The following is a 57,671-nucleotide window of genomic DNA, read 5'->3' on the forward strand; positions in this document are numbered from 1 at the left end:
CGGGACGGTTTAGGAAGCTTGTTCCGCGCCTAGGCGGCTCCGCCGCAGGTGAGCGGTTCCTTGGTGTCTGGACCAACTAAACGCTCACCTGCGCGAAGCGCAGTCAGCCGGGGACGTAGCCCCGCTTCTTGTCCACGACGTTGATCAGCGGTTTGCCATCGAAGTAACGAAATGCGTTGTCGATGAACAGGTCTGCAAGACGATCGCGCCACCCGACGGCATCGCCGCTCATGTGCGGCGTGATCAGGACCTGCTCCATCGACCAGAGCGGATGGTCCGGCGGAAGCGGTTCGGTCTCGAACACGTCGAGCGCGGCGCCCGCGATCACACCGGCGCGCAACGCGTCGACCACGTGATCGGTTACGACCAGCTCGCCGCGTCCGACGTTGATCAGCCTCGCAGTCGCAGGCATCGCCGCCAGCACAGCTTTGTCCACCAAGCCACGTGTCTGGTCGGTCAGCGGTGCCAGCAGAACCAGGTAGTCCACATCACGCACCAGACTCGCCAGCTCCGTGCTGGCATGCACCCTGCCGAAGTCGGAGTCGTCGGTACGCGCAGTACGGCCGACGCCCTCGACCTGCATGCCCACGGCGGTCAGCAGTCGGGCGGTTTCCCGGCCTATCGAACCCGTGCCGACCACCAACGCGCGCGCGCCGCCGATCTGCTCGGTCTGACGGTGCTCCCATGTCCCCGCCGCTTGCAGCGCAATCGACTTCGCCGATCCCTTGGCAAAGGCGAGGATGGAGCCCAGCACGAACTCCGCGATCGGCCTGTCGAAGACTCCGCGCGAATTGGTCACCAGCACATCGGAATCGACAAGGCTGTCGAACAATAGTGTGTCAACGCCCGCCGAGGCGGCGTGCACCCACCGCAGCTTCTTCGCGCGCGGCCACACCGTCTGCAACGCGCCGGAGAAGAAGTCCCAGATCAGCACCGCATCGGCGCCGTCGACGGCGTCACCGAGCGTGTCGGCCGTCGCGTAGCGCACCTCGGCCATGTCTTCCACCGGGCCGAGCCGCGGCCGATGGTCGGCGTGCAGAACTGCGATCACCGAATCACCCACCGGGAAGTTCACCGTCCCGCAGTCGATCTCGTTCCGCGGTCAGCATCGTCAGGTCTTCGACCGCCGTCGCCATGTGCTTACGAATGGTGGCAGACAGTTCTTCCCACGGTCCCGCGTCGAGCAGGTCGACTATGCGCTGGTGCTCCTCGGTCAATGCCTGTGGTCGATGGTACGCATTTTCGAGGTGGACCATGCAGATCCGAGATTCCGCTGCAAGCGTCGCGTAGATGCGTACCAGCCGCGAGTTGCCCGTCGATTCCACAAGTGACGCATGAAATTTCAGGTCCTCCAGCGCCAGCTGCTGCCAATCGTTGGCCTCGACGATCTCAGGCATGGTCGCAACGATCGCCGACAGCCTGGCCACCGCCGCTGCCTTCGAATCGTGATCGCCCTCGAACACAATCCTGGCCGCCGCAAGCTCGACTGCTTCTCTGGCGGCATAGATCTCTGCGATATCCGCCGGCGTCAGTTCGACGACGAACACACCTCTGTTGCGGTGACTGATCAACAAACCCTCTTGCGAGAGCCGCTGCAACGCTTCACGAACGGGGCCGCGGGAAATGCCAAGTTGCTCGGCGAGGTGCGCTTCGCTGAGCTGCTCGCCCGGCGCATACGAGCCGTCGAGGACCCGCTCGCGCAGCTGATCGGCAATCAGCACCGATGTTTGCGGCGCATTCAGTGGGGCAAGCCTTCTACTCATCACGTCCTCGCTTCAGGCACGAAAAGTTCACGCTCTGGGAATCGCCAGGTATTTGTACTCCAGGAACTCGTCGATGCCCACACGGCCACCTTCACGACCCAGCCCCGACTGCTTGACACCACCGAACGGCGCCGCCGGATTGGACACCAAACCGGTGTTCAGCCCGACCATCCCGACCTCCATCCGATCGCTGAGCCGCAGCGCGCGATCGATGTCCTGGGTGAACAGATAGCCGACCAGCCCCCACTCCGTGTCGTTGGCCGCGTCGATCACGTCGTCCTCGTCGTCGAACACCACGATCGGTGCGACGGGGCCGAAGATCTCGGTGTTCATCAGCTCGGACTCCGCCGAGACATCGGCAAGGACGGTCGGCGGATAGAAGTGGCCCGCTCCCCCGGCAGGCTTACCGCCCGCGACGACGCGCGCACCTTTGTCGACGGCATCGGCCACCAAAGTCTGCACCTTCTCCAGACCGGCCTTGTCGATGAGCGGTCCGATGTCGACGCCGGAATCCGCGCCGTTGCCGACAGTGAGCGCAGTCATCCGCGCAGCCAACTTCTCAGCGAATTCGTTTGCGACAGAGCTGTGTACGAAGAAGCGATTTGCTGCGGTGCACGCCTCTCCCATATTTCGCAGCTTGGCGACCATGGCACCGTCGACCGCGCGATCGAGGTCGGCGTCGGCGCAGACGACGAACGGGGCGTTGCCGCCCAACTCCATCGAGGTCCGCATGACAGTGGTCGCGGCCTGCCCGAGCAGGAGTTTGCCGACCTCGGTGGAGCCGGTGAAGCTGACTTTGCGCGCCAACCCCCCTTCCAGCCACGGCTTGACGACCAAGCCTGCATCGCTGGTGGTCACCACGTTCAGCACACCTGGTGGCAGGCCCGCATCCTCGAGAATCTGTGCAAGGGCCAGGGCCGTGAGTGGTGTCTGCTCGGCCGGTTTGAACACCATGGTGCAACCGGCCGCGATCGCAGGACCGATCTTGCGGGTGCCCATCGCAAGCGGAAAGTTCCACGGGGTCACCAGGACACACGGCCCGACGGGGACGCGCGTCACGACGATCCGGTTCTTGCCGTCGCCCGTCGCGGTGTGATCACCGCCGATCCGCACAGCCTCTTCGGAGAACCAGCGAAAGAACTCCGCCGCGTAGGCGACTTCGCCGCGAGCCTCGGCCAACGGTTTGCCCATCTCGGCGGTCATGAGAGCGGCGAGGTCGTCGGTGCGATCGACGATCAGGTCGTAGGCGCGGCGCAGGATCTCGCTTCGAGCCCGGGGTGCTGTTCGGCCCCAATCCTCTTGTGCCGCTGCGGCGGCCCGGATCGCGCGGTCGGCATCTGCTGCACCGCCGTCGGCAACGGCAGCGAGTACCTCTTCGGTCGCCGGGTTCTCGACGTCGAAGGTGCGGCCGGATTCCGCCGGCGTCCACTTACCGTCGATGTAGAGATCGGTGGGCGTGTTCAGGCTCATGCGCGCTCCTCGCGTCGGGGATCGAGTAGTTGGGCGAGATGTAAGGAATCACGTTCAGGTTGCAGCTGATTCACCTGCATCGCGCAACTGAATCCGTCGGTCAACACTGCCGCCGCAGGGGCGGTGGCTCGCAGCGCGGGGGCGAGGGCCTGCTCGGCGACCTTCATGCTCAGGTCGTAGTGCTCAGCTTCGAAGCCGAAGTTGCCTGCGACACCGCAGCATCCGGTCGCCTCGCGAACCTGGCCGATCCCAACCGCGGCAAGCGCCTTTCGTTGCACCGAGGCTCCGAAAACCGAGTACTCGTGGCAATGGGTTTGCACCGTCACCTGATCCGGCAGCGGCGTGGTCGGTTGCCACCCGGCCTCGCTCTGTTCGACCACTGCTGTCGCAAAGCTGCGTACCCGATCGGCGACGCGGCGGGCAGCGGGCGTGTGGATCAGTTCCGGCAAGTCCTTGCGCAGCGCAGCAGCACAACTCGGTTCGACGACGACGATCGGTCGATCTGTGCCGTCGTCGAGCGCAGCGGCGGTTTTGGCGAGAACCTTCTTCGCCTTCGACAACTGGCCCGTCGATATCCACGTCAACCCACAGCACACGTCGGTGCGACATTCGGTGGTGTGGCCTGCATCTTCCAGTACACGTTTCGCCGACCCTGCGACGTCGGCCCGGAAGCCACGAGTGAAGGTATCGAGAACGAGAACGGTGTCCGCATGCTCGACCGGCTCACCCAGTTCGCGGCGAAGCTGCTTGTGGGAAGCGAACTTCGGGAGCTGACGCTGATCCGTCAGCCCCGCCAACCTGCCTGCCTTCGGGTTGGCGAATTTGTTCACGACGGGAGCAAGCCTCGACGTCGCCTCGAGCCAGGTAGGTAGCCAACCGAGGCTGTAATGCGAGAGCGGACGGCGTCGGCCCCGGTAGTAGTGGTCGTAGAACTCCGACTTGTAGGTGGCTATGTCGACACCGGTCGGGCAGTCGGTGGAGCACGCCTTGCAGGAGAGACATAGGTCGAGGGATTCACGAACCTCGTCGGATCGCCAGCCGTCCGCCACCGTCGGTGCGGTTCGCACCATGTCCTGCAACGTCCGCGCACGACCACGGGTGGAATCCTTCTCGTCGCCGGTGGCACGGAAGCTGGGACACATCACACCGCCGGACGACGCGCGACACCGGCCGACGCCGATGCAGCCTTGCACCGCATGAACGAACGGGTCGACGTCATGTGTGGAGGTCAGCTCGAAACTGGTGTTCCACGTGCGCGGTTGGATGTCGGCGAGCGCGAGGTCGGCGAGCATCGGAGCCGGATCGACGATACTGCCGGGATTCAGGATCGCGTGGGGATCCCACAGCTGCTTGAATTTGGCGAAAGCGCTCATCACCGCGGGCGAGTACATCGTGGGCAGAACGCTGGAGCGCGCCCGTCCGTCGCCGTGCTCGCCCGACACCGAACCGCCGAACCGGACACACATCTCGGCGGCACGGCGCACGAACGTCGCCATCACCTGCCTGCCCTCGTCGGTGCGTTGATCGAAAGTGATGCGAACGTGCATGCACCCGGCACCGAAATGCCCGTACATCACGCCGGTGAGGCCGAATTCGTCCAGCAGGGAGCGGAATTCGACGAGGTAGTCGGCGAGTTTCTCCGGCGCGACGGCGGAGTCTTCCCAGCCGGGCCAGGATTCCAAGGGGCGAGCGGAGCGACGGGGGTCGTCACAGTCGCCACCCTCGACCAAGCGCGCCGACAGTCCCGCCCCGTCCTCGCGGACGCGCCACAGCGCCGCACGCTCGGCCGGGTCGCCGACTACCCGTCCCTCGACCAATCGTCCCAGACCGCGAAGCTGTTGCAGCAGTTCGCTACTGCGGCGAGCCACGTCGCCGGCATCGGCACCGTCCAAGTCCACGTAGAGCCACGCGCCACCGTCGGGCAAGCCGGTCACCGAATCGGCACCTCGCCGGTGCCGCATCGTATCGACGATCGCCGAGTCGATTCCCTCGACGGCCGCAGGCGAGAATTCCAGGATGGTCATCACGTCGCGGGCGGCCTCGACGACGTCGCGGTAGCCAAGGCACAGCAGTTGCGCGGCAGGCGGGACCGGAACCAGAGTCACGACGGCACCGACGATCACGGCACAGGTGCCTTCGCTACCGACCAGAGCGCGGGCAACGTCGAAGCCGTTCTCCGGCAGCAGATTGCCGAGATGAAATCCGGATACCTGCCGCGGAATTCGTCCCAACTCCAAGCGAAACTCGGACAGATATTCGTCGGTGAGCGCGCGCAAACCCGCTTCCAACTCGGCCGCTCGTGCATTCGCCGCTGCATCGGCTGGGTCGGTGGCACGAAGTCCGGTGCGAGTCGCAGTGACGCGCACACCGTCGGCGGTCACCACGTCGAGGGCGACGACGTGATCGGATGTGCGACCGTAGCGCACCGAGTGATTTCCGCACGCGTCGTTGCCGATTACGCCGCCCACAGTCGCACGCGACTTGCTGGACGGATCGGGGGCGAAGGTCAGGGCATTGCCGGTCACCCGGGCCAGATATGCCTGCAAATCACTGAGCACCACACCCGGTTCCACCGTCGCGGTACGCGCGACCTCGTCGACCGCCAGTACGCGGCTCATGTGCCGCGAGAAGTCGATCACCACTCCCGGACCGATTGCGTTGCCCGCCATCGACGTTCCGCCGCCGCGCGAGGTGATCGCAATGCCGCGCAGTGCGCACTCACGCACCACGGTCGCCGTCTCGTCGGCCGAATGCGGAAACGCGACGGCCAGCGGCGGCACCCGGTAGTTCGATGCGTCGTATGCATATTCGGCCAGCCGCCGCGCGTCGGTATCGAGAACCACTCCGGCCGAGGCCAATTCGGCTATCAGGCGTGTGTCATCCACCCAACCCCACCTTCAGAGCTGCGGCGAAGCGCTGCACTCCCTGCTCCACCTCGTCCGCCGTGACGACAAGTGCGGGGACGATACGGACCACGTTGCCGAAGCCACCACAAGTCAACAGGAGCAGGTCCTGATCGATCGCTGCCTGCTGCACAGCCAGCGCAGCCGCAGCATCCGGTTCGCCTGCCGCGGTGGTGAACTCGACCGCTTGCATCAAGCCCAATCCGCGAACATCACCCATCTGCGGGAACTCCGGTTGCAGGGCCTTCAGTGCTGCGCCGAGTTGCTCGCCGCGGACTCGTGCGTTGTCGACGAGGCCTTCGTCGCGAACAACGTCCAAGGTTGCCACCGCCGCCGCCGCAGCCACCGCGTTGCCACCATAGGTGCCGCCTTGCGAACCGGCCCACCCCTTCGACATCAGTTCGGTGGACGCCGCGATCGCCGAAATGGGGAACCCGCTCGCCAAACCCTTTGCGGTGATGATGATATCCGGGGTTGCCGCCGAATACTGATGGCCCCAGAACTTGCCGGTCCGCCCCACGCCCGCCTGCACCTCGTCGATGATGAAGAGGATGCCGTGCCGATCGGCGCGCTCTCGAATTCCGTCCAGAAAGCGCGGCGGCGTCGGCAGATATCCGCCGTCGCCGAGCACCGGTTCGATGATGAATGCTGCGGTGTCCGCGACACTCGAGACCGTCTGCAGTACGTAGTCCAACTCGCGCAGGGCAAAGTCGACCGCTGTGTCCTCGTCCCAGCCGTAGCGGAACGCATAGGGGAACGGCGCGAAATGCACGCCTCCCATCAACGGCGAAAAACCCGACCGAAACTTGGTGCCCGCACTCGTCAGCGACGCCGCCGCAACGGTACGACCATGAAAACCGCCGTGGAAGGCAATGATGTTCGGCTTTCCTGTTGCCATCCGAGCGAGCCGAATCGACGCCTCCACCGCTTCGGAACCCGAGTTGGCGTAGAAGACGCTGTCCAGCCCTGCAGGTAGGACTTCGCCGAGCTTCTCGGTGAGCTCGAGCAGCGGCCGGTGCATCAGCGTCGTGTACTGCGCATGAATGATCGAACCCACCTGGGCGCGGGCGGCCTCGACAACGCGCGGGTGGCAATGACCCGTGCTGGTGACGCCGATGCCGGTGGTGAAGTCGAGGTAGGCGCGGCCATCGGTGCCGTGGACCCAGCTGCCTTCGGCATGGTCGACGATCACGGGCGTGGCCTGCTTGAGGAGCGGGCTCAATGAGGTCATGACGCCAATCGTCCAGCGACTACGCACGATTGTCAACAATTTACAAGACCGAGTGAACGGTTCCGCGCAGCATGATTCGGATCCGACATTTCGGCGCCGCCGCGTCGTACGATGATCCGTCAGCTCTTGTCGTCCGCTCGAAGGAGAAATTTCATGCGCCGCACGCTTCTGGCCGCATCAGTCGTCGCACTCGCCGCGCTCTCCATGACGGGCTGCAGCAGCGATTCGGGCAAGCCGGTGATCGATCAGGTCAAGGCTGCAGGCGTCCTCAAGGTCGGCACCGAAGGCACCTACAGCCCCTTCACTTTTCAGGGCCCGGACGGCAAGCTGACCGGCTACGACGTCGACGTCGTCGAAGCGGTCGGCAAGAAGCTCGGCGTGAACGTGCAGTTCGTGACGACGCCGTTCGATTCGATCTTCGCCGGACTCACGGCCAAGCGCTACGACCTCGTCGCCAACCAGGTCACCATCAACGACGATCGCAAGGCCAAGTACGACCTGTCCGATCCGTACACGGTCTCCGAAGGCGTGATCGTCACGCGCGCCGACGACAACTCCATCAAGTCCCTCGCCGACCTGAAGGGCAAGACGACCGCACAGTCGTCGACGAGCAACTGGGCCAAGGTCGCAACCGATGCGGGCGCCAAGGTGGAGTCCGTCGAGGGCTTCGTCCAGGCCATCCAGTTGCTGAAGGACGGCCGCGTCGACGCCACGGTCAACGACAACCTGGCCGTTGCGGAATATCAGAAGCAGAGCAACGACGGCGGCGTGAAGATTGCCGGCAACACCGGCGACAAGAGCCAGCAGGCATTCGCGGCGCGCAAGGACAGCGGCCTGATCGCGGACGTGAACAAGGCACTCACCGATCTGAGCGCCGACGGCACCCTGAAGACCATCTCCGAGAAGTACTTCGGCACCGACGTCAGCGGGAAGTAGCGCATGGACGCAGCTACCCGGGACCTGATCTGGCACAACCTCTGGCCGATGCTGCAGGCCACGGTTCAGAAGACGATCCCGCTGACGATCATCAGCTTCATCCTCGGGCTGATCATCGCGTTGTTCGTTGCGCTGGCTCGCATTTCGAAGATCAAGCCGCTGTCACTGCTTGCCCGTTTCTACATCTCGATCATTCGTGGCACCCCGCTGCTGGTGCAGTTGTTCATCGTCTTCTACGCGTTGCCACAGTTCAACGTGGTGATCGATCCGTTCCCTGCAGCGGTTATCGCATTCAGCCTCAACGTGGGTGGCTATGCCGCAGAAGTGATTCGGGCTGCCATCCTCAGCATCCCGAAGGGCCAGTGGGAGGCCGCGCAGACCATCGGCATGAAGTACCCGACCGCGTTGCGTCGGGTGATCCTGCCGCAGGCGGCGCGCACTGCGGTGCCGCCGCTGTCCAACACGCTGATCTCACTGGTGAAGGACACGTCGCTGGCATCGACGATTCTGGTGACCGAGTTGCTGCGCGTCGCTCAGCTGGCAGCGGCACCGACATTCGACTTCTTCGCCCTGTACGGCGTTGCGGCCGTGTACTACTGGGTGATCTGCCTCGTGCTCTCGTTCGCGCAGAACAGGCTCGAAACTCGACTGGACAGGTACGTGGCGAAATGACCGAACCCTTGGTGAGCGTCGACGGCATTCGTAAATCGTTCGGCGACAACGACGTGTTGAAGGACATCTCGTTCACCGTCGGCGCAGGCACCGTGACCGTGGTGATCGGCCCGTCGGGTTCCGGCAAGACGACAGTGCTGCGCACGCTCAATGCGCTGGACACGGCCGACGCGGGGGTCATCACGATCGGCGATGTGTCGGTCGATTTCGGCAACAAGGTGAGCAAGCAGGAGTTGGCGCGGTTCCGGGCGCAAAGCGGCATGGTGTTCCAGGGCCACAATCTGTTTCCGCACAAGACGGTGCTGCAGAACGTGATCGAGGGCCCGGTGATCGTGCAGAAGCGACCCAAGGCGGAAGCGATCGCCGATGCCGAGAAGCTGTTGGAGCAGGTAGGCCTCGCCGAGAAGGCCGACCAGTACCCGTATCAGCTCTCCGGCGGTCAGCAGCAGCGCGTCGGAATTGCCAGGGCGCTGGCACTGAAGCCCAAGCTGATGCTCTTCGACGAGCCGACCTCGGCGTTGGATCCCGAGCTTGTCGGCGAAGTGCTGCGGGTGATCAAAGACCTTGCGAGCCAGGGTTGGACGATGGTGGTGGTCACGCACGAGATCCGTTTCGCCCAACAGGTGGCGGATCAGGTGCTCTTCATCGAAGACGGCGTGGTGCTGGAATCGGGGCCGCCCAGCCAGGTGCTGGCACAGCCGACACAGGCACGCACCCGTCAGTTCCTACAGCGAATCCTCGATCCGCTGTAGCTAAGCCGCCTGTGAGTGAAGTTCGGTGCTAGGACGCTGAATTTCACGCACGAGCGGTGCAGCCGTCGGCCGTGAATCGGCCCGCTGCTTGAGCAGCATCAGACCGGACACCGATGCGACGATCAACCAGAACACCGCAGCGACTACCTGCAAGTTGCCGATGCCAACTCCCGCGCCGATAAGACCGGCCAGGAATACGCACCACGCAATCGATTTGGAACTCGTGGACGCCTTGGACTTCATTGCCGAACTCCTTCACCACAGACAGCGCGACCGCCTAGTGAGGCTTTCCCATTGGTAACTTCTGTCACATAGGTTACGACCGGCTCGAACGTACGGAAGGCCGACACGGCGGGCGTGTCGGCCTCCGATACCGATCCGAGACCTGCGGCGAAGCAGGCGTCAGCGACAGAACCTCAGGATCACGGGGCACCAGTCGCCCAAGGGCGACTTCGGTGTCGTCGGCGTGACTGTGGTGGTTGGCACGACCGTAGTCGTCACGGGAACCGTCGTGGTCGGAATGACTGTGGTGGTCGGCGGAGGCGTAGTCGTGGTTGTCGGCGCGACCGTCGTGGTGGTCGGTTGCGGCGTCGTGGTGGTCGGTGGCGGCGTCGTGGTTGCCGCGACCGTGGTGGTAGCGACCGGCTGGATCGTGAACCCGCCGATCGGGTACGCGCCACTGCTGTCGCGCCCGCCCTGCGCGAGCGCCATCGGCGCGAAGTCGACAGTGTTGGTTCCCCCAGACTTGTGTTCGTTCCATGCGACGCGCGCGACGATCGAGTACGTGCCCGGTTGCAATCCCGTCGTCGGAATGGAGGTCGAGTCGACCGTCGCTTTCGACGCCGGATCCGCGTTGACCGAACTGTAGTTCTGATCGGCGTACAGAGTCTTCAAGCCCATGGCAGACGGGACATTTCGAATCGCAGCACCGCTGGAGTTGCGAACTTCGTAACTGACCTGCCATCGCTCGTATGTCGGCGCCGATCCGAAGTTGGTCCAGCCGATCGTAATTGGCACCTGCGCGCCAGGAGACACGGAATTGGGGACGCTCGCACTGGTGATCGCGTACCGGTAACCACTGAACTTGTTCGCGTTCGCCCACAGCGAGAACTGCGTCGCATCCATCTTGGTAGTCGCGAACTGATCGGGAAAGCCAGTGCTGGACGTCACCGATACGTGACCGTTCACCACGTCACTGAGGCCCTTTTGGTAATACTGCAACTTGGTGCCGGACGGGATGAAATTGCACCATTCGGTGACGATAGGCGCAGCTTTCCACTGATTGTTCATCACCTGGACCAGCGGATCCGATGTCTGGACATAGTGCGAATACTGATTCTCGGCCCATGTCGGAACTGGAGAATATGCGCCGAGGCAGTCGGACCTGTTTCCGACCGGATGCGCAAGGGTAGGCACCAGCGGACTGTCTCGCATCGTTTGGCGAACGATTTCAGGATTGCCGGGCGCAATCAATATCTGGGTGTCGGCAAACGCGCTCAGGTTCGCACTCACAAGGCGAGTGATCGACGCTTTTGTTATGTATTGGTCCTGATACTGGCTGTAGTAACCGAGCTGCGCGACACTGTCCTGCTCCGCGGGTCCCGGTAACCCCAATTGATCGCGCATGAACGCGACGTGGTTTTCGCTGAAGTCGCCGTACCCCGAGAACTCCACCCAAGCCAAGCGCTCGTCCTTGTTGTACCTCGCACCGAGCGCCGCGAGGAGCTGTTCGGTGTAACGAAGGTAGTTGTCGTTGTTCCAGTCGGGGATGACGTGCGTGACACCGGCGTTCAGATAGTCCTTGGTCGCACCCGCTACCGTTCGAAGCCATTGCGGCACAGACATGTTGACATTGTTGGGATAGGAAGAATCACAGCAGGAATTGAACGCGGTCACACGAAATGCGAATCGCTTTCCCTGCGCCGCGGCGTCTGCAAGGCCTTGATCGATCACCGAGAAATCGAACCGTTGATCGTCCGGCGTATCGGCTGGCAAGGTGCGAGGGTCCTTCGGCTGCAGGGTCTTCCACTCGATGCGGGTCGAGCGATCGAACGTACTGGGCCAGGCCGGATACGCCTTTTGCGCCGAGTTCACCTGAGGAAACAGAGGACTGAGCAAATTCTCGTGTTGCCCGCGAAACGGATTCGAAATTTCCGTCGCTGCATACGCGCTGACTCCGGAAACATTCGTCGACGCTGCAGATATCGGCTCCAGACACAATGCAAACACTGCAATAACCCCGCAGATGCTGACAATTGCCAGACGAACTCGCGCGAAAGCCATGCGGCCAACTCTTTCCTGAGGGCCGCCATGGGATACCAGTGTTACTGGAGTGATTGAAGTGGCGACATCGGTGAGTCTGGCATCGCCTCGAAAGATTGCACCGTGCAGTTATCGATTTGTTGTAGCACAACGAATTTCACCGAACTGACCCCCTGGACACGTTCTCTCGAACAGTCGTCGAGCCCGCAATCGTCGAAAATTGCCGGATGCGCGCCTAGGGGATCAGTTCGATATTCTTAGAGCTCTACCTTCGTGTAATTCGCGACATTGCCTGCGAGCACGCGAAGGTGATCGTCGGCCGATCCGAAGGTGTTGTCGATCGCGGTCAGCCTGCTGGTGTAATGGCCCACCGGATACTCGGCCGTCATGCCGATGCCACCGTGCAGCTGGATCGCCTCCTGGCCGATGTGGCGAGCAGACCTGCCGATCTGCAACTTGGCACGCGAGGCGATGATGGGGTCGACCACACCGTCCGCCAACGACATCGTCAAGTAGACGTTCATGCTGCGCGCAGCTTCGAGCGACACGTACATGTCCGCGGCACGCTGAGTCAGCGTCTGGAACTTCGACAGCGGAACACCGAACTGCTTGCGCTGCTTCAAGTACTCGGTGGTCAGTCGCAGCGACTCTTCCATCGCCCCCACTGCCTCGGCACAGAGCGCCGCTTGCGCGCGAATGGTCGCCGTCTGGACCAGCGCCGACGCGTCGCCGCCGTCGCCGAGTGGCTCGGCGGCAGCGCCGTCCAGATCGACCTGCGCACCGCGTAGACCGTCGTGCGTCGAGTATCCGGTCCGCTTGACGCCGGAGTCGCTCGCGTCGACAAGGAACAATCCGACTCCCCCGTCCGGCAACGCAGCACTCACGACGAACGAATCGGCACAGTCGCCGTGCAGCACCGGATTCTTGCGGCCGGACACCGTCCACGAATCACCTTGTTGCGTCGCGGTGGTCGCAACCTCTGCGGACGGCCAACGCGTCCCCGGCTCACCGTGCGCGAACGCCAGCAGCGTCTGCCCCTCGGCAAGTTCCGGCAGGATGCGCTTGCGCTGATCCGCACTGCCCGCGTCGGCAACCAAGCCGCCGGGCAACAGCACCGCATCCAGAATCGGTTCGGGGGCAAGTCGGCGTCCGACCTCGATCAGGACGGCCATCGTCTCCTCGGGGCCTGCACCCATGCCGCCGTCCTCTTCGGAGAAGCTCAGGCCGAGTAGACCCAGCTCCGCAAGCTTGCCCCAGAGGTCCTTGCTCCAGCCGAGCTCGGACTGCGTGATCTGGTTGCGCTTCTCGGCGTCGTAGCTACGGCCGAGCAGCTCGCGCGTGGTGTCGCGCAACATCGTCTGCTCATCGGTGAATGCGAAATCCATGGCCCGGCCTCACAATCCGAGGATCGACGAAGCGATGATGGTGCGCTGCACCTCGTTCGATCCCCCGTAGATGGATGTCTTGCGGTAGTTGAGGTAGATGGGCGCGCTGAGCTGAGCCCACTCCGGCGATTCGATCCGGTCGACGGCGTCGACGGGCAACGCGTCCGGTCCGGCGATGTTGACCAAGAGCTCCGTCGCCGCCTGCTGCAACTGGCTGCCACGCAGCTTCAGCACAGACGACGCCGGATTGGGCTTGCCCTCGGCGGATCCCGAGACCACCCGCAGCTGGGTCAGCTCCACGGAGAGCAGCTCGTTCTCCAACTCGGCCAACTTGGCCGCAAACAGCGGATCCTCGAGCAGCGTTCCGTTGCCCACCTTGGTCCGCCCCGCATGCTCTTTCGCCAAGGCCAGTTTCACCTTGGTCCGGCCGACTCCGGTGATGCCGGTGCGCTCGTTACCGAGCAGGAATTTGGCGTAGGTCCAGCCTTGGTTCTCTTCGCCGACCAACTGATCCGCCGGCACCCGCACGTCTTCGAAGAAGACTTCGTTGACTTCGTAGCCACCATCGATCAACTTGATTGGGCGAATCGTCAGGCCCGGCGTCTTGACGTCGATCAACAGGAACGAAATCCCAGCCTGCTTCTTGGGCGCATTCGGATCGGTGCGCACCAGGCAGAAGATCCAGTCGGCGTACTGCCCGAGCGTCGTCCAGGTCTTCTGCCCGTTGACCACGTACTCGTCGCCGTCGCGCACGGCGGTGGTCCGGAGGGAAGCAAGGTCGGATCCGGCTTCGGGCTCCGAAAAGCCTTGGCACCACCAGATGTCGAGGTTGGCGGTCTTCGGGAGGAATCGTTGCTTGATCTCCTGCGAACCGAAGGTGGCGATCACGGGGCCGACCATGCCCGTGTTGAACGTCAGGGGCTCCGGCACCGAGGCCAACTGCATCTCGTCGAGCCAGATGTGGCGCTGCGTCGGGGTCCAGTCCTTACCACCCCATTCGACGGGCCAGTTCGGGACCGCCAGACCGTTGGCGTTGAGGATTTGTTGAGTCGTGACCACGTCTTCTCGACTCACCTCGAGGCCGCGCTTGACGCGGTCTCGGATCTCGGCCGGAATCTCGTTCGCATAGAACGTACGCATTTCGTCCCGGAAGGCCAGCTCTTCTTCCGTGAGTGCCAATTTCATGGTCTCACCTACTCCTCGCTCAGCCCAGATTCTGGGTCCACAAATCGACTGAACCGACCGTACCCTGCGCTCCTACTCTCCAGTAGACGATCCGCTGCGCTACCGTCGATCCTCACCATGGAACACACGATCGAAGAGCAGTGACCCACTTCGCGTTGGTCCGCCACGGCGAGACCGACTGGAATCTGCATGGGCGTCTGCAGGGCTCGTCCGACATCCCGCTGAACGACACCGGGCGCGGCCAGGCGCGCGAAGCCGCACACGAACTCGCGGGGCGAACCTGGGACCTCCTCGTCAGCTCACCGTTGTCGCGAGCCGCCGAAACCGCGGACATCATCGGCGAGCACATCGGTGTCGAACGCACGGCGACGTACCCGGCTCTCGCCGAACGCCATTACGGTGCCGCCGAAGGTCTCACCGACTACGAGGCGTACTACGAATGGCCGCACGGCATGTATCCAGGTCTCGAGGCGCGGGCCGACGTTGCCGAACGCGGCCTGGCCACACTTCTGAAACTGCATCGCGAGCATTCGGACTCGGACGTCATCGTGGTCTCGCACGGCGGCGTCATCAGGGCGATACTCGACGTGGTCCTACGTACGCGCAGATCGCCGCGCATTCTCAACGCGGGCGTCAGCACGGTCTCCATTGATGCAGACGAATGGTGGCGCGTGCACTCCATCAACGGGATCGACGTGTAGGAGCGATATGCACATCGAGAACAAGCTCGACGAGCTCGGTTTCGTACTGCCCGAGGCCCCCGAACCGCCGCCGGGATTTCAGTTCGCATTCGAATGGGTTCGCATCAGGGGCAGCCGCCTCTATGCGTCCGGGCATTCGGCACAGCTGCCCGACGGATCGTTCGCAGGCCCGTTCGGCAAGGTGCCGTCGCAGGTGTCCGCGGACGCTGCGTGCGACGCAGCCCGACTCACCGCGCTGTCCATGCTCGGCAGCATCAAGCGCGCGATCGGCGATCTGGACCGCATCGGCGCCTGGCTGATGGTGAACGGAATGGTCAACGCCGACAACGGGTTCCCGCAGAGCACCGTCGTGATCAACGGATTCTCCGACTTCGTGACTCAACTGTTCGGCCCCGAAGTGGGAGGTCACGCGCGCACCGCGGTCGGATACGCGGGGCTACCGATGAACAACGCCGTCGTCGTCTCCGCAGAGCTCGAGATCCTGCCGGACTAGCGATCTCCGACTCGCTTCGCGCTGATGTCGGCGGTCGCCTGGTACGTTGCCCCAGCGACACGAGATCGACCGACGGGACACGGATGAACTGCAGGACCTATGCGTTGCGCGCGCTCGCAGCGGGCATGCTGGGATCGGCAGTCGTCATCGCAACGTCAGGGCAGGCGATCGCAGAGACCGACGCGGGCGTGTCAGCGCTCAGTAACGCAATTCCGAAGATCGACATCGCAGGCACGTACGCACCGTTCGTCTACACATCGCCGACGCTGGGATGCGGATCGAACGGACCGTTCACCTTCACCGCCGCATCCGATGCTGGCGGGACGGCCGGCAACGTCGGCCACGGACAGATCCGCTTGCAAGGAACACCTGCCTATTCCGGCGCGCCCATGGCATCGGGACTCGTCATTGCGTGGCTCAACGTGACCACGGGCGCCAACGGCGTTGTGCCGGTGGACGATACGGACAGCAACGGAACGCCCACACTCGGTCGGGTGGTGGATTCGGGATCGGGAACAGTGGTGGCATCGATGGCAGGGTCGGTGACCTACAACGACGCCATCTGCCACGTCGCGCCCACCGTCGGCGTGTTCACCGTCGCCCGTTGAGGACAGCTACTCGCGCGGCCTGCGCTTGCCGCGATCCTTCGAGAACTTTCCACCGGCCCGGTCGTCGCGTCCGGAGCGTTGTCGTTGCCCGGGCGGGCCGTCGTCGCGCTGCAAGGCGATCAGCACACCACTGATCCTGGTGCGCCGCAACGCTTCCAATGTCTCACGCGACAGTTGCGCGGGCAGCTCGACCAGACTGTGATCGGGTCGAATGCTGATGTGCCCGAAATCGCTGCGCCGCAAGCCACCCTCGTTCGCAATGGCGCCGACGATCGCACCGGGCACCACGTGGTGCCGCTTGCCCACGCTGATCCGGTAGGTCGCCAACTCGACACCTGTTCTGCGATGGTGCCCCGCGCCGTCGTCGGATCGAGAGTCCGATCGGGGCTCGCCATGCCGGTCGTCGAACTTACGCGGCGGTCGCTCGCGCCGCGGCTCGTGCTCGCGCGGACGCGATTCGCGCACCGGCGCAGGCGGTTCCGGCTCCATCAGGAAGGTCGTACCGTCCCGGGACTGCACCGCAAGTGCCGCAGCAATATCGGCAAGCGGGATGTCGTGTTCGCGTTCGTAGTCTTCGATCAGCCTGCGGAACAAGGCGAGGTTGTCCGAGCCGAGACTCTCGGTGATCGAATCGCCGAACTTGGCGACGCGCTGGGCGTTGACGTCTTCGACGCTCGGGAGTTGCATCTCGGTCAGCGGCTGACGTGTCGCGCGTTCGATTGCCTTGAGCAGGTGACGTTCCCGTGGCGCGACGAACAGCAGCGCCTCACCGGTGCGACCCGCGCGACCGGTTCGGCCGATGCGGTGGACATACGACTCGGTGTCGTGCGGAATGTCGTAGTTGACGACATGCGAGATCCGGTCGACGTCGAGGCCGCGCGCCGCAACGTCGGTGGCAACCAGCACGTCGAGTGCACCCGACTTGAGTTGACCGATCGTCCGCTCGCGCTGCGCCTGCACGATGTCACCGTTGATGGCCGCAGCCGAATAGCCGCGCGATCGCAGCTTCTCCGCCAACTCCTCGGTCGCCTGCTTGGTGCGGACGAACACGATCATCGCCTCGAACGGCTCCACCTCGAAGATGCGCGTGAACGCGTCCAGCTTGCGCTGGTGCGACACCTGCACCCACCGCTGCGAAATGTTCGACGCAGTGGCGGTTTTCGACTTGACCGTGATCTCCACCGGGTCGTGAAGGTACTGCTTGGAGATCTTCCGGATCACCGGCGGCATGGTCGCGGAGAACAGCGCTACCTGTTTGGTGTCCGGTGTATCGGCGAGGATGCGCTCGACGTCTTCCTGGAAGCCCATCTTGAGCATCTCGTCTGCCTCGTCGAGCACGAGATACTTGAGCTCGGAAATGTCGAGCGTGCCCTTCTCCAGGTGATCGATCACGCGGCCGGGCGTACCCACCACCACGTGCGCACCGCGGCGCAGTCCGGAGAGCTGAACGCCGTAGGCCTGACCGCCGTAGATGGGCAGGACGTGTAATCCGGGGATGTGCGCGGAGTACCGGCCGAACGCTTCGGCGACCTGGATGGCAAGCTCGCGGGTCGGTGCCAGCACCAGCGCCTGGGGCTTACGGGCCTTGACGTCGAGGCCCATCAGAATCGGGATCGCGAACGCTGCGGTCTTGCCGGTGCCGGTTTGGGCAAGTCCGACAACGTCATTGCCTGCCAGCAGGGGCGGAATGGTGGCGGCCTGAATCGGCGACGGCGTTTCGTAACCCACGTCGACGATCGCGGCGAGGACGCGCTCGTCTACGCCGAGATCACGGAACGAAGGTTCTTCTGCGGCCTCGGCGCCGCCGATTTCACCGTCGTTTCGCTCGGTCGCGAGAGGTGCATCGCCGTGATTGTCGCTCATGTGACCTGGAGTTTAGTGCCTCCCACCGCGAAGCATGTGCATCGGTCGAATATGACGGCGTTTACCGTGGGGTCATGGAGCACAGCATCGGAGTCGCGGTCGGCCAATTCGCGCCTGGAACGGACACGGTCGCCAATCTCGAATCGGTGCGCGCGCTGGCCGACGAGGCTGCCGCGAGCGGTGCCCGCGTGCTCGCCGTGCCCGAGTACTCGATGTTCACCGGACCCAAGCTGGACCGAACGGTGATCGAGTCGGCCCAACCGCTCGACGGACCGTTCGTGACCGGGCTGCTGGAGATTGCGCAGCGCAACAATCTGGTGGTGGTCGCCGGAATCAACGAACTGCTCGCCGACGATCCGCGTATCTCCAACACACTCGTCGCAGCAGCACCGGACGGGACGATCGCCGCGGAGTATCGGAAGCTGCATCTCTACGACGCGTTCGGCTTCACCGAATCCGACGTCGTTCGGCCGGGCGATATCGAAGCCCCACAGACCTTCACCGTCGACGGCGTCACCTTCGGGCTGCAAACCTGCTACGACCTTCGCTTTCCCGAAGTGACCCGCCGCCTCGTCGATGCCGACGCGCACGTCGTCCTCCTGCCCGCGCAGTGGGTCCCCGGCCCGCTCAAGGAAGAGCACTGGACAACCCTGGTGCGCGCCCGCGCGATCGAGAACACGGTGTACGTCGCCGCCGCCGGTCAGACGGCACCGTCGGGCGCGGCGAACAGCATGATCGTCGATCCGATGGGTGTGGTGGTCGCTGCCGCGGGCGAGCGGGTCGGAACCGCAGGCGCGCAGGTGTCGGTGGCACGAATCGATGCGGTTCGCGCCAAGAATCCAGCCTTGAAGTTGCGCCGGTTTCTGTGAATTTCCAATCGACCTTCCGGTTTCGGTAACGACCCGGTGCGCGCCCGACGATGCATGGATCGAGGGTGTCGAATTGGAAGGTCCACCATGTACACGTCAGCAGAACGATCCGATCAGGAGCAGGCAACCGCCGCCGGCTACCACGCAAGCCTCGCGGTGTGCGTCATCGAAGCTCTGCAGTCGAGTGTCACCGACGAGTCCGACACCGCAGTAGTCGTCGATCGCTACGTCGCCTACCGCCACGCGCAGGGCGAGATCGCCGAAGCCGACGGTGTCCGCGCATTGCTCCGAACCTTCGAAGAGGTCGGCGGCTGCGAACAGTGGGCAGGCAAGGTCGGCAACTACCGCCGACGCTACGACCCGGCGGGTGCACCCGTCGCCGGGGCGGCAATCGAGCACGCCGCCGAACTCTTCTACACCCACCGCATCGACACCGAAACCGACCTCCGCCGCGCCGCCGACGATCAGGCGAAGTTCGCGTCGCTGGAGTCAGGTTTGCGCGAAATCACCGGCAGTTCCGACGCGTGGTTCACCCTGCTGGAGCTTGCCGGCCTCGAGAACAGGTTCGCGCTGGTAGACGCAGTCGCCGCCTGATTTCACTACGCTCTTTCGGCGCCACCGCAGAGTAGCGTCACCCCTGATGATGTACGCCGATCGCCGCGAAGCCGGCCACACTCTGGGCAAGTCGCTCGACTACCTTCGCGTGTCGGAACCCGTGGTCCTCGGCCTTCCTCGTGGCGGCGTTCCCGTTGCGCGCTCGGTGGCCGACGACATCGACGGCGAGCTCGACGTTCTCCTCGTCCGCAAGCTCGGCGTGCCGTGGCAACCGGAGCTGGCATTCGGGGCGATCGGCGAGGGCGGAATTCGAGTCATCAACGACGACGTCGTCCGCAGCGCGCGGGTATCGGACGCCGACATAGCCGCCGTCGAAGCTCAGGAGATCGGCGAACTCTCGCGTCGAACTCGATTCCTACGCCGGGGCCATCCGCGGCGGGCGTTGACCGGCCGCACCGTGATCGTCGTCGACGACGGCATGGCGACAGGAGCGACCGCAGCAGCGGCCTGTGCGGTCGTCATCTCGCACCGGCCGCGTTGGCTTGTGGTCGCCGTCCCGGTTGCGTCGCACGAAGCCGTTCGCAGACTGGGCCGGATGGTGGACGAGGTGGTGTGCCCGTTCACGCCCGGCGATCTGGGCGGCGTCGGTGGGGCATATGTCGACTTTCACCAACTGGCCGACGCCGAGGTCACGGACCTGCTCGAATGACAATCCCGAACCAGCGATCGTTTCTGTCGCGAGACCACAGTATGAGTACATCGGCCCCAATGTGATGCAATACACGTCTACTGAACAGTAATTTCTCGAAAGGGATCATCGCCCATGCGTGAGTTCGAAGTGCCAGCGTCGTACACCATTCCCGAGGACGCGTCGATGGCCGACAGCGTGTTCACGCACGCGGCGCAATCGCCCAACTTCGTCCCCTTCAAGGTTCCCGTTGCCAGCGGTGGCTGGTCGAACGTGACGGCAGCCCAATTCGCGGAGCAGGTCACCGCGGTCGCGAAGGGCTTCCTGGCATCGGGAATCCAGCTCGGCGACCGCGTCGCAATTCTCGCGGCCACCCGCTACGAGTGGGTCCTGCTGGACTACGCGATCTGGACTGCGGGCGGCTGCACCGTCGCGATCTACGACAGCTCCGCCGCCGAACAGGCGAAATGGATTCTCGAAGACTCCGGCACCTCGATTCTGATCGTCGAGACAGACGGTCACCTGAAGACGGTCAAGGAAGTCGCCGAGGCGGCGCCCGACCTGCGAGAGACCCTGCAGATCAATGCGGGCGCCATCGACGAACTGATCGAGCGCGGTAAGGACGTCAGCGACGACGACGTCCATACCCGTCGCAACCAGGTGACGTCGAGCTCCCCCGCGACCTTGATCTATACGTCGGGAACGACCGGTCGCCCCAAGGGCGTTCAGCTCACACACAGCAATTTGTATGCCGAATCCGCAGCGGCCCGCGAGGCACTCGACGACGCGCTGACCGCGGGCAAGCAGACGCTGATGTTCCTGCCGCTGGCGCACGTCTTCGCCCGCGCTATCTCGGTGGGCTGCTTCGACGGCAAGGTGACCGTTGCGCACAGCTCCGACTGGGGCACCCTGCCCGCGCAGTTCCAGGCGTTCAAACCCAACTTCATTCTGTCGGTGCCGCGTGTGTTCGAGAAGGTCTACAACTCGGCAAAGCAGAAGGCGCACGACGGCGGCAAGGGCAAGATTTTCGACAACGCCGTAGAGACCGCTATCGCATGGAGCGAAGCGCAGGACAAGGGTGGCGCAGGTATCGCCCTGAAGATCAAGCACACCGTGTTCGACAAGCTCGTCTACAGCAAGCTCAAGGCCGCTCTCGGTGGCGAGTGCGACCGGGCCATCTCCGGCGGCGGACCGCTGGGTGCACGTCTCGGCCACTTCTTCCGCGGTGCGGGCGTTCCCATCTTCGAGGGCTACGGCCTCACCGAGAGCAGCGCGGCCGTCACGGTCAACACGACGTCGCGTCAGCGCGTCGGCAGCGTCGGCAGGCCCCTGTCCGGTCACGGCGCCAAGCTGGGCGACGACGGCGAGTTGCTCATCAAGGGACCGGTCGTGTTCAGCGGTTACTGGCACAACGAGGACGCAACCGCCGATGCTTTTGCCGACGGCTGGTTCAAGACCGGTGATCTCGGCGCCATCGACGAAGACGGCTTCGTCAGCATCACAGGTCGCAAGAAGGAAATCATCGTCACCGCCGCGGGCAAGAACGTCTCCCCCGGCGTGCTCGAAGATTCGCTCCGGGCGGATCCGCTGATCAGCCAATGCATGGTGGTCGGCGATGCGCAGCCGTTCATCGGTGCGTTGATCACGCTCGACCCGGAAGCACTGCCGGGCTGGAAGGAGCGCAACGGCGTTCCCGCCGACACCTCGATCGGCGATCTGATCAAGAATCCCAAGCTGATCGCGGACATCGATGCTGCTGTGGCCCAGACCAATACGGCCGTATCCAAGGCAGAGCAGATCAAGAAGGTCCGCATCCTCGACGTCGACTGGACGCAGGAAACGGGCGAGCTGACGCCGAAGATGTCGCTCAAGCGCAACGTGGTGCTCAAGCAGTACGCGAGCGACGTCGACGCGATCTACAGCTAGCCACACCTTTTCGAGTCAGGGGCCTCCCGACTGCCGTTTTCGGTGGTCAGGGGACCCCTGGCTCAGCTCTGTAGCAAGCGAAGCAGTTCTGCGACGAGCACGTCTTTCGTAGCGGGAACGACGTCCACATCGGCGCCGGTTCGGACCAGATATCTGCCATCGCGGGCAACATCGATCCAGCTCAGCACTTCCGGCGGGTGCGCCACCTTGGCGTCGAGTCGCGTCGTCGCCAACATCTGTCCGATTCCGTTTCGCGGCGCGTTCAACGCCTTTCGCACCTGTCCCGCAACGGATTTCACCGTCGGCGACGACATCACGATGTTCTTGCTGTCTTGTTCGACTTCCGCCAGCGACGCGCTCCGCGTCGGCTCGCGTCCGGCATCGACGGTGGGTAGCGCGCTCACGATTCGGGCCGGTAGCGTCTCGGGCGGCCCCAACGTGAGCGTGATGTTCCCGCCGACATCGGGCGTGACGCCAGGAACCTGCGATACGACCGCCACAGCGTCACCGACCCCCGCACCCAGGACTCGTATCGGACGCGAATCATCCTGTCCGACAAGGCCGAAGACTTCGACACGCAGCTCCGGCGAAGCAAGGACTCGCAGCGCGACATCGACCTCCGGCGTCGCGAATACTCGGTGCCATCCGGCGAGTTCCTTCAGTCGTGCAGCGCGCTCGTTGTCCGTTCTGTCCGACGGCCTGACGCTCAATGGATACGGAATGCGATCGAGCCCCGCAGCTTCCCACACGTGAATGAACTGATCAGGGGTGAATTTCCATTTCACGCCTCGTCCCACACCCCGAGCACCGGCGGCGCGGCGGGCGGCATGTCGCCCACCAGTTCGTTGCCGTTGTCGACGTTGATCAGGTAGCCGGGCGTCTTGTGCTCGGAATCGTCCTCACCCTTTTCGTTGCGACCGTGCGGCATGACACCGCCGGGCATGCCCGCGCGAGCGGCAGCAGACGCACCGGCGGCGACACTCGGGCCCGACCGCAGCGTGTCGCTGCCTGCAAGAGCGCCACCGACTCCGCCGCCGACGGCTCCGAGGCCGAGACCGTTGGAGGCATCGTTCTTCTGATCGTCGCGTCGCCGAGCGGCGGCGCCACCGAGACCACCGATGCCAACGTAGCCGGTGCCGCCTGCGCCACCGGCGGATCCGCCGACACCCGATCCGCCGACACCCGACCCACCTGCTACCCCCAACGACGAGTCGCCTGTCACCGCAGCGGGTGCGGTCCAGGGCGAAGCGCCCTGTCCGCCTGCTTTTCCGGAGCCACCCGTGCCGCTCGCCGACACACCCTGTCCATTGCTGCCCGCCGGCGCCGTGGCGCCTTGGCCTTGTGCGTCAGTACCGGATGCGCCATCCACACCGGCTGCATCAGTGTTCGACGCGCCTGAATCCGCTTGCCCACCAGCAGAGTTGGCGCCGCTACCCGTTGACGTGACGTTTGAGCTGCTGGCACCACCCGAGCCGCCGAAGCCACCGAATCCGCTGGCACCAGTTCCGCCGGCCGAGCCACCACCGGCCGCACCGGCACCTCCGCTGGTCGGATCGGTGGGTGCCGAGAACGACGGCACGCCGTTACCTACCGGAATCATCGTCGGCTTGTAGATGTTGTTCATCGCCCGAATCGCTTCTTGCCGAGCCTCTTCGGCGCGTTTCTGAGCTTCCGCAACGGCCGCCGCACTCGGCGGATTCAGAAGTGCCATCGGCAGCATGGCGACAGGGTCGACAGCCTCCGGCACCGGCACTGCAGCACGTACGGCTTCCGCGGCGCTGGATGCTTGGTGTAGTCGGGAGACAACGGACCCCATGACTTCGCTGGCTTCTTGGCCACTCGCGATGAATGCGTCGACCGCGCCCTGAGCAGCATTCGCGCCATCACCTTCCCACGACCCGTTCACCAGCGCGGCGATTTCCATTCGGTATCCGAACAGCATTCCGTCAAGACTGGATTGAACTGAGTGCCAGGTGTTTCCGCGATCATTCAGAACTCCGGGCTGCATTTTCTGAGCGCCGTCATAGATAGCCTGATGACTCATCGATTCGAAAAATTCGGCATTCGGCGCGTAGTCAGGGTCTACACCGCCCTTCAGAGCAGCATCGGACAATCGGCGCTGATCGGCCATTCGTCCAGCGGCCTCTTGCGCGCGAGAGGCGTCGACTTCCCGCGCGACCGACGGCGGCAGGAACGGTAGCGACGGACTGTGGTCGGACATCAATTCTCCTTCGGGATCAAAGGTTCGATCACGCTGGCCATTTCAGGTACACCGTCACATGCGGGCGGCAATGGATCGCGATGACCCGGAATCAAATTGTTGGTATCGAGGATGACTTCGCCGAACGAGGTACGCATGACCAGAGTGCAACCGTCAGGGTTGATCCCGTTCAGGCCCACGAACGCTTCGCGTCCGTTGATCTTGGTGAGCTGTGCGCGTTTTTGCGCGATCTGCCATTCGTTCTCGAATGCTGAATTCGTTGCCATCAGGCTCGCTTGTCTGTCTGCACCGTCGACCGTGCAGATCAAGGCGGTAACCTCGTTCAAATCGTCTGCACGCTTTCGAGTCGCCGGATCGAATCCAATCTTGCGAAGTGTCGCGTCGTCGATGTCGAGGCACGGGTCGAAGGGCACTATTTGATGACCTGGGCTTGGGTGCTGAGTCGGCGGTTCGAGACCGGCGGGCACTACTCGCGTGGTTGTTTGCGAGGCGCTTCCCGGTGGCATGCTCAGCTCTTTCGCGTTCTCCGCTGCGCAGCTGCACATCAGCAACGACAGCGCAATTAGCCCTGCGTGCCCCGCCTTCATCGGCCACCGGACGGGAGCGTATTTCCGGCGGCACCGATTTCTGTCACGTTGTCGCCTTCTTGGGCGGCATAGCCTGACTCGATAGCACGAAAGTTCTCCGCCATGCGAGTGGCGACCGCTGCGTACTCCTTGAGGTGAGCGATGGCATCAGCCGCCTTTTTCTCGAACCCACTCTGCAATTGCGCACTCGTTTCGAAGCCCCCGAAGCCCGCCAGAATCGACCCTCGCTGGAGGGTCTTGACCTGATCGAGGATCCCGGCAGCCATCGCGTCGCATCGTTTAGCGCAGTCAGCAGCAGTCCCCTTCTTCAACCGCAAGGTCCCACCATCGATCGCGCTTCGCATCCCGGAAACAGCTGCATCTGCACCGACAGCCATGGCGAACCACCTCCCCCTTAGAAAAGATCACTCTGACAGATTTGACGCAACAGCCGACCTAGCGGTTCCCCATCGTGCCCGTCAAGAAGTCGGCAAGAACGGTAGCGACGGACTGTGGTCGGACATCAATTCTCCTTCGGGATCAGCGGTTCGATCACGCTGGACATTTCAGGTACGCCATCGCAAGCGGGCGGTAGTGGATCCGAAGCGCCAGGAATGAGGTTGTTGGTGTCGACGATCACCTCGCCAAACGGCGTTCTCATCACCAGCGTGCAACCGTCGGGATTGATTGCATTCAACCCAACAAACGCCTCGCGCCCGTTGACCTTTGTGAGCTGCGCACGGTCGCGAGCGATATTCCATTCGTTCTCGAACGCAGAATTCGTCGCCATCAGCGTCGTGTGACGTGTCGGACCGTCCACCCTGCAACCCAACACTGCTACCTCGTTGAATTGGTCTCTCCGTTTGCGCGTTGCCGGATCCAAGCCCATCTTGCGCAGTGTCTCTTCATCGATGTCGAGACACGGGTCGAAAGGCACACGTTGCTTTCCGGGCGCAATTTGCTGAACTGGTGCCTCTAAACCTGACGGAACAGCTCGGGCCGTCGTAGCCGAAGCAGGGGCAGGTGACACCGACTTGTCGTCTGATCCACAGGCTGACAAGCAAAGTGCAACCGAGATCACCGCAACGTATCGCGCCTTCACCGGTGCGAAACCACCTCCCCCGTCGAAAAGTTCCCTCTGACAAATTTGACGCAACAGCCGACCTAACGGTTCCCCATTGTGTCCAACAAGAAGTCGGCAATCACATCGGTCACCGTCGCATATCCCGGTTCGTGAAGGAGATTGTGGCCCATATCGGCGAATTCACGCAGGTCAACGCCTTGGTGGCCTGCAACCCACTCACGGACGACATCCACTGGAGCGAGGCGATCATCTACGCCGTGCACCACCAATGCGGGAGCGGCAGGCACGTCCAGCGACCTCGTGCGCACCGATTTCGGTGTTCCGCACAGCACCACCGCCCCGAATCGTGTCGGCTGCTTGTGAACGGCCGCCAAGGTCGTCACCGCGCCCAGCGAATGCCCCATCACGGCGAAAGGAAGGCCCGGCCGGTCGGCCTCCGCGATGTCCGCGAGCTGAAGTGCATGTGCCCCAAGCTGATCGATCTGGCTGACGTTGTCCAACTCGCCCTCGGACAGGCCGTGCCCGATATGGTCCAACGCCCACGATTCGATCCCGCGCACAAGCAGCGCACGGGCGAACCGGTGATAGTGCCCGCTGTGCTGACCGCGGCCGTGCAGGAAGATCAGCCCCACCTGCGGGTTCTCGCCCGGCCATCGCCGATAGTGCACCTGCCCGCTGGCTCCATCGAAGAACGGCATCCTTCCATTGTCTCGACGTACCGATGTTGTCGGTACCGGCACCTACAGTGGAGCCCGATCGAGTGACGGGAGGATCGAGTGTTTCTGCTCGACGACAGGGTGATCTACAGCGCCAGCGACCTGGCGATGGCAGCGAGCTGCGAGTTCGCGCTACTGCGCACCTTGGACGGAAAACTGGATCTGACAGATCGGCCTCGTGACAGACCGGACCCGATGCTCGACCGCACGGCTCGCCTCGGCGACGCCCACGAGCGTCGCCAGCTCGCGAAGTTCACCGACCGTTTTGGCGAGGGCGTCCGGTGGATGGACCGACCCGGCTATTCGCTCACCGACCTGAGGGCGGCAAACCAGGCGACCGTCGACGCTGCGGTCGCCGGCACCGACGTGATCTATCAGGGCACCTTCTTCGACGGCCGCTTCCTCGGCTTCTGCGACTTCCTGGTTCGCGAAGGCGACGGCTACGCGATCTACGACACCAAACTTGCCCGGCACGCGAAGGTTGCCTCGCTGCTGCAGCTCGCCGCCTACGCAGATGCGCTCGCCGGCAACGGCATTCGCCCCGCCGATCGGGTTCACCTACTCCTCGGCGACCACTCTGATTCGACACATCTGCTCGCCGACCTGGAGCCGGTACATTCCGCCCGACGCGACCGGCTGCAACATATTCTCGACGAGAAACAGAACGAGCTGCTTCCTGTGCAGTGGAGCGATCTGCGCTACTCCGCCTGCGGCCGATGCGATTTCTGTGAGCCCGAGGTGGAAGCCAGCCGCGATCCGCTGCTCGTTGCCGGTATGCGGGCAACGGCGCGAGCACGCCTGCTTGACGCCGGCGTCACCACCATCGACCTACTAGCAACAACTACATCGACCGTCGCCGGAGTCGCCGAACGCACCTTCACCGCGCTGCATCGCCAAGCGAAAATGCAACTGCGCCAGGAGAAATCCGACGAGCACTTGCACGAGGTGGTCGACGCCGACCTACTCGGCGCCATCCCCGCACCCGATCCGGGCGACATCTTCTTCGACTTCGAAGGCGACCCGATGTGGTCGGAGGCCGGATCACCCGATTGGGGCCTCGAGTATCTGTTCGGCGTGGTCGAAGGGCCAGCCGAGGCACCGACGTTTCGACCGTTCTGGGCTCATGATCGCGCCGAGGAACGCCAAGCGCTGATCGACTTCCTGGCGTACGTCACCGAGCGCCGCAAACAGTTTCCGAACATGCACGTCTACCACTACGCCGCCTACGAGAAGACGGCGCTGCTCCGCCTCGCAGGACGGTATGGCGTCGGCGAGGAGACGGTCGACAATCTGCTTCGCCAGAACGTCTTGGTGGACCTGTATCCGATTGTGCGAGCAGCGGTTCGGATCGGCCGCCGGTCCTACAGCATCAAGAAACTCGAACCGCTCTATATGGGCGAGCAATTGCGCGACGGCGATGTCACCGATGCGGCGGGGTCGATCGTCGCGTACGCCGAGTACTGCGACCTGCGCGACAACGAACGAGCCGACGATGCCGCTATCGCACTGAACGGTATCGCCGACTACAACGAGTACGACTGCGTCTCGACCCTGCGTCTCCGTGACTGGCTGCTGTCCCTCGCGGCCGAATCGGGTGTGGAACCACGGCCACACACCGACGCCACCGAGACGGATGTCGAGTACACCGTCACCGAATCCACGCTCCGCGAGTTCGTCGGTGACACGCCACCAGCGCAACGCAGCGCTGACGAGACCGCGGCTGCCCTCATGGCGTCGGCCATCGGCTATCACCGCCGAGAGCGAAAGCCGTTCTGGTGGGCGCACTTCGACCGGCTTACCCACCCGGTGGACGAATGGGCCGACACACGAGATGTTCTGGTCGCCGAGTCCGGCGAAGTAGACGAGAAGTGGTTCAAGGGGCCGAGGCAACGCAAGCTGCGCAGAGTGGTCACCCTGACCGGAAAGTTCGGCACCGGGACTACTTTGCGCCCGGGCTCCGACGTCTATGCCCTCTACGACCAGCCCGCACCGGACGGTATGCCGTCGGACGGGCCTGCTCATCGTGCGACTACCACCGCGAAGATTGTCAGCGTCGCGACCGATGACGACTTCAACGACGTCGTGCAGATCGAAGAGCTACTCGCGACCGGTGTGGCCGAATACGACTCACTGCCGATGGCACTCACCCCTGCCAGCGTGGTGCGAACAGACCGCATCGACGCAGCCATCGAAACCGCCGCCGCACAGATGTGTTCGACGTTGCCCAACCTGCCGAACACTGCGGCGGTGGACATTCTCCGTCGCACTCCGCCGCGGCTGCGAAGCGGCGCCACCCTGCCTGCTGTCGATGATCTGAAGTATGCCGATGCCATCACCCGTGCACTGCTGGATCTCGACAATTCCTACGTCGCGGTCCAGGGCCCGCCGGGAACGGGCAAGACCTTCACCGGCGCGAAGGTGATTCGCGACCTGGTGTTGGACCATAACTGGCGAGTCGGCGTTGTGGCACAGTCACATTCGGTTATCGAAAATGCCCTCGACAGGGTGGTGAGCGCAGGCGTACCCGGTTCCGTGGTTGCGAAGAAAGGCGATAGCTCGGAGCTGTGGACATCGATCAAAGAGTCCGAGTACGCCGCCTTCATCGAAGGCAGCGCTGATACCGGCTGCGTGATCGGCGGCACCGCATGGGATTTCGCGCATGATGGCCGGGTACCGGTCGGCAGTCTGGACCTCCTGGTGATCGACGAGGCGGGTCAGTTCGCACTCGCGAACACCATCGCGGTGGCGCAGAGCGCACGAAACCTGTTGCTGCTGGGAGACCCTCAGCAACTCCCCCAGGTCAGCCAGGGCACTCATCCCGAACCGGTCGACATGTCGGCGTTGGGCTGGCTCGCCGAAGGTCGCGGCGCACTGCCCGTCGACCGCGGCTACTTCCTCGAACAGACGTGGCGGATGCATCCGAGCGTCTGCGAGGCTGTGTCGCAACTGGCGTACGACGGGAAGCTGCGCTCCAACGAGTCGGTGACGGCTGCACGTGATCTCGACGGCATCGAACCGGGCGTCGACACCGTCTTCGTCGAGCATCAAGGCAACTCGACGGAATCGGAAGAGGAAGCGCGCGAAGTAGTCCGGCAGATCAAGGGGCTGCTCGGCACCGCCTGGTCTGCAGGAATCGATCAACCGACGCGGCCGCTCGCACAGACCGACATCCTGGTGGTTGCGCCGTACAACGCGCAGGTCGCGTTGCTTCGATCACGGCTGAGCAAGGCCGGGCTGGCGCAGATTCCTGTCGGGACGGTCGACAAATTCCAGGGGCGCGAAGCCGCTGTCGTGTTGGTGTCGATGACAGCGTCGGCCATAGACGACATCCCGCGCGGCATGACCTTCCTGCTGTCGCGCAACCGCCTCAACGTCGCCATCTCGCGCGCACTGTGGAAGACGGTGCTGATCCGCTCCAGACTCCTCACCGAGTACCTACCCACGACGCCGGACGCGATGAGTCAGCTGGGTGCGTTCATGCGACTCTGCCGGTAGTCAGCCGAAGCACTGCCCCTCGCCGCGATAGGTAGGAATGCTCGAACACGAACCGTCCGCCTCGACGACATGCAGTTCGGTGAATCGTTCGCACAATTCGCCTGCCTTGGCGTGGCGGAACCAGACGCGGTCTCCGATCTGCACGCTCCCGGCGCCCGACACGGGCGTCTGGACTTCGCCGGCACCCTCACTGCGCAAGAGTGACAACCCCTTCGGCCACACCGGTACCGGCACTCGCGACTTTCCGGCAGGCCCGGACGCGATGTAGCCGCCGGCGAACACCGTCGCAATCGACGGAGTCGGTTTGCGCAGCGCCACGGAGGCGAAGTACAGCGACGGATGCGGCTCGAACGAGCGGTATTTGTCGAAGAGCGTTGGAACGTACAAGCCAGACCCGGCCGTCACCTCGGTAACCGCGCGGTCCGCGACACTCACTTCGATCGATCCTGTACCGCCGCTGTTGACGATCTCCAACGAACCGACCGCGTCGCGCACGGCCTCGACGACCAGTCCTCGTCGACGGGCAAGCTCGCGCGCAGATGCTCGCTTCATCAGCACGACCGCAGGACTCGAGTCCGGCAGGCCGGCGATCTGCGCCTCGTAGGTCATGACGCCGACAACGTCGAATCCTCGCGCCAACGCTTCCCGCGCCAAAGTCGCGGCCTGATCGGGAGTGCGGATCGGCGAGCGTCGGGCGCCCACGTGAATCGGTCCGATCCGCAACGACGCGTCGACGTCGATGCAGACCCGTGGATGCACTCGATCGGTCCCGATTGCGGCGCGGATCGCGGACAGCTGAGCCACGTCGTCGATCATCAACGTGATGCTGTCGCGTGCAACGCCGTCGGCAGTCAGCCCACGTAGTGCCCCGGCGTCGAGTGTCGGATACCCGAGCAGCACGTCACGCGCTCCGCAGCGCACCAACCACACGGCTTCCCGCAACGAGTAAGCCATGATTCCGCGGAAGCCGTCCTGCGCGGTCAGCCCGGTACCGAGGACCTCCTCGAGCACTCCGCGGCACCGAACAGACTTGCTCGCGACCCGAATCGGAACACCGGATGCGCGACGAACCAGATCGGCGGCGTTGGCGCGCAGGGTCTCCCGATCGAGGACGGCGATCGGGGCGTCGAGTCCGGCGGTCGCCTTGTCGATGCGCTCGATCACGGTCTGCATCGTCCTACTGAACCATTCTTTCTGGACGGACGTCCAGCTGGCGTTCTACTCCGTCGCTTTCGAGGCGATGATCGCTGCGACATCGTCGAGTTGCGCAAGCATTGCCTCGCTCCGTCGATCCACCAGCCACCGCAGCACCAGTCCGTCCAGCAGGGCCAGGCTCAGCCGGGCAACCGCGCCCACCGGCTCCAGCCAGGTAGTCCCGGTCCGCTTCGCACATTCGTTGAGAAAGACCGTTCCGTACTCGTCCAACGAGCGGTATTGCGCACTCGCGACCCCGGAATCGGGATGCCGCAAGCCGTAGGCAGTGAGTTCGAAAACCAACAATCGTCGATCCGGCGCCTCTTCGACCATGGGCCAGAATCCGCTGAGCGCGCTGTGCAGCAGCACCCGCAGACCACGAATTCCAGTGAGCTCGGCAGACTCGGCGGCCTCGAAGAACGTCTGCAGCATCGACGTGGTTAGCTGACGCGCCAACGCCTCGCTCATCGCCGTGACCAGCGAATCGTCACTCTCGAACATGTTGCGGACGGTTTGCTCCTGCACACCCGACTCGGTCGCGACCGCCTGCATCGTCACCGCGTCGATGCCGCTACGTTCGGCAATCGCGATCGCCGATTCGACGATCTCAGCACGGTGATCTTCCACCGGCAGTCGGTTCAGCATGCCTCGATCGTAAGACTCCAACCTGAGGAAAGGACCACAACACGGCAGCTTGGTGGCACTTCTGCAACCTGCGGCTACCCTGGCGGAATGCCACGAAGGCCGTTGCGCGCGCTTGCCGGAATCGTGTCGGCCTGCGCGACGCTGGGCGTCGCCGAACTGGTCGCTGCGCCTATCGGCGCCAACAGTTCGCCGATGCTCGCGCTCGGCTCGGTGATCGTGAACAACACACCCGACGGCTTCCGCGAACAGATCATCAAGGCGTTCGGCACCAACGACAAGACAGTGCTGTTCGTGGTGATGGCCGCTGTGGCAATCGCAGTCGCCGCGATCGCAGGAATTGTGGAACGAACGAACCGGCCACGCGGGTCCGCGCTGTTCGGGGTCTTCGCACTACTCGCCGCCGCCGCTGCGGTGACCCGCGCGGGCGCCACGTGGGCATACGCGATTCCGATAGTGCTGGGCGTCATCGTCGGAATCGTCGTGCTGCGGTGGCTGACGCGCGCACTCGAATCCGAAGCGTCCATCGCCAACGATCAAGGCGCGCGCAGGGAGTTCCTCGGCATGGTCGTCGGCGCCGGTGTCCTGGCTGTGGTCACCACCGGAATAGGCCGCTTCTTCGCGTCCCGCGCGCACAACGTCGACGCGAACCGGGCCGTGCAGGTGCTACCGACTCCCACGTCGCCTGCGCCACCCATCCCGCCGGAGGCGGATCTGAAGGTTCCCGGCGCCGTCAGCTACATCACGCCGAACGGCGACTTCTACCGAATCGACACCGCACTGGTCGTGCCGCAGCTGTCGACCGACGAATGGTCACTCCGAATTCACGGCATGGTCGATCGCGAAGTGCGCATCACCTTCGCCGACCTCGCCAAACGCCAGGCGGTGGAACGGGTGGTCACCCTGACCTGCGTATCGAACCCGATCGGCGGCGATCTGATCGGAAACGCAAAATGGCTAGGCTACCCGATCAAAGACTTTCTCGACGAGGCAGGCGTGCACCCCGACGCGGACATGGTGATGTCCAAGAGCACGGACAACTTCACAGCGGGCACACCGATCGAGGTGCTGACCGACGGTCGTGACGCCATCCTGGCGATCGGTATGAACGGCGAGCCGCTGCCGGTGGAGCACGGATACCCCGCGCGTCTGGTGGTGCCTGGGCTCTACGGATACGTCTCTGCGACCAAATGGGTGACCGACATCGAAGTGACACGCTTCGACAAGGCGACCGCTTACTGGACGAAACGCGGTTGGTCCGAACGCGGGCCCATCAAGACCGGCACCCGGATCGACACCCCTGTCTCGTCGGCTCAGGTGAGCACCGGCAAGGTTCCGATCGCCGGCGTCGCCTGGGCGCAGCACACCGGCATCAAAGCCGTCGAGGTGCAGATCGACAACGGCAATTGGGTGCAGGCCCGACTGTCACAGGAGTATTCGACCGACACCTGGCGGCAATGGGCCTACGACTGGGACGCGACGCCGGGCCCGCACCTCGTTCGCGCCCGGTCGACGGACAACACCGGCAAGGTGCAGACAGCCGACCTTGCCGATGTGGTCCCCGACGGCGCCACCGGCTACCCGGAGATTTCGCTCCGAGTGTCCTAGTGTCCCGAGCCTAGGCGTTCTCCCGCGCAAAGCTGCGCGCGCCGATGATTCCGAGTACCACCGCCAGCGCGATGGTGACGCCGCCGCCGACGTAGACATCGGATGAACCCAAGTCGCCGCGGAACAGCGCGCGTGCAGCGTCGACCGTGTGGAAGATGGGATTGATCTTGGCGATGGTCCGCAGCCACGTCGGGCCGAGAGTCATCGGCAGCAGAATCCCCGATAGCAGCAGAATCGGAATCGTCACGCTGTTGAGAATCGACGCCAACGTGTCCTCCGACTGCGCCCAGAGACCCAGCGCATAGGAGGCCGAGGACAAACCGGCGGCCAGCACGGCAATCAAGATCAACGTGAGCAGCAATCCGATCACGTTGGGCCGCAATCCGAATGCGACGACCGCAACCACGATCAAGACGAGAGCCTGCACGATCAGCACCACCATGTCCTTACAGACGCGGCCCGCCAGCAATGCGCCTCGGCTGGCCGGCGTGACCCGCTGCCGTTCGATCACACCCGCGCGCAGTTCGCTGACGATGCCGAAGCCGACGAACATCGCACCGAAGAGTCCGAGCTGCATGATCAGGCCCGGCGTGAAGATCAAAAACGGGTCGGTGCCGCCACCGATCTGTCCGCTGACGCCTTTGAGTAGCGGACCGAACAGCACGAGGTAGAGGATCGGCTGCGTCAGTCCGATGATCACCCAGACTGGACTACGGACGTTCGTGCGCAGCTGCGCCCAGAAGATCAGACCGGTTTCCCGTAGAAAGTTCATGAGTGCGTTCCTTCGCGTAGCGAGCGGCCAGTGACAATAAGGAAGACGTCGTCGAGGCTGGGGCGCTTGACGGTCAGCGAGCCTGCCGTGATGTTGTGCGCGTCGAGGGCGCGTAGCAACGGCACGACGGCCATGTCGCCGTGTTCGACGGTGAGGTGTACCCGATTGCGCTCGGTCAACTTCGACCGGACGTCGACTACCGATTCAGCGACGGCGACTGCCTCTTCGACTCTGCCGCTGTCGATTTCGAGACTGATGACGTCGCCGGAGATGCGCCGCTTGAGCTCGTCGGGAGTACCCTCCGCGACGATGTCGCCATGGTCCATCACCAGGATGCGATCGCACAGCGCATCGGCCTCGTCGAGGTAGTGAGTGGTCAGGACGATCGTCGTGCCGCGACTGCGCAGCGAGCGAATGTGATCCCACAGATTTGCGCGGCTCTGCGGGTCCAGGCCGGTCGTCGGCTCGTCGAGATAGATGAGCTTCGGTTTGTGGATCAGCCCGAGCGCGATGTCGACGCGACGGCGCTGGCCGCCGGAGAGTTGCTTGCATTTGCGTCCGCCGAGACCCTCGAGATCGAGAGTCGACATCAGCTCTTCGGCATTGCTGACGGCCTCCGCCTTGCTGAGTCCGAAAAGCCTTGCCTGCAAAACGAGTTCGTCGATGACCAGCTCTTCGTCGGCGGTCGAACCGCCCTGCGCCACATAGCCGACGCGGGAACGGACACCGCGCTGATCGGATCGTAGGTCGGCACCCGACACCGTGGCATCGCCCGCGGTGGGCGAGATGAGCGTGCTGATCATGCGCAAGGTCGTCGTCTTGCCTGCCCCGTTCGGGCCGAGCAGACCGACGATCTCACCGTCGCGAACCTCGAAGCTGACGCCTTTCACCGCGTCGACGGGTCCGGTCTTCGTGGAGAACGTTCTCGACAATCCCCGAACGGAGATCATCGATGTCTTGATGGCTGCAGTGGTGGTCACGACGAATGACGATAGGAGCCATTCGCCGTTTAGTCAATCTTGACTATTCAGTCTTGACTAAACCCTTTGGCGTCGGCCCACTTGCCGCTCCACACATCGAGCTCATTGCTTTCGATGCGAGCCAGCGTCTGTCGTGACCAGGTGAGATCCGCTTCCAGGTGCAACGCATGAAAACGAAGGGAGTCGGCGACGTGGTACGGCTCGTCGAGCACTGGGTCACCGGAGCCCTGCAATATTCGATCGGCCTCCCTGCTCAAATCGTCGATATCGACCGCCAGCTTTGCGATCCTGCCGCGCAGAGCCGCGATCACGTCGTCTCGTGGCTCGAACGGCATCAGCGCGATAGCGGGCGCGTAGGGAAACTTCGGCTGCTCCACCGACCGCACGGCGTCGTGCAAGAGAATCCGAAATTCCTTCTCGCCCTGCTCGGTCATCCGATAGCGCGTCTTCTCCGGCCGTGCGCCGTCCTGGGCAACGTCCTCCACCGAGATGAGCTCGTCGCGTTGCAGGGTTTTCAACGCGCTGTACACCGAGCCCTGCGCAACGTTGGCCCACTCGTCGGCGCGCCAGGACAGCAGCTCGCGCCGCACGTCGTACCCGTGCACGGGTTGCAGAATGCGCACCAGCGCCAACACGAGAAGTCGGGTGGAAGGGACAGCCATAACGACAGAGCCTATCTGTCGTCGATGTGGCCGACGCAGAGACTCACGATCAGTTCTACCTCAGCGGTGCCTGGAATTTTCGCGATGTCGGCGGACTGCGCACCGCGGACGGCGGCACCGTTCGCGCTGGCGTGCTGTACCGATCGTCGCAGCTGGCGGGCCTCGACGACGCTGGGCGACAAGCACTTACCGGCCTCGGCGTCACCGACGTCTACGATCTTCGCGGCACCGGTGAGGTGGAACGCGCAGGCAGCGATGCCCTACCGGCCGGCGTCGCCCTGCACGCCGCGCCGTTCGATCCCGAGCGCGACGACAGCGCTCCGCACGAAGCTCCGCAACTGGACACCCCAGAGCGCGTCGACGACTTCATGACCGGCGTCTACGCGCAGTTCGCCGACCACAACGGCGCGCACAAGGCGATCGGTGACATCGCACGGTCGATCGCAGACAGCGACGGCGCCGTCCTCGTGCATTGCGCGGCCGGCAAGGACCGCGCAGGCTGGGTGACCGCAACATTGCTGCGCGCCGTGGGCGTGACGGATGACGACATCGTCGCCGACTATCTCCGCAGCAACGACGCCGTCGAGCCGCTCCGACAGATGCTGAGCGCGAAATACGGTGACCACGGCACCATTTCGGACGCGATGCTGGGCGTCACCGAACACTTCTACCGTGCGGGCATGAAAACCGTCGACGAGCGCTACGGCGGATTCGACGCCTACCTTGCCGAGATCGGCATCGACTCAGACACCCTGAGCCGACTGCGTCGACGGCTGCTCGGCTGAACGCCGCACTCGACCGATCAGCCGCACGTACCCTTCTCGGTCGATGTCGACCAGATCGCCTGTGTGAAACCAGTTTCCGGTGAACTGCGCGGCCGTTGCCGTGGGATTCTTCCAGTAGCCGCGCATCACGTGCGGTCCGCGACACAACAGTTCGCCCGTGCCCAGGTGCGCATCGTCGCCCCACAACGCGAGCTCGGCTCCACCGAACGCGATACCGACCCGACCCGGATGCATAGCTGCGCAATCGTCCGGCATGGTCAGTCCGATACCGCTGGTTTCGGTCGCGCCCCACCACGACCAGTGCCGCGCAGAAGGAAACGCACTGCGTAGAACCGCCGTGTCCGCGTCCGCCAAAGCGTCACCGGCACAACAGATCGTGCGGAGCCTGTCGGCGTGGACGCCCATGAACGCACCGCCCGCCAAGGCGGCACGGTAGTCACCCGATGTCGCGGTCACCACGTCGATCCCCGCCGACTCGACGACGCGCGCCACCCCGTCGACGGGCAGATCGGGCGCCAGCACCAGCGTCCCGCCGACGGCCAGGGTCGGCAGCAACTGGTCGACGCATCCGCTGGCATGCGCCAGCGGCAACAGCACCAGATTGCGGATACCCTCGCCGGTCAAGCCTTCGGCCCGAATCACCGATTCGATTGCGGACAACAGGTTTTCGTTGCTCAGCTCCACACCTTTGGGCCGCCCCGTGGTTCCGCGGGTGTAGCAGAGCAGGGCCAGTTCGCTCAGGCACGCGCCGTCGTCGATGAACGGCAGACCGATGGGCAACGTGTCGTCGAGGATGTAGTCGGCCTCGCTGTCTGCCAACACATGAGCGGCGTCGGTGTCGGCAAGTGCGTCGTCGACAGGCACCGGCACCGCGCCGCTGAGCAGTACGCCGAGGAAGGCCTGCACCCAGCGAACACCGTTCGGAAATCGGATCGCCACCCGATCTCCCACGCTGATCCCGTGGGTCTGCAATCCGCCCGCGATCCGCGAGGCCGACGTCCACAGTTCGCGATAGGTGAGCCCAGCACCGCCGAGTTCTGTCACCGCATCCCGATTCGCGTAGCGATGCGCTCGCACGTCGAGAAACTCGGTGAGTGACGGCGTCAAACCGCAGTATCGCAGAAGGCCGTCGCTGCACCGCGCAACCCGGGAATCTGCCCACACCGGCACCGTCGTCGGATATTCGACGAGTGATGCCGACATGAGACCTCCGTGCGCAGGGACCTCTCCACTATATGACCCAGATCACACAACGGCCGTCAACGACCCGTGTACGTCGCCTTACCTGGTCCGACGTCGAGGAAGCTGCGTACGGCACCCTTCAAGTCGTCGGTCCCGAACAGTGCGCCGGACACCTCCGGCGTCACCGAGTCGGCATGCTCGATGCCGCCGGATCGCCACGCCGAGACGATGCGCTTGGTGGCGTCGTGCGCCCTGGTGGGGCCGTCGGCGAGTCGGGCGGTCAGCTCGCGGGCAGCGGCGTCGACGTCGTCGTGGACCGCGTTGACGACGCCCCAGTCGTTCAACGTCGCCGCGTCGTAGAGGTCGCCGGTCATCACGAGCTCACGCGCCCGACCGGACCCGGCGCGTTCGGCGAGGCGTTGCGGGCCACCCATCGACGGAGTGAGCCCGACGACGGTTTCGACAAGGCCGAACTTCGCGCGCGGACCGGCGAGAACGATGTCGCAGGCAAGGGCGATCTCGAACGCGGCGGTGAGCGTCAAACCGTGCGCCGCAAAGACAACTGGGCACGGCAGCGTCTCCAACGGCTGGATGATCCGCGTGAACAGCGTGCGCCACAGCTCGGCTCCCTGCTCGACCGTGAGCCCGTCGAAGACGTGCACATCGACGCCCGCCGAGACCACCTTGCCTTCCGCTCGGAGCAGCAGGGCACGAGGCGGATTCGCGACCAGATCGGCAACAGCCGCAGTCACCGCGTCGAACATCGCTTGACCGAAAAGGTTCAGCGGTGGCGCATCGAAAGTTAGGACCGCGACGGGCGCGCCCGCCTCGGTAGTGGAGCGTTCGAGGCGGGCGGGCGGCAGATTCTCGGTGGAGGAAGTCACGCCCTGCAGCGTATAGGCGCGATCAGGAGACGGACTCCAACTCCTCGGCCGACGGCGGAGTCGGCGGCCTGCCGTCGGCCTTCTTGTTCACGACGAACAGCGCCGACGCGACAACGCCGACAGCCGCCGCCGCAGCCGGGAGCCAGACCGACTGTGCAAGAGCAGAACTGAAGGCGTCCTTGATGAACTCGGGCATCGGACCCGAGCTGGCCTGGTCGATCCCACCGTTGATCCCGTTGGCCGCCATCCGCGACGTGATCAGCGCACCGACGCCGGCGCTACCGAGAACGGAGCCGATCTGGCGCGTCGTGTTGTAGATACCCGCACCCGCACCGGCCTGCTGCGGCGGCAGGTTGTGCATCGACGTGGCACCGAGCGGACCCCAGATGCAGGCATTCGAGACGCCCATCAGAACGGCGGGCAGCATGTACATCCAGATCGCGGTATCCGGCTCCATGATCAGGAGCAGCCAGACGAGGGCAACCGCGAAGGTCACGAACCCGAGCGTCGGGATGTAGCGCGGGTGGGTGCGGTCGACGAACTTGCCGACTGCTGGTGCGAGGAATCCGGTGACGATGGCCATGGGGGCCATGATCAGCGCGGCCTTCGTCGGCGAGAAGCCGCGAACCGCCTGCATGTAGAACATCACCGGAAGCATGAACGCGGTGATGCTGAACCCCATCGCACTGATCGCCAGGTTGCCGAGGGCAAAGTTGCGATCCTTGAACAAGCCGAGCGGCAGCAGCGGCTCGGTCTTCACACGGGACTGGTAGTAGAGGAACGCGCCGATCAGGGCCACGCCGACGACGATCAGCAGCCATACACCGGCGGACCAGTTGTAGGTGTTGCCCTCCTGGATTCCGAAGACCAGGCAGAACAGCCCACCTGCGCTGAGGGCAACGCCGAGCAGGTCGAAATGGTGGGGATGCGTCTCGAGCGACGGCACCAGAACCCACGCCATGACGAACGCGATGATGCCGACCGGGACGTTGACGATGAAGATCCACTGCCAGCCGAGGTTGTCGACCAGCACGCCGCCTGCGATCGGACCGACCAGCGATGCGACGCCCGCGACGGCGCCCCACATACCCATGGCCGAGCCGCGCTTGTCCGGCGGGAACGTCCGGGTGATCACGGCCATGGTCTGCGGCGTCATCAACGCCGCGCCGAAGCCCTGGAACACTCGGGCGACGATCAGCATCTCGATGCTTTGCGACAGGCCACACCACAGCGATGCCGCCGTGAACAGCACCAGCCCGATCAGATAGATGTTCTTGGGCCCGAAGCGATCACCGAGCCGTCCGGTGATCAGTAGCGGCACCGCGTAGGCAAGCAGGTACGCGCTGGTGACCCAGACGACGCTGTTGATGTCGCTGTGCAGGTCCGCCATGATCGCCGGATTCGCGACGGCGACGATGGTGGCGTCGAGCAGGATCATGAAGAACCCGATGCACAACGCCCCCAGCGCCGGCCAAGGATTGCGTTCGGTTGGAGCAGTCATGTCAATCTCGATTCTGCTGAATGGTTGATCTTGATGCATTGCCACGGCAGCGAGCCGTCGACGATCTGGTCGATGAGTTGTCGCAGCCAATCCACTTGCGCCGCAACGACAGTTCGGGCGTATTCGATGTTCAGCCAATAGACGCGGGGCACGTTGTCGGAGCGAACGAACTCGGCCATCGCATCGAGTTCGGCTATCTCGGTGTCGAGTGCGGCAACGCGTTGCCGAAGGAGCGTGACCGCGGTATCGGCCGGGAGGTTGTGGGCTTCGGCGAGCGCCAGCGGGAACAGCGGGTACTCGCGGATCGGGTTCGCCAGCAACTCGGTGACACGCGCGGTGAGCGCATCACGACCGGTCGCTGTGATGTCGTAGATGGTGCGTTCCGGCCGATTGCCGTCGCGATCTGTGCCCGCCGAACGCACCAGTTTCTGCTCGGCCATCCTGTCGACCGTGTGATAGAGCGAACCTGGCCGAACCTTGACGATCCAGTCTTCGCGTCGCTGGATCAGGAGCTGATACATCTCGTACGGGTGCATTTGCCGCTCGACGAGCAGAGCCAACACCGCGATGCCCAGCGGCGTCACCGCCGACACAGTCTTCGCCCGCACACCCGTCACCTCCCGAACCGAACGTAGCCCCGACCACCGACACGTTCGCCAAATAGTCCACACGGAATATACGGCGCGGAGGAACCCGAGGCAAGAGCGTGATGGCACGACGAGGATTACGTTGAAGATGTGAGCACCGAGACTGAGTTCAAGCGCGACACGAACTACATCACCGACCGCATCACGAGGGACGGTCGTGACGGATTTCCGGTGGAAACCGACCGATATCGACTGGTCGTCGCCCGTGCCTGCCCTTGGGCCAACAGAGCGATCATCGTTCGACGCCTGCTCGGTCTCGAGGACGCGATTTCGATGGGCGAATGCGGGCCCACCCACGACCAGCGCAGTTGGACCTTCGATCTGGATCCGGGCGGACTCGATCCCGTGTTGCAGATTCCGCGGCTGCAGGACGCCTACTTCGCGCGGGATCCCAACTACCCGCGAGGGATCACGGTGCCGGCGATCGTCGACATATCCACCGGCAAGGTGGTCACCAACAACTACCCGCAGATCACGCTGGACTTCTCCACGGAGTGGAAGGAGTTCCATCGCGAGGGCGCACCCGAGCTGTATCCGGAAGACCTGCGAGCGGAAATCGACGGCGTCGCCGATCTGGTGTTCAAGGACGTCAACAACGGCGTCTATCGAGCCGGATTCGCGACCTCACAGGAGGCATACGAGCGCGCCTACGATCAACTCTTCGCCCGCCTCGACTGGCTGACCGAACGCCTTGCGGGACAGCGATACCTGGTCGGCGAGCACATCACCGAGGCCGACGTTCGGTTGTTCACCACCCTCGCCCGCTTCGACGTGGTCTATCACGGCCACTTCAAATGCAACCGCAGCAAGCTGAGCGAGATGCCGGTGCTCTGGGCATATGCACGCGACCTGTTCCAGACACCCGGCTTCGGCGACACCATCGATTTCGAGCAGATCAAGACGCACTACTACGTGGTGCACACGACCGTGAATCCGACGCAGGTGGTGCCGAAAGGTCCGGATCTCGCGAATTGGCTGGAGCCGCACGGTCGGGAGTCGCTCGGCGGCAGCCCCTTCGGGACCGGGACTCCCCCGGCCTGAACTCTCACCGCCTGACCTACTCGCCGCCGTACGTCCCGAAGCTCCAGTAGACGCCTTCCGGGTCTTTCATGGTGAAACCGCGGGACCCGTAGTCTTCGTCCGTGAGTCCGCGAGTGATGTTGGCGCCCAAGCCGACTGCGCGATCGTGCAGTTCGTCGGGGTTGTCGATGACGACGTAGATGGATCCGGTGCCTGCGACCACATCCTTGATCGCACTGTCCTCGCGCTGCGCCGATCCGAGCATCACGCCACCACCGCCGGGCCACCGCAGTTGAGCGTGGTCGACGATCTCACCTTCGCCGTAGACCACCACCTCCTCGAAGCCCATGGCGACGAGAAATCGAATGGCTGCCCGCGCGTCGTCGTAACGGAGAGTGGGCCAGATGACTGTCTGCACTACTGTCTTTTCGGTCATGCCGACAAGTCTGCGTCGTCGTCGGTGTCGTCCGCTTGGACAAATGTGAACTGTTCGGCTGCACGCCATCTCGACGGCGACATGCCCGCCAACTCGCGCCAATCGCGTGCCATGTGTGCCTGGTCGTAGTAGCCGCACAACGCCGCGATCTCGGCGACACTGGGGATCTCGACCCTGCGCATGATCGAATGCGCCGCGCTGAATCGGGCGATGCGTGCGGAGTCCTTCGGTGTGATGCCGAATTCGCCGGCGAACCGATTGACCAGATGTCGCCTGCTCCACCCGACATCGGCAGCGACATCGGCGACCCGCGCGTTGCCTGCGTCGGCGGTCAACAACTGCCAGGCCCGCTCCAGCGTCGGGTCGAATTTCACCTCGTCCAACGCATCGATCCGCCGGAGGAACACTTCGTCCAGGATCGCGAAGCGCTCGTCCCACGAGTCATGAGCAGCGATGCGTTCGCGCAATTCGCTCGCGTCGGAGCCGATGACGTCTTCCAGGTCGACCATCCATGCACCGATGGCAGCGGTCGGCATGCCGAACAGTGCGCGGGAACCCAACGGCGTCAGGGAGAGTTGGATGCCGTGCTGGTTGCCGTCGTGGACGATGGTGCACGGAGCAGCCGAGATGCCGCTCGCGAGTGTGTCCCAACTGGTTGGGCCCTGTGCAGCGGTGGCGCCCATGTGAATCGGTTCGTCGATGGTGAGAATGACCGTCAGATACGGCGACGGCATACCGATGTGTTCCCCCGGCGAAAAGCCCAGCAAGCGATAACCGCTGTAGTTGCTCACATACGGTCGCAATCTGGGCGCGGGCAGCCGGAATTCTCCTTCTGAGATGCCGGTCATAGTTCCCAGAGTAGGGATTCGAAATGGAACAAACCAGGACAGACGGTCGTTGCCATAGAGTTCTCGCAATGTCGTGAGACGTGCACCGGTCGGACTGCCGACCCTGCACCGACGAAAGGGTGGGATTGATGGCTGATCGACAAGGACGTCTCGAGAAGACCGTGGTCTCACTGCTCGACAACGGTTCGAAGCTGCAGGGACCAGCCGTGGCGAAATACGTGGAGCGCGCACGCAGGGCGCACCCGGACGACAGCCCGGCGCAGATCATCGAGCGGCTCGAAAAGACCTTCCTCAACGCTGTGACCGGCAGTGGCGGTGCCGTCGGCGCGGCCGCCGCAGTACCTGGCGTCGGGACCGTCGCGTCGATCGCGGCTGCAGGTGCCGAGACCGTGTTCTTCCTGGAGGCCTCGGCAGTGCTCACGCTGGCGGTGGCCTCGGTGCACGGAATCGAGCCGAGCGACAACGAGCAGCGCAAAGCTCTCGTGCTCGCCGTCGCGCTCGGTGACAGCGGCCGCGAGATCGTCGAGCGCACCCTCGGTCGCTCGGCCAAGCACTACGGCACCGCGCTGGGCACCCGTGTCACCGGCATGCAGGGAATGAACAACTCGCTGCTCAAGCGATTCATCACGCGCTATGCCGCCAAGCGCGGAGCACTCGCGTTCGGCAAGGTGATTCCCGCAGGCATCGGCGCCGTGATCGGCGGCGTCGGCAACCGAGCGCTGGGCAAGGGCGTCATCAACAACGCCCGTGACGCGTTCGGTCCGCCACCGCCGCGTTGGCCCGCGACCGAGGTGATCATCGACGCCGACCCCTCTCCGACAGCCGAGTCGCTGCCGGCTGTCGAGCGTTAGTACCCGTGGCAGCAGGGGTCTACCTGGAGGTGCACGGACTCACCAAGAAGTTCGGGTCCGTGCCCGCCGTGGACTACGTGAGCTTCGTCGTCCCACCGGGGTCCGTCACCGGATTTCTCGGTCCGAACGGTGCGGGAAAGACGACGACGCTGCGGATGTTGCTGGGTCTCGTCACACCGTCGGCGGGCACGGCGACCATCGGCGGCCGTCCGTTCCGGCAGCTGGACCGTCCGGCGAACGTGGTTGGCGCGGTGCTGGATTCGTTGAGCCTGCACCCCAAACGCACTGCCCTTTCGCATCTGAAGATCTTCGCGTCCGCGATCGGTGAGCCGGACAGTCGTGCGCAGCAGGCCCTGTCGCTGGTCGGGCTCGACGACGTTGCGCGCCGCCGAGCGGACACGTTCTCGCTCGGGATGCGCCAGCGACTCGCTTTGGCGACTGCCCTGCTGGGCAATCCGTCGGTACTGGTACTCGACGAGCCTGCCAACGGACTCGACCCCGAGGGCATCGCCTGGCTCCGCGAGTTCTTGCGCTCGTTCGCGCGAAACGGTGGCACGGTGCTGATTTCGAGTCATATTCTCCGCGAGATCGAACAAACCGTGGACAACGTGGTGATCGTCAGCCGCGGCCGACTCGCCTATCAGGGCAGCATGGCCGACCTGCGGCGTGCCCACCGAGCTCGGGTGCTGGTCGCAGCGGCAGATCCGGCCGGGCTCGCGACAGCGCTTGCCGCACAGGGCATCACCGATGCGCAGGTGCAGTTCGACGGCAGGCTGGCTATCGCGGGCGCCGCCGAAGCCCAGATTGCCTACGTCGCAAGTGCGTCGGGCATAGCGATCTTCGGCATGATCGCCGAGCAGGTGGATCTGGAGCAGGTGTTCCTCTCGATGACGTCGGGACAGTTCGCGGCGCCGCCACCCGGCTATTACGGAGGCAGACCATGACCACCGGGCTGCTGGTCGCGGAGATTCGCAAGGTCACCACGCTGAAGTTCTGGTGGGCGCTACTGATACCCCCGCTGATCGTCGGGCTGTTCGCCAGCGCGATCTACGCCGGAATCGCCGACGAGACAGGCGATCTGGGCGACGACTTCGCCACCGGCATCGCGTCCGTCGGATTGTATTTCGCGTTGGCCTGGGTGGTCCTGTTCGCGGGCGTCTTCGGCGCCATCAATGCAGGGACCGAATACCGGCACAAGACTCTGACGCCCACGTTTCTCACGGCGTCCGGCCGCGACGGCGTGATCGCGGCGAAACTGCTGGTGACGGCCGGATTTGCGCTCGGGTACGGCGTGATCGTCGAACTGGCCAGCTTGATCTGCATGGTCGCGTTCGGCGGCGACCGGCTGGACGTGAACGGCACGCTGTTCCAGGCGTTCACGGTGGGATTGGTTGCGGTGGTGTGCTGGTCGCTGATCGGCGCCGGGCTCGGCCTACTGATGGCCTCCCCGACCGGTGCCGCGCTGATGTTGGTCGCCTGGTACGTGGTCGGTGAACTGACCGTGTCCCTGGTTGCGTCGGGAATGGGACTGAAGGGCTTCGGGTCGATCCTGCCCGGGTCGGCGACAATCGCAACGGTGGCGCTCGGCGAACTCGACGGCGACAGCGGATTTGCCGACTGGCCGCTTGCTCCGATACTCATGCTGGCGTGGACCGTAGCGCTCGCCGGATCGGGCTGGTGGGCGACGCGGCAACGCGACATCACCTGAGTTCACAACGAGCCGTGTCGGCGCCTCGGACTAATCTAGCGATCAATGGTGACCGAAGGTAATCAACTCGGCTGGATCCGCCGGCTCTGGACACAGTGCTGGACCCAGCGGGGTGCCACGATCGGCGCGTTGAGCGCCACCTTCGTCGCGGCGATCATCGAGATCGTCGGCCCGTTGCTGACCAAGTCGGCGATCGACTCCGCGAGCGCAGGTGCGGTTCACCGGATCGCGCCGATCGCGCTCGCACTGATGGCACTCGGCGTTGTGCGATTCGGCTGTCAGTTCGGCAGGCGGATGCTGGCCGGAAAACTGTCGCTGGGCGTCCAACACGATCTGCGGCTGTGTCTGTTGTCGTCGCTGCAACGCCTCGACGGTCGCGGGCAGGACCAGATCCGGACCGGGCAGGTCGTGTCCCGCTCGATCACCGACCTGCAACTGGTGCAGGGCCTGATCGCCATGGTGCCGATGTCGGCAGGCGCGCTGCTGCAGTTCGTGCTCGCCATCGCCGTGATGATCGTGCTGTCGCCCCTGCTGACGATCGTTGCGTTGACGATCGTCCCGGCAGTTGCGTTGGTGGTCTACCTGATTCGGCCCAAGCTGTTCGCGGCCACGTGGTCGGCCCAGCAGCGCGCTGCCGATCTTGCCCAGCACGTCGAAGAGACGGTCACGGGCGTGCGCGTCGTCAAAGGGTTCGGTCAGGAAGGCCGCGCCGTCGACCAGCTCGAGCAGCACGGCAGGACGTTGTTCGCGGAACGGATGCGCGCGGCGAAGATCAACTCACGTTTCGCGCCGAGCATGGCGGCGCTCCCGCAGCTCGGGCTGGTCGGTGTGATCGCCGTCGGCGGCTATCTCGCGTTGCACGGCTCGATCAGCGTCGGCACGTTCCTCGCGTTCGCCACCTACGTGGCGACCATGACCAATACGACGCGGACGTTGTCGTCCGTCGTCATCATGGCGCAACTCTCGCGCGCGGCGGTCGAGCGTGTCTATCAAGTCGTCGACACCGCACCTGGCGTAGTCGACCCACCCACCCCCATTGCGCTGCCGGACGGACCCTTGGGTGTCGAAATCCGCTCTGTCCATTTCAGTTTCGACCAGCACGGTGATTCCGACCGACATCGCGAAGTCCTGCAAGGCCTCGACCTCAGTATCAGGCCCGGCGAAACGGTCGCCGTCGTCGGGCCCGCCGGATCCGGTAAGACCACGATGTCGTTGCTACTCACCCGTTTCTATCTGCCCAGTTCCGGCACCATCTCGCTGACCGGGAACGAGGTCAGCGTCGACGTCGCCGACGCCCGCGCCGACGAGTTACGTGGTGCGATCGGCCTTGTCTTCGACGAGCCGTTCCTGTTCTCCGACACCGTCGCGGCGAACATCGCGCTGGGCCGCCCCGATGCATCGGCGGAGGAGATCGCGCACGCGGCGACGATGGCCGCCGCGGACGGATTCATCGCCGAACTCGCGGACGGTTACGACACCATCGTCGGCGAACGTGGCCTCACGCTCTCCGGTGGGCAGCGCCAGCGAATTGCGCTTGCCAGGGCGCTCCTGTTGGATCCGCGGCTGCTCATTCTCGACGACGCCACCTCTGCTGTCGACGCCGAAACCGAAGCCGCGATCTTCGATGCGCTGCCCATCGACAGCGGTCGCACGACGCTGATCCTTGCGCACCGGCGTTCCACGTTGGCGCTCGCCGATCGCGTCGCAGTGCTCGATCAGGGGCGCGTCGTCGACATCGGGACCGTCGACGAACTCGACGACAGATGCGAGCTGTTCCGAACCTTGCTCACCGGCAGAACGGGAGACGAGACTCCCGCGACGCCGACGTTTGCCGAGGTGACGGACGCACAACTCTGGCCGGTACTCGAGGCCACCGAAACAACCGAGAAGGGAACCGGCGCACCCGAGCACTCCGGCGCACCTGGCGGTCGCGGTGGCGGCGGCCCGATGTCCGGTGCGCTCGGCGGTATGACGGCGACACCGGAATTGCGCGCCGCCGTCGATTCGTTGTCACCCGCGACCGAAGATCCACAACCCGACGCGCGGGACCTGCGCCGACCGGATCCCGACTTCCGACTTGCCCGCCTGCTGCGACCGGTGCGCTGGCTTCTTGCCGCCGTAATCGCCTGCCTCGCTGTGGATTCGGTCATCGGCGTGATCTTCCCGTCGATCGTCCGTTACGCCATCGACTCCGGAGTCGTGCCCGATCACGCGAATGCGCTGTGGGCGGCGACCGCGCTCGGCATCGTGCTGGTCGCCGTCGACTGGACCATCGTCGCCGCGATGACGGTGGTGACGGCGCGCGCCGGCGAACGCGTGCTGTTCGGGCTTCGCGTACGCAGCTACGCGCACCTGCAGCGACTGGGTCTCGACTACTACGAACGCGAGCTGTCCGGTCGCATCATGACGCGCATGACGACGGACGTCGATGCGTTGTCGACGTTCCTGCAGACCGGCCTGTCGACGGCGGTGGTCAGCGTGCTGACGTTGGTGGGCATCTCCGTCGCGTTGCTGGTGACCGACGTGGGTCTCGCGGTGATCGCGCTTGCGGTGATCCCACCGCTGGTCGTCGCGACCCTGGTGTTCCGCAAGATTTCGTCGGTCGCCTACACCGCGTCGCGCGAGCGAATCTCGATAGTCAACGCGGACTTCCAGGAAAACATCGCCGGACTCCGCGCGGCGCAGGCATACCGTCGCGAGGAGTTGGCAGCCGACAAGTTCGCAGACCGCGCGGAGAGCTACCGCCGCAGCCGAATGCGGTCGCAACGCGCGATCTCGATCTATTTTCCGTTCATCGCGTTTCTGTCCGATCTGGCCTTGGCGGCAGTCGTCTACTTCGGTGCGCACGAGGTGGCGAACGGCGGCACGACCGCGGGCACCCTGGTCGCGTTCGTCCTCTATCTCGGATTGCTCTTCGGTCCGATCCAGCAGCTGTCGCAGGTGTTCGACGGATACCAGCAGGCGATGGTGGGGCTGCACCGCATCGGCGATCTGTTGCGCACCGAAAGCTCCATCGAGTCGGTCACCAAGGCCGACGCGATCCCGGTGCCCGCGCATCTGCGTGGCGACGTCGTACTCGACGATGTCGGCTTCCGCTACGTCGGAGCCGAGGTGGATGCACTCAGCGGAGTGGATCTCGACATCCCCGCGGGCAGCACTGTCGCGCTGGTCGGACGAACCGGAGCGGGCAAGTCCACGATCGTGAAACTCCTTGCACGCTTCTACGACCCCACCACCGGGTCGGTGCGCGTGGACGGCAACGATCTGCGGCGATACCGACTGTCGCAATACCGCGGCCGGCTCGGCGTCGTCCCTCAGGAAGCCCATCTGTTCACCGGCGACGTCGCGACCAACATCGCCTATGGCAAACCCGACGCAACTCGCGCCGAGATCGAAGCCGCTGCGCGCGCGGTCGGCGCTCTCGGGGCCATCGCGACCATGCCATCGGGGATGTATCAGCCGATCGGCGAACGCGGCCAAGGACTCTCGGCCGGGCAACGCCAGCTGATAGCGCTGGCTCGCGCCGAGCTGGTGAATCCCGACCTGCTCCTGCTCGACGAGGCAACGGCCACACTCGATCCCGCGACGGAGCAAACGGTGCTCGATGCCGGTCGCGCGGTGACCCGAACGCGAACGTCGGTGATCGTCGCGCACCGCCTCGCGACGGCGGCGCGCGCCGACATCATCGTCGTCGTGGATCACGGCCGAATCGTCGAGATGGGCACTCATCCCGAGCTGGTTTCGGCGCGCGGGCCGTACGCGTTCCTATGGGATGCAGCGCAAGGAGTCGCCGGGAATAAAGTGGACATCGATTCCGTCATTGTCGACGGGGTGGGTACGTAAAGACCGACCTCGTTCAACTCAAAGGAACCTGCGCGTGCCTTCGACGACAGGTCTAGCCTTTGTACTGGACGTGGAGAACGTGATTGAAGAAGGAAACGAGGCGAGGATCTGCCGTGAGCAGCTCAACTTCCCAGTTCGGACAGAACCAATGGCTAGTCGAGGAGATGTACCAGCGGTTCAAGGACGATCCGTCGTCCGTCGATGCGAGCTGGCATGAGTTTCTTACCGACTACAACCCCGATGCACCGGTCGATGGAGGCAACGGAAAATCGGAGGCTGCAGCGCCCGCAAAGCCGGCCGCCCCGGCACCGACTCCCCGGCCGCCGGTGCCCGCCGCACAGGCCAAGTCGGCGCCTGCGCCCGCACCTGTGACGAAGCAGACACCGTCCCCCGCGGCAGCCCCTGCCAAGCCTGCGGCAAGCGCGGAACGCAAGCCGCAGAGCACCCCGGCACCGACGTCGAATGCGGCGAAAGCAGCTCCCAAGCCCGCCGCAGCAGCAGCGCCCGCCACCGACGAGTCGAAGGTGCTGCGCGGTGCATCCGCGGCAGTCGTCAAGAACATGTCGTCGTCGCTCAGCATCCCGACCGCTACCAGCGTGCGCGCCATCCCTGCCAAGCTGATGATCGACAATCGGCTGGTCATCAACAACCACCTCGCTCGCACCCGAGGCGGCAAGATCTCGTTCACGCACCTGCTGGGTTACGCGATCGTGCAGGCGATCAAGTCGTTCCCCAACATGAACCGGCACTTCGCCGAGATCGACGGCAAGCCGAACTCGGTGACGCCCGCGCACACGAATCTCGGTCTGGCGATCGATCTTCCGGGCAAGGACGGCAGTCGCACGCTGGTTGTCGCGGCGATCAAGAACTGCGAAACCATGAGCTTCGGTCAGTTCCACGCGGCGTACGAGGACATCGTTCGACGGGCGCGTGACGGCAAGCTCACCGGTGAGGATTTCCAGGGTGTCACCATCTCGCTGACCAACCCCGGCACCATCGGCACCGTGCACTCGGTGCCGCGGCTGATGCAGGGTCAGGGCGCCATCATCGGCGCTGGTGCGATGGAGTATCCGGCGGAGTTCCAAGGCGCGAGCGACGAGCGCATCGCGGACATGGGCGTCGGCAAGCTGATCACGCTGACCTCCACCTACGATCACCGGATCATCCAGGGCGCCGAGTCCGGTGACTTCCTGCGCACGATCCACAACCTGTTGCTCAGCGACGAGTTGTTCGACGAGATCTTCCACGCGATGAACATCCCGTACGAGCCGATTCGGTGGCGCAAGGACATTCGCGAGCGTGGCGTCGACAAGAGCACGCGCGTCATGGAAATGATTGCGGCATACCGCAATCGCGGTCACCTGATGGCGGACTCCGACCCGCTGCGGTTGGTGCAGGACAAGTTCCGCAGCCACCCTGACCTCGACGTGTACACACACGGCCTGACCCTGTGGGACCTCGACCGCGAGTTCAACGTCGGCGGCTTCCACGGCGAAGAGCGAATGAAGCTGCGCGACGTCCTGTCGATCCTTCGCGATGCGTACTGCCGCCACGTCGGCGTGGAGTACATGCACATCCTCGACCCGGAGCAGCTGGAATGGCTGCGCGACCGGGTCGAGAAGAAGCATGTCAAACCGACTGTGGCACAGCAGAAGTACATCCTGAGCAAGCTCAACGCCGCGGAAGCGTTCGAGACGTTCCTGCAGACCAAGTACGTCGGGCAGAAGCGCTTCTCGCTCGAAGGCGCCGAGACCGTCATCCCGATGATGGACGCGGTGATCGACCAGAGCGCCGAGTACGCGCTCGACGAGGTGATCATCGGCATGCCGCACCGCGGCAGGCTCAACGTGCTCGCGAACATCGTCGGCAAGCCCTACTCCAAGATCTTCACGGAGTTCGAGGGCAACATGAATCCCTCTGCTGCGCACGGCTCGGGTGATGTGAAATACCACCTCGGCGCCAAGGGCACCTACATCCAGATGTTCGGCGACAACGACATCGAGGTGTCGCTGACCGCCAACCCGTCGCACCTGGAAGCAGTGGACCCCGTTCTGGAAGGACTGGTCCGCGCCAAGCAAGATCTGCTGGACAAGGGCGACGGCCCCGAAGGCTTCTCCATCGTGCCACTGATGTTGCACGGCGATGCCGCGTTCGCAGGCCAGGGCGTGGTCGCCGAGACGTTGAACATGTCGGAGCTGCGTGGTTACCGGACCGGCGGCACCATCCACATCGTCGTCAACAACCAGGTCGGTTTCACCACCGCGCCGGAATACTCACGCTCGAGCGAGTACTGCACCGACATCGCGAAGATGATCGGCTCGCCGATCTTCCACGTCAACGGCGACGATCCCGAGGCGTGCGTCTGGGTGGCCCAGCTGGCAGTCGACTTCCGCCAGAAGTTCCACAAGGACGTCGTCATCGACATGATCTGCTACCGGCGTCGCGGCCACAACGAGGGCGACGACCCCTCGATGACGCAGCCGTACATGTACGACGTCATCGACACCAAGCGCAGTGTCCGCAAGAGCTACACCGAATCGTTGATCGGTCGTGGTGACATCTCGCTCAAGGAGGCCGAGGACGCCCTGCGCGACTACCAAGGCCAGCTGGAGCGCGTGTTCAACGAGGTACGCGACCTGGAGAAGTACCACCCGGAGCCGAGCGAGTCGGTCGAGCTGGATCAGAAGATCCCGACCAAACTCGTTACCTCCGTTGACAAGTCGGTGCTGCATCGAATCGGCGACGCGTTCGTCAACGTCCCCGAGGGATTCTCGGTGCACCCTCGTGTGCAGCCGGTTCTCGATCGTCGTCGCGAAATGGCGTACGAGGGCAAGGTCGACTGGGCCTTCGCCGAACTGCTGGCGTTCGGCACCTTGGTCGACGAGGGCAAGTCGGTCCGGCTGTCCGGTCAGGACAGCCGGCGCGGCACGTTCACGCAGCGTCATTCGGTGATCATCGATCGCAAGACCGGCGCCGAGTACACGCCGCTGCACAACATCGGCAGCGACAATCCCGGTTGGTTCGCGGTCCACGATTCGGCACTCAGCGAATTCGCGGTGGTCGGGTTCGAATACGGCTACTCGTTGGGTAACCCGAACGCGTTGGTGCTGTGGGAAGGCCAGTTCGGCGACTTCGTCAACGGTGCCCAGCCGATTATCGACGAGTTCATTTCCTCCGGCGAAGCCAAATGGGGTCAGCTCTCCGATGTGGTGATGTTGCTGCCGCACGGTCATGAGGGCCAGGGTCCGGACCACACCTCCGGTCGTATCGAGCGGTGGTTGCAGTTGTGCGCCGAGGGGTCGATGACGGTGGCACTGCCGTCGACGCCTGCCAACTACTTCCACCTGCTGCGTCGGCACGCCCGCGACGGCATCCGCCGCCCGCTGATCGTGTTCACGCCGAAGTCGATGCTGCGCAACAAGCTTGCGACCAGCAACATCGAAGACTTCACCGAGAGCAAGTTCCACTCGGTGTTCGACGAGCCCACCTACGAGACGGGTGACGGCGACCGCAGCAAGGTCAAGAAGATCCTGCTGGTCAGCGGAAAGCTGTACTACGAGTTGCTGACTCGTAAGCAGAAGGACGGCCGCGACGACGTCGCGATCGTGCGAATCGAGCAGCTGTACCCGATCCCGAAGTACCGGATCAACGAGGCACTCGACGGCTACCCGAACGCCACCGAGATTCGGTGGGTTCAGGAAGAGCCTGCGAACCAGGGTGCGTGGCCGATGTTCGGGCTCAATCTGCCCGAGCTGCTGCCGGAGCGCCTGCGTGGCATCAAGCGCATCTCGCGTCGTGCGATGTCGGCGCCGTCCTCGGGTTCCAGCAAGGTGCACGCGGTTGAGCAGCAGGAGATCATCGACGAGGCCTTCGAGCCGACGTCGTAGCTGAGCGAGACACAAAGCCGCCCGACCACAGATCGTTGTGGTCGGGCGGCTTTTGTGTCGAAGCCCTAAACGCGCATCGATTGTGCATCCGAGCGAGAAACTTGCAGCTCGCATGCACAGTGGACGCGCCAAATCGGAAGTTCAGTCGAGAAGTGCAGCTGCCAAACCGGGACTGAGGGTCAGCGTCGGCAGCGCCTGAACGTTCATGTCGATCAGCTCGTCCCTGGTGATCTGCGGATCCTTCAGCCAGCTGACCGTCGCTTCTTCGATGAACGCGATCCAGCCGCGGACCGCAAGATCGGTCCGTGCGGCGCTGACGTGCGGCGGTATGGGCAGATGCGCGATCGTGCGCCGAGCGATTTCGGCTCTGTTGCTGTCGAAGATCGCGCGCATCTCGGGATCGGTGCTCGCGGGCCCGCGCATGAAGGAGATGTACGACTCGCGATTGTCTTCGACGTACTCGAGGTAGCGGCGCATGGCGTCCCGCAAAATCTCGGCAGGCTCGGTGAGGCTGGGATCCGGAGCGGTGCGCTCGAGCAGCTCGTCGCTCGCATGCTGCACGATCGCCAGATGGAAGTCTCGTTTGGACGCAAAGTAGTGAAAGAGCAGTCCGCGGGAAATTCCGGCCTTCTTCGCGATGTCCTCGACAGAGATCTGCTCCAGTCCACGAAGCGACAACATAGTCATACCCAGCTCGATCAGCTGGTCACGCCGCTCCAGCGGGTTCAGTCGAATGCGCTTCACAATGTCCACGACACCACCATACTGAATAGGAGTCAATAGCTATTGACCATCGCTCAGTAAGCCTCTACAGTCTCTTACATGAGTCGTAAGGTCACAGATAACACGAAAACGTCGCGCACCGCAGCGCGACACGTCGACACCGTCATCATCGGCAGCGGATTCGCTGGTCTGGGCGCAGCCATTCGGCTGACCCAGGACGGTAAGGACGACTTCCTCGTCCTCGAGCGCGGACAGACTGTCGGCGGAACGTGGCGCGACAACACCTACCCAGGTGCCGCCTGCGACGTCCCCTCGCACCTGTACTCGTACTCTTTTGCCCTGAATCCGGAGTGGACGCGATCGTTCTCCACCCAGCCGGAGATTCAGAAATACATCAGCAAGGTCGCCGAGAAGTACGACGTGCTGGACAAGCACATCTTCGGCTGCGACGTCGAAGAGGCGCGTTGGAACGAGACCGACGCACGCTGGGAGATCCAGACGTCGAAGGGCAACTTCACCGCCAAGATCATCGTGTCGGCCGTAGGTGCGCTCTGCGAGCCGTCGCTTCCCGCCATCGACGGCATCGAAAAGTTCGAAGGCGAAATCTTCCACTCTGCTCGCTGGGATCATGAAACCGATCTGACCGGTAAGCGGGTCGCCGTCATCGGCACCGGTGCGTCGGCAATCCAGATCGTTCCCGCGATCGCCCCAAAGGTCGCGCACATGGACGTCTACCAGCGCACCGCACCGTGGCTGCTCCCCCGCTCCGATCGTCCGTACCTGGGTGTGGAGAAGCTGGCCTTCAAGTACCTACCCGGTTTTCAGCAGCTCTCACGTGCCGGCATCTACGCCGCCCGCGAGGTCCAGGTGATCGGCCTCGCCAAGGCACCGGTCTTCATGAAGCCGCTCGAACTGATCGCCAGAGCAAAACTGCAGTACGAGGTCCGCGATCCCGAGTTGCGCGAAAAGGTCACCCCGAACTTCCAGATCGGCTGCAAGCGCATGCTGATCTCGAACAACTACTACCCGGCGTTGAGCCGGGACAACGTCGACGTGGTCACCGACGGCATCACCGAGGTCAGGCAGAACTCGATCGTCACGACCGACGGCACCGAGCGCGAGGTCGACGCCATCATCGTGGCCACCGGTTTCCACGTCACCGACTCGCCCACCTTCGACGGCATCTTCGGCAAGGACGGACGCACCCTCAACGAGACGTGGTCCGAGTCCGGCATGCAGGCCTACAAGGGTGCATCGGTGACCAACTTTCCGAACATGTTCTTCCTCGTCGGACCGAACACGGGTCTCGGCCACACGTCGATGGTCTTCATGATCGAGTCGCAGATCAACTACGTTGCCGATGCCATCGCGACCATCGACAAGAAGGATCTGCGGACGGTCGAGGTGCGCAAGGATTCACTCGACACCTACAACGCGCAACTGCAGAAAGACCTCGCGAGCAGCGTATGGATGAACGGTGGTTGCGCCAGTTGGTATCTCGACGCGCACGGCAACAACACCACGCTGTGGCCAGGCTTCACATTCGAGTTCCGTAGGCTCACGCGCAAGTTCGATGTCGACGCCTACACCACGGAGTCGAACAAGCCAGGCACGACGACAACATCCAACCGCACGAAGGTGGCAGTCCAGTGAGTGAATTTTCCGGTCAGGTAGCAGTCATCACCGGAGCAGGGTCCGGCATCGGCCGCGCGTTGGCCTTGAACCTTGCTCGCCGCGGCGCCAAGCTTGCGCTGTCCGATGTGGACACCGCCGGTCTCGCCGAGACCGTCGCACAAGCGGAAGCGCTTGGCGCCGAAGTGAAGTCCGACCGGCTCGATGTGTCGGAACGCGAAGCGTTCGAGCTCTACGCCACCGCGGTGGTTGCTCACTTCGGCAAGGTGAACCAGCTCTACAACAACGCAGGCATCGCGTATCACGGTGATTTCGAGAAGTCCGAGATCAAGGACTTCGAACGCATCATGGACGTCGATTTCTGGGGCGTCGTCAACGGCACCAAAGCATTTCTTCCGCACCTCATCGCCTCCGGTGACGGGCACCTGATCAACGTGTCCAGCCTGTTCGGGTTGCTGTCGATTCCCGGCCAAAGTGCTTACAACTCGGCCAAGTTCGCCGTTCGCGGATTCACCGAGGCGCTACGCCAGGAGATGCTCATCGCGAAGCACCCGGTCAAGGTCACCTGTGTGCACCCCGGCGGCATCAAAACCGCGATCGCGCGCAACGCGACAGTCGATGCGAGCGGCGACCAGGCATCGTTCGCCGAATTCTTCGACACGAAGCTGGCGCGGACCACTCCCGAAGAAGCAGCCAAGGTCATTGTCGACGGCGTAGCCAAGAGCAGAGCCAGAGTCCTCATCGGCCTCGACGCCATCATGCTCGACGCAATGGTCCGCCTGATCGGTCCACGCTATCAGCGCGTGGTCGCGACAGTCGTCAATCGCGTTCTGCCCCAATTCGACAAGGCGTAGAGCGTGCCGCTTCACGTCGATCGTCGGCTGGCCGTACCGATCACGCACGCGCTGTACCGCACTGTCCTCAACCGCCGGTTGCCCTTTGCGGTACAGCGTCGAGCGCTCGATGTCACGGCGCGAGTGGTCCAACCGATACCCGCAGGCACGGTGACCGAGAAGCTCACCCTGGCCGGTCGACCTGCGGAACGTGTCACGTCCACGAAGTCGATCGACTCGGTGGTGCTGCTCTACCTGCACGGCGGGGGCTACACCACCGGTTCGCTCACCACGCATCGATCGATTGCCGGACATCTCGCTCGCGACGCGGGCGCCACCGTGTACCTGCTGGATTATCGTCTGGCGCCCGAGGCCCCGTTCCCGGCCGCGGTGGACGACGCGGTCGATGCATATCTGGAATTGCTGCGCACCCGTGGTCTTCGGTCGAAACAAGTTGCCATCGGCGGAGATTCGGCGGGCGGCGGTTTGGCGGTAGCAACGGCACGCAGGCTGATCGACCAGCACGGTGTCACCCCGGCAGCGCTCGCCTTGATCGCGCCGTGGGTCGATCCGAACTACGTGTCGAAGCGCAAGCGCGACCTCGTCATCAATACGGCGTGGTCGAAGGCATGCGCTGCTGCGTACCTGGGAACCGCCGATCCACACGACCCCGGATATGCACCGGCGCG

51 protein-coding genes (2 of these 51 only partly in view) are annotated in these 57,671 nt (G+C 64.1%); 23 read left to right on the plus strand and 28 right to left on the minus strand.

The features are described from left to right. Window positions 1-33: the end of a maleate cis-trans isomerase family protein gene (locus FOY51_RS12385; RefSeq protein WP_149430552.1), read on the plus strand. Its footprint begins 693 nt before the window's first position; only the last 33 of its 726 coding nucleotides appear in the window; the start codon falls outside the window, past its left edge; it ends in the stop codon at window positions 31-33. Window positions 34-103: 70 nt separating this feature from the next. Here FOY51_RS12385 and FOY51_RS12390 read toward each other — a convergent pair whose 3' ends face one another. From FOY51_RS12390 to FOY51_RS12410, 5 genes are read right to left on the minus strand one after another with little or no spacing between them, the layout of a single operon-like run. After that, the gene (locus tag FOY51_RS12390; protein WP_353961366.1) at window positions 104-1,051 is read right to left on the minus strand and encodes a D-2-hydroxyacid dehydrogenase; all 948 of its coding nucleotides are present in this window, start codon (window positions 1,049-1,051) and stop codon (window positions 104-106) included. 4 nt (window positions 1,052-1,055) lie between these two features. Continuing rightward, entirely contained in the window at window positions 1,056-1,763 is a 708-nt protein-coding gene (locus FOY51_RS12395) for a GntR family transcriptional regulator (protein ID WP_187776289.1), read from the minus strand. Window positions 1,764-1,790: 27 nt separating this feature from the next. Next, window positions 1,791-3,233: an NAD-dependent succinate-semialdehyde dehydrogenase gene (locus FOY51_RS12400; protein ID WP_149430553.1), complete on the minus strand. Its 1,443-nt coding sequence runs from the start codon at window positions 3,231-3,233 to the stop codon at window positions 1,791-1,793. Beyond that, window positions 3,230-6,118: an FAD-binding and (Fe-S)-binding domain-containing protein gene (locus FOY51_RS12405; protein WP_235916288.1), complete on the minus strand. Its 2,889-nt coding sequence runs from the start codon at window positions 6,116-6,118 to the stop codon at window positions 3,230-3,232. The genes FOY51_RS12400 and FOY51_RS12405 overlap by 4 nt, the downstream gene beginning before the upstream one ends. Further along, window positions 6,111-7,367 carry an aspartate aminotransferase family protein gene (locus FOY51_RS12410; protein ID WP_149430554.1) on the minus strand — a complete coding sequence of 419 codons (1,257 nt, stop codon included), beginning with the start codon at window positions 7,365-7,367 and terminating at the stop codon, window positions 6,111-6,113. Before FOY51_RS12410 ends, FOY51_RS12405 begins: the two co-directional genes overlap by 8 nt. 153 nt (window positions 7,368-7,520) lie before the next feature. Here FOY51_RS12410 and FOY51_RS12415 point away from each other — a divergent pair, with 153 nt between their 5' ends. From FOY51_RS12415 to FOY51_RS12425, 3 genes are read left to right on the plus strand one after another with little or no spacing between them, the layout of a single operon-like run. Next, on the plus strand, window positions 7,521-8,303 hold the full coding sequence (locus FOY51_RS12415; RefSeq protein WP_149430555.1) for an amino acid ABC transporter substrate-binding protein: 783 nt from the start codon (window positions 7,521-7,523) through the stop codon (window positions 8,301-8,303). A gap of 3 nt (window positions 8,304-8,306) precedes the next feature. Then, window positions 8,307-8,975, plus strand: coding sequence for an amino acid ABC transporter permease (locus tag FOY51_RS12420; protein ID WP_149430556.1), 669 nt, complete (start codon window positions 8,307-8,309; stop codon window positions 8,973-8,975). Then, on the plus strand, window positions 8,972-9,727 hold the full coding sequence (locus tag FOY51_RS12425) for an amino acid ABC transporter ATP-binding protein (protein WP_149430557.1): 756 nt from the start codon (window positions 8,972-8,974) through the stop codon (window positions 9,725-9,727). Before FOY51_RS12420 ends, FOY51_RS12425 begins: the two co-directional genes overlap by 4 nt. Here FOY51_RS12425 and FOY51_RS12430 read toward each other — a convergent pair whose 3' ends face one another. From FOY51_RS12430 to FOY51_RS12450, 4 genes are all read right to left on the minus strand, one after another. Further along, on the minus strand, window positions 9,728-9,970 hold the full coding sequence (locus tag FOY51_RS12430; protein WP_149430558.1) for a hypothetical protein: 243 nt from the start codon (window positions 9,968-9,970) through the stop codon (window positions 9,728-9,730). Window positions 9,971-10,129: 159 nt separating this feature from the next. Further along, window positions 10,130-11,572: a DUF4832 domain-containing protein gene (locus FOY51_RS12440; protein WP_187776290.1), complete on the minus strand. Its 1,443-nt coding sequence runs from the start codon at window positions 11,570-11,572 to the stop codon at window positions 10,130-10,132. Between the two features lie 674 nt (window positions 11,573-12,246). Beyond that, window positions 12,247-13,374, minus strand: coding sequence for an acyl-CoA dehydrogenase family protein (locus FOY51_RS12445; protein WP_149430559.1), 1,128 nt, complete (start codon window positions 13,372-13,374; stop codon window positions 12,247-12,249). 9 nt (window positions 13,375-13,383) lie between these two features. Then, complete coding sequence (locus tag FOY51_RS12450; protein WP_149430560.1) at window positions 13,384-14,559, minus strand: acyl-CoA dehydrogenase family protein; 1,176 nt, start codon at window positions 14,557-14,559, stop codon at window positions 13,384-13,386. Between the two features lie 140 nt (window positions 14,560-14,699). Here FOY51_RS12450 and FOY51_RS12455 point away from each other — a divergent pair, with 140 nt between their 5' ends. The 3 genes from FOY51_RS12455 (at window position 14,700) to FOY51_RS12465 (ending at window position 16,361) form a co-directional block, all read left to right on the plus strand. Beyond that, window positions 14,700-15,260 carry a histidine phosphatase family protein gene (locus FOY51_RS12455; RefSeq protein ID WP_149430561.1) on the plus strand — a complete coding sequence of 187 codons (561 nt, stop codon included), beginning with the start codon at window positions 14,700-14,702 and terminating at the stop codon, window positions 15,258-15,260. A 7-nt stretch (window positions 15,261-15,267) separates the two neighbouring features. After that, the gene (locus tag FOY51_RS12460) at window positions 15,268-15,753 is read left to right on the plus strand and encodes a RidA family protein (RefSeq protein WP_149430562.1); all 486 of its coding nucleotides are present in this window, start codon (window positions 15,268-15,270) and stop codon (window positions 15,751-15,753) included. A gap of 83 nt (window positions 15,754-15,836) precedes the next feature. Then, window positions 15,837-16,361: a hypothetical protein gene (locus FOY51_RS12465; protein WP_149430563.1), complete on the plus strand. Its 525-nt coding sequence runs from the start codon at window positions 15,837-15,839 to the stop codon at window positions 16,359-16,361. A 6-nt stretch (window positions 16,362-16,367) separates the two neighbouring features. Here FOY51_RS12465 and FOY51_RS12470 read toward each other — a convergent pair whose 3' ends face one another. Next, on the minus strand, window positions 16,368-18,224 hold the full coding sequence (locus FOY51_RS12470) for a DEAD/DEAH box helicase (protein ID WP_149430564.1): 1,857 nt from the start codon (window positions 18,222-18,224) through the stop codon (window positions 16,368-16,370). Between the two features lie 74 nt (window positions 18,225-18,298). On the opposite strand from FOY51_RS12470, the gene FOY51_RS12475 reads away from it, so the two are divergent. The 4 genes from FOY51_RS12475 (at window position 18,299) to FOY51_RS12490 (ending at window position 22,262) form a co-directional block, all read left to right on the plus strand. Next, complete coding sequence (locus FOY51_RS12475; RefSeq protein WP_149430565.1) at window positions 18,299-19,093, plus strand: carbon-nitrogen hydrolase family protein; 795 nt, start codon at window positions 18,299-18,301, stop codon at window positions 19,091-19,093. An 87-nt stretch (window positions 19,094-19,180) separates the two neighbouring features. Further along, complete coding sequence (locus FOY51_RS12480; RefSeq protein WP_149430566.1) at window positions 19,181-19,687, plus strand: DUF8548 family protein; 507 nt, start codon at window positions 19,181-19,183, stop codon at window positions 19,685-19,687. A 46-nt stretch (window positions 19,688-19,733) separates the two neighbouring features. After that, window positions 19,734-20,357, plus strand: coding sequence for a phosphoribosyltransferase (locus FOY51_RS12485; protein WP_149430567.1), 624 nt, complete (start codon window positions 19,734-19,736; stop codon window positions 20,355-20,357). A gap of 114 nt (window positions 20,358-20,471) precedes the next feature. After that, window positions 20,472-22,262: an AMP-dependent synthetase/ligase gene (locus FOY51_RS12490; RefSeq protein WP_149430568.1), complete on the plus strand. Its 1,791-nt coding sequence runs from the start codon at window positions 20,472-20,474 to the stop codon at window positions 22,260-22,262. Between the two features lie 62 nt (window positions 22,263-22,324). On the opposite strand, the gene FOY51_RS12495 is transcribed toward FOY51_RS12490, so the two are convergent. From FOY51_RS12495 to FOY51_RS12520, 6 genes are all read right to left on the minus strand, one after another. Beyond that, a complete protein-coding gene (locus FOY51_RS12495; protein WP_187776291.1) occupies window positions 22,325-23,047 on the minus strand; it encodes an ESX secretion-associated protein EspG in 723 nt (240 codons plus the stop codon). Continuing rightward, on the minus strand, window positions 23,044-24,483 hold the full coding sequence (locus FOY51_RS27180) for a hypothetical protein (protein ID WP_187776292.1): 1,440 nt from the start codon (window positions 24,481-24,483) through the stop codon (window positions 23,044-23,046). Before FOY51_RS27180 ends, FOY51_RS12495 begins: the two co-directional genes overlap by 4 nt. After that, a complete protein-coding gene (locus tag FOY51_RS12505) occupies window positions 24,483-25,070 on the minus strand; it encodes a DUF3558 domain-containing protein (RefSeq protein WP_149430571.1) in 588 nt (195 codons plus the stop codon). Before FOY51_RS12505 ends, FOY51_RS27180 begins: the two co-directional genes overlap by 1 nt. Next, a complete protein-coding gene (locus FOY51_RS12510) occupies window positions 25,067-25,447 on the minus strand; it encodes a hypothetical protein (protein WP_149430572.1) in 381 nt (126 codons plus the stop codon). Before FOY51_RS12510 ends, FOY51_RS12505 begins: the two co-directional genes overlap by 4 nt. A gap of 125 nt (window positions 25,448-25,572) precedes the next feature. Beyond that, window positions 25,573-26,151, minus strand: a complete 579-nt coding sequence (locus FOY51_RS12515; protein ID WP_187776293.1) for a DUF3558 family protein — start codon at window positions 26,149-26,151, stop codon at window positions 25,573-25,575. Window positions 26,152-26,213: 62 nt separating this feature from the next. Next, complete coding sequence (locus FOY51_RS12520; protein WP_149430574.1) at window positions 26,214-26,831, minus strand: alpha/beta hydrolase; 618 nt, start codon at window positions 26,829-26,831, stop codon at window positions 26,214-26,216. A 78-nt stretch (window positions 26,832-26,909) separates the two neighbouring features. On the opposite strand from FOY51_RS12520, the gene FOY51_RS12525 reads away from it, so the two are divergent. After that, entirely contained in the window at window positions 26,910-30,344 is a 3,435-nt protein-coding gene (locus FOY51_RS12525) for a TM0106 family RecB-like putative nuclease (RefSeq protein ID WP_149430575.1), read from the plus strand. Here FOY51_RS12525 and FOY51_RS12530 read toward each other — a convergent pair whose 3' ends face one another. Together FOY51_RS12530 and FOY51_RS12535 are read right to left on the minus strand one after the other, a co-directional pair. Beyond that, window positions 30,345-31,517: an amino acid deaminase/aldolase gene (locus tag FOY51_RS12530; protein ID WP_149430576.1), complete on the minus strand. Its 1,173-nt coding sequence runs from the start codon at window positions 31,515-31,517 to the stop codon at window positions 30,345-30,347. Between the two features lie 45 nt (window positions 31,518-31,562). Continuing rightward, the gene (locus FOY51_RS12535) at window positions 31,563-32,183 is read right to left on the minus strand and encodes a TetR/AcrR family transcriptional regulator (protein ID WP_149430577.1); all 621 of its coding nucleotides are present in this window, start codon (window positions 32,181-32,183) and stop codon (window positions 31,563-31,565) included. Window positions 32,184-32,270: 87 nt separating this feature from the next. Here FOY51_RS12535 and FOY51_RS12540 point away from each other — a divergent pair, with 87 nt between their 5' ends. Then, a complete protein-coding gene (locus FOY51_RS12540) occupies window positions 32,271-33,788 on the plus strand; it encodes a molybdopterin-dependent oxidoreductase (protein WP_149430578.1) in 1,518 nt (505 codons plus the stop codon). 10 nt (window positions 33,789-33,798) lie between these two features. On the opposite strand, the gene FOY51_RS12545 is transcribed toward FOY51_RS12540, so the two are convergent. From FOY51_RS12545 to FOY51_RS12555, 3 genes are read right to left on the minus strand one after another with little or no spacing between them, the layout of a single operon-like run. Further along, entirely contained in the window at window positions 33,799-34,560 is a 762-nt protein-coding gene (locus tag FOY51_RS12545) for an ABC transporter permease (RefSeq protein ID WP_149430579.1), read from the minus strand. After that, a complete protein-coding gene (locus FOY51_RS12550) occupies window positions 34,557-35,540 on the minus strand; it encodes an ABC transporter ATP-binding protein (protein WP_353961367.1) in 984 nt (327 codons plus the stop codon). The genes FOY51_RS12545 and FOY51_RS12550 overlap by 4 nt, the downstream gene beginning before the upstream one ends. A gap of 47 nt (window positions 35,541-35,587) precedes the next feature. Then, window positions 35,588-36,202 (minus strand): PadR family transcriptional regulator, encoded by a 615-nt coding sequence (locus FOY51_RS12555; RefSeq protein WP_149430580.1) that lies wholly within the window; start codon window positions 36,200-36,202, stop codon window positions 35,588-35,590. Window positions 36,203-36,228: 26 nt separating this feature from the next. Here FOY51_RS12555 and FOY51_RS12560 point away from each other — a divergent pair, with 26 nt between their 5' ends. Next, complete coding sequence (locus FOY51_RS12560) at window positions 36,229-36,987, plus strand: tyrosine-protein phosphatase (RefSeq protein WP_149430581.1); 759 nt, start codon at window positions 36,229-36,231, stop codon at window positions 36,985-36,987. Here FOY51_RS12560 and FOY51_RS12565 read toward each other — a convergent pair. The 4 genes from FOY51_RS12565 to FOY51_RS12580 are packed head-to-tail and all read right to left on the minus strand — an operon-like array spanning window position 36,946 to window position 41,162. After that, complete coding sequence (locus FOY51_RS12565; protein WP_149430582.1) at window positions 36,946-38,190, minus strand: class I adenylate-forming enzyme family protein; 1,245 nt, start codon at window positions 38,188-38,190, stop codon at window positions 36,946-36,948. The genes FOY51_RS12560 and FOY51_RS12565 overlap by 42 nt on opposite strands. Before the next feature lie 56 nt (window positions 38,191-38,246). Beyond that, window positions 38,247-39,053, minus strand: a complete 807-nt coding sequence (locus FOY51_RS12570) for an enoyl-CoA hydratase/isomerase family protein (protein WP_149430583.1) — start codon at window positions 39,051-39,053, stop codon at window positions 38,247-38,249. Window positions 39,054-39,075: 22 nt separating this feature from the next. Continuing rightward, the gene (locus FOY51_RS12575) at window positions 39,076-40,554 is read right to left on the minus strand and encodes a DHA2 family efflux MFS transporter permease subunit (RefSeq protein ID WP_149430584.1); all 1,479 of its coding nucleotides are present in this window, start codon (window positions 40,552-40,554) and stop codon (window positions 39,076-39,078) included. Then, window positions 40,551-41,162, minus strand: a complete 612-nt coding sequence (locus tag FOY51_RS12580) for a PadR family transcriptional regulator (RefSeq protein ID WP_235916289.1) — start codon at window positions 41,160-41,162, stop codon at window positions 40,551-40,553. Before FOY51_RS12580 ends, FOY51_RS12575 begins: the two co-directional genes overlap by 4 nt. A 129-nt stretch (window positions 41,163-41,291) precedes the next feature. On the opposite strand from FOY51_RS12580, the gene FOY51_RS12585 reads away from it, so the two are divergent. Then, a complete protein-coding gene (locus FOY51_RS12585) occupies window positions 41,292-42,242 on the plus strand; it encodes a glutathione S-transferase family protein (RefSeq protein ID WP_149430585.1) in 951 nt (316 codons plus the stop codon). Between the two features lie 16 nt (window positions 42,243-42,258). Here FOY51_RS12585 and FOY51_RS12590 read toward each other — a convergent pair whose 3' ends face one another. Beyond that, window positions 42,259-42,657, minus strand: a complete 399-nt coding sequence (locus tag FOY51_RS12590) for a VOC family protein (protein WP_149430586.1) — start codon at window positions 42,655-42,657, stop codon at window positions 42,259-42,261. Next, a complete protein-coding gene (locus FOY51_RS12595) occupies window positions 42,654-43,505 on the minus strand; it encodes a helix-turn-helix domain-containing protein (RefSeq protein ID WP_187776294.1) in 852 nt (283 codons plus the stop codon). Before FOY51_RS12595 ends, FOY51_RS12590 begins: the two co-directional genes overlap by 4 nt. A 128-nt stretch (window positions 43,506-43,633) precedes the next feature. On the opposite strand from FOY51_RS12595, the gene FOY51_RS12600 reads away from it, so the two are divergent. The 5 genes from FOY51_RS12600 (at window position 43,634) to FOY51_RS12620 (ending at window position 53,794) form a co-directional block, all read left to right on the plus strand. After that, window positions 43,634-44,356 carry a hypothetical protein gene (locus FOY51_RS12600; RefSeq protein WP_149430587.1) on the plus strand — a complete coding sequence of 241 codons (723 nt, stop codon included), beginning with the start codon at window positions 43,634-43,636 and terminating at the stop codon, window positions 44,354-44,356. Window positions 44,357-44,361: 5 nt separating this feature from the next. Next, the gene (locus tag FOY51_RS12605; protein ID WP_149430588.1) at window positions 44,362-45,300 is read left to right on the plus strand and encodes an ABC transporter ATP-binding protein; all 939 of its coding nucleotides are present in this window, start codon (window positions 44,362-44,364) and stop codon (window positions 45,298-45,300) included. Then, window positions 45,297-46,064, plus strand: a complete 768-nt coding sequence (locus FOY51_RS12610; RefSeq protein WP_149430589.1) for an ABC transporter permease — start codon at window positions 45,297-45,299, stop codon at window positions 46,062-46,064. Before FOY51_RS12605 ends, FOY51_RS12610 begins: the two co-directional genes overlap by 4 nt. Window positions 46,065-46,109: 45 nt before the next feature. After that, a complete protein-coding gene (locus FOY51_RS12615; RefSeq protein WP_187776295.1) occupies window positions 46,110-49,907 on the plus strand; it encodes an ABC transporter ATP-binding protein in 3,798 nt (1,265 codons plus the stop codon). A 164-nt stretch (window positions 49,908-50,071) separates the two neighbouring features. Next, the gene (locus tag FOY51_RS12620; RefSeq protein WP_235916313.1) at window positions 50,072-53,794 is read left to right on the plus strand and encodes a multifunctional oxoglutarate decarboxylase/oxoglutarate dehydrogenase thiamine pyrophosphate-binding subunit/dihydrolipoyllysine-residue succinyltransferase subunit; all 3,723 of its coding nucleotides are present in this window, start codon (window positions 50,072-50,074) and stop codon (window positions 53,792-53,794) included. A 141-nt stretch (window positions 53,795-53,935) separates the two neighbouring features. Here the strand turns inward: FOY51_RS12620 and FOY51_RS12625 are convergent, their stop codons facing one another. Next, the gene (locus tag FOY51_RS12625) at window positions 53,936-54,547 is read right to left on the minus strand and encodes a TetR/AcrR family transcriptional regulator (RefSeq protein ID WP_149430591.1); all 612 of its coding nucleotides are present in this window, start codon (window positions 54,545-54,547) and stop codon (window positions 53,936-53,938) included. A gap of 69 nt (window positions 54,548-54,616) precedes the next feature. Between FOY51_RS12625 and FOY51_RS12630 the strand changes: the two genes are divergently transcribed. The 3 genes in view from FOY51_RS12630 to FOY51_RS12640 are tightly spaced (at most 3 nt apart) and all read left to right on the plus strand, a layout consistent with a single transcriptional unit that may run on beyond the window. Beyond that, window positions 54,617-56,170 (plus strand): flavin-containing monooxygenase, encoded by a 1,554-nt coding sequence (locus FOY51_RS12630; protein WP_149430592.1) that lies wholly within the window; start codon window positions 54,617-54,619, stop codon window positions 56,168-56,170. Beyond that, window positions 56,167-57,003 carry an SDR family NAD(P)-dependent oxidoreductase gene (locus FOY51_RS12635; RefSeq protein WP_149430593.1) on the plus strand — a complete coding sequence of 279 codons (837 nt, stop codon included), beginning with the start codon at window positions 56,167-56,169 and terminating at the stop codon, window positions 57,001-57,003. The genes FOY51_RS12630 and FOY51_RS12635 overlap by 4 nt, the downstream gene beginning before the upstream one ends. Window positions 57,004-57,006: 3 nt before the next feature. Beyond that, a protein-coding gene (locus tag FOY51_RS12640; protein ID WP_149430594.1) for an alpha/beta hydrolase crosses the window boundary here: on the plus strand, window positions 57,007-57,671 show its 5' portion. Its footprint extends 265 nt past the window's final position; only the first 665 of its 930 coding nucleotides appear in the window; the start codon lies at window positions 57,007-57,009; its stop codon lies beyond the right edge, outside the window.

The sequence above is a fragment of the Antrihabitans cavernicola genome, assembly GCF_008297975.1.
GTDB classification, from domain to species: Bacteria; Actinomycetota; Actinomycetes; order Mycobacteriales; family Mycobacteriaceae; genus Antrihabitans; species Antrihabitans cavernicola.

What these genes read in the sequence shown, in the direction of transcription:
- FOY51_RS12395 (WP_187776289.1), bottom strand. Translation starts at nt 1,763, where the DNA reads ATGAGTAGAAGGCTTGCCCCACTGAATGCGCCGCAAACATCGGTGCTG.
- FOY51_RS12400 (WP_149430553.1), bottom strand. Translation starts at nt 3,233, where the DNA reads ATGAGCCTGAACACGCCCACCGATCTCTACATCGACGGTAAGTGGACG.
- FOY51_RS12410 (WP_149430554.1), bottom strand. Translation starts at nt 7,367, where the DNA reads ATGACCTCATTGAGCCCGCTCCTCAAGCAGGCCACGCCCGTGATCGTC.
- FOY51_RS12415 (WP_149430555.1), top strand. Translation starts at nt 7,521, where the DNA reads ATGCGCCGCACGCTTCTGGCCGCATCAGTCGTCGCACTCGCCGCGCTC.
- FOY51_RS12420 (WP_149430556.1), top strand. Translation starts at nt 8,307, where the DNA reads ATGGACGCAGCTACCCGGGACCTGATCTGGCACAACCTCTGGCCGATG.
- FOY51_RS12425 (WP_149430557.1), top strand. Translation starts at nt 8,972, where the DNA reads ATGACCGAACCCTTGGTGAGCGTCGACGGCATTCGTAAATCGTTCGGC.
- FOY51_RS12430 (WP_149430558.1), bottom strand. Translation starts at nt 9,970, where the DNA reads ATGAAGTCCAAGGCGTCCACGAGTTCCAAATCGATTGCGTGGTGCGTA.
- FOY51_RS12440 (WP_187776290.1), bottom strand. Translation starts at nt 11,572, where the DNA reads ATGTCTGTGCCGCAATGGCTTCGAACGGTAGCGGGTGCGACCAAGGAC.
- FOY51_RS12445 (WP_149430559.1), bottom strand. Translation starts at nt 13,374, where the DNA reads ATGGATTTCGCATTCACCGATGAGCAGACGATGTTGCGCGACACCACG.
- FOY51_RS12450 (WP_149430560.1), bottom strand. Translation starts at nt 14,559, where the DNA reads ATGAAATTGGCACTCACGGAAGAAGAGCTGGCCTTCCGGGACGAAATG.
- FOY51_RS12460 (WP_149430562.1), top strand. Translation starts at nt 15,268, where the DNA reads ATGCACATCGAGAACAAGCTCGACGAGCTCGGTTTCGTACTGCCCGAG.
- FOY51_RS12465 (WP_149430563.1), top strand. Translation starts at nt 15,837, where the DNA reads ATGAACTGCAGGACCTATGCGTTGCGCGCGCTCGCAGCGGGCATGCTG.
- FOY51_RS12470 (WP_149430564.1), bottom strand. Translation starts at nt 18,224, where the DNA reads ATGAGCGACAATCACGGCGATGCACCTCTCGCGACCGAGCGAAACGAC.
- FOY51_RS12475 (WP_149430565.1), top strand. Translation starts at nt 18,299, where the DNA reads ATGGAGCACAGCATCGGAGTCGCGGTCGGCCAATTCGCGCCTGGAACG.
- FOY51_RS12480 (WP_149430566.1), top strand. Translation starts at nt 19,181, where the DNA reads ATGTACACGTCAGCAGAACGATCCGATCAGGAGCAGGCAACCGCCGCC.
- FOY51_RS12485 (WP_149430567.1), top strand. Translation starts at nt 19,734, where the DNA reads ATGATGTACGCCGATCGCCGCGAAGCCGGCCACACTCTGGGCAAGTCG.
- FOY51_RS12490 (WP_149430568.1), top strand. Translation starts at nt 20,472, where the DNA reads ATGCGTGAGTTCGAAGTGCCAGCGTCGTACACCATTCCCGAGGACGCG.
- FOY51_RS27180 (WP_187776292.1), bottom strand. Translation starts at nt 24,483, where the DNA reads ATGTCCGACCACAGTCCGTCGCTACCGTTCCTGCCGCCGTCGGTCGCG.
- FOY51_RS12505 (WP_149430571.1), bottom strand. Translation starts at nt 25,070, where the DNA reads ATGAAGGCGGGGCACGCAGGGCTAATTGCGCTGTCGTTGCTGATGTGC.
- FOY51_RS12510 (WP_149430572.1), bottom strand. Translation starts at nt 25,447, where the DNA reads ATGGCTGTCGGTGCAGATGCAGCTGTTTCCGGGATGCGAAGCGCGATC.
- FOY51_RS12520 (WP_149430574.1), bottom strand. Translation starts at nt 26,831, where the DNA reads ATGCCGTTCTTCGATGGAGCCAGCGGGCAGGTGCACTATCGGCGATGG.
- FOY51_RS12530 (WP_149430576.1), bottom strand. Translation starts at nt 31,517, where the DNA reads ATGCAGACCGTGATCGAGCGCATCGACAAGGCGACCGCCGGACTCGAC.
- FOY51_RS12535 (WP_149430577.1), bottom strand. Translation starts at nt 32,183, where the DNA reads ATGCTGAACCGACTGCCGGTGGAAGATCACCGTGCTGAGATCGTCGAA.
- FOY51_RS12540 (WP_149430578.1), top strand. Translation starts at nt 32,271, where the DNA reads ATGCCACGAAGGCCGTTGCGCGCGCTTGCCGGAATCGTGTCGGCCTGC.
- FOY51_RS12545 (WP_149430579.1), bottom strand. Translation starts at nt 34,560, where the DNA reads ATGAACTTTCTACGGGAAACCGGTCTGATCTTCTGGGCGCAGCTGCGC.
- FOY51_RS12555 (WP_149430580.1), bottom strand. Translation starts at nt 36,202, where the DNA reads ATGGCTGTCCCTTCCACCCGACTTCTCGTGTTGGCGCTGGTGCGCATT.
- FOY51_RS12565 (WP_149430582.1), bottom strand. Translation starts at nt 38,190, where the DNA reads ATGTCGGCATCACTCGTCGAATATCCGACGACGGTGCCGGTGTGGGCA.
- FOY51_RS12575 (WP_149430584.1), bottom strand. Translation starts at nt 40,554, where the DNA reads ATGACTGCTCCAACCGAACGCAATCCTTGGCCGGCGCTGGGGGCGTTG.
- FOY51_RS12590 (WP_149430586.1), bottom strand. Translation starts at nt 42,657, where the DNA reads ATGACCGAAAAGACAGTAGTGCAGACAGTCATCTGGCCCACTCTCCGT.
- FOY51_RS12595 (WP_187776294.1), bottom strand. Translation starts at nt 43,505, where the DNA reads ATGACCGGCATCTCAGAAGGAGAATTCCGGCTGCCCGCGCCCAGATTG.
- FOY51_RS12600 (WP_149430587.1), top strand. Translation starts at nt 43,634, where the DNA reads ATGGCTGATCGACAAGGACGTCTCGAGAAGACCGTGGTCTCACTGCTC.
- FOY51_RS12610 (WP_149430589.1), top strand. Translation starts at nt 45,297, where the DNA reads ATGACCACCGGGCTGCTGGTCGCGGAGATTCGCAAGGTCACCACGCTG.
- FOY51_RS12615 (WP_187776295.1), top strand. Translation starts at nt 46,110, where the DNA reads ATGGTGACCGAAGGTAATCAACTCGGCTGGATCCGCCGGCTCTGGACA.
- FOY51_RS12620 (WP_235916313.1), top strand. Translation starts at nt 50,072, where the DNA reads ATGTACCAGCGGTTCAAGGACGATCCGTCGTCCGTCGATGCGAGCTGG.
- FOY51_RS12630 (WP_149430592.1), top strand. Translation starts at nt 54,617, where the DNA reads ATGAGTCGTAAGGTCACAGATAACACGAAAACGTCGCGCACCGCAGCG.